The sequence below is a fragment of the Streptomyces sp. NPDC101165 genome, from assembly GCF_044768135.1.
In the GTDB taxonomy this organism is placed as follows: Bacteria; Actinomycetota; Actinomycetes; order Streptomycetales; family Streptomycetaceae; genus Streptomyces.
The window spans coordinates 570,427-628,097 of sequence record NZ_JBIWPG010000002.1; the positions used below are offsets into that span (position 1 = coordinate 570,427).

A 57,671-nucleotide genomic window follows, 5' to 3' on the forward strand; every position below is an offset into this window, starting at 1 on the left:
TGACCGTCCTCGCCTCCGGCGCCGCCCTGCTCGGCGCACTGGCGCTGGGCGCGCTGAACCTGCCCGGGCCGCTCAAGCAAGTGGACACCTTCGTCGACCGGCCCGACTCCGTCACCGCCCTGCAGACCGTGGCGAAGGCCTTCCCGGAGCAGTCCGCGCAGCCCATCGAGATCCTCACCCCGGCCGGCCGCGTCGACGCCGCCCTGGCGACGATCCGGGGCATGAAGGGAGTGGCGGACGCGCGGCAGGGCCGCACCGGCGCCGGCTGGACCGAGATCACGGTGACCGCGTCCGCCCCGCCCCAGTCCGCCGCCGAGACCGCGACGATCAAGGCCCTGAGGCACCGGCTGGACGGCTCCCGGGTCGGCGGTCCCAGCGCCCAGCAACTCGACCTCGCGGACACCAGCGCCCGTGACCGGCTGGTCGTCGTACCGATCGTGCTGCTCTCCGTGCTGCTGATCCTGATCGTCCTGCTGCGGTCCCTCGTCGCCCCGCTGCTGCTGGTGGTCGCCGTGGTCGCCGTGTGGGGAGCGGCACTTGGCCTCGGCGGGCTGGTCTTCGAGCCGCTGTTCGGCTTCCACGGCACCGATCCCGGCCTCGGCCTGCTGTCCTTCGTGTTCCTCGTCGCCCTCAGCGTCGACTACGGCATCTTCCTGATGCACCGGATGCGGGAGGAGTCGCTCGGCGGCGCCGAGCCGTCGGCGGCCGCGCTGACCGCGCTGCGCACCACCGGCGGGGTCATCGCCGCCGCCGGGCTCGTCCTCGCCGCCACCTTCGCGGTACTGACCAACATGGGGCTCGTCCAACTCGTCGAGCTGGGCTTCGTCATCGCGGTCGGGGTCCTGCTGGACACCTTCCTCGTCCGCACCTACCTGGTGACCAGTGCGAGCGTGGCGCTGGGCAGGGCGGTGTGGTGGCCGGGGCGGCTGTCCAGGGCGCCGCAGTCGGCGCCCGCCGAGCGCGCACCGGAACCCGTGGGCTGAACCGTCGGGCGCCCCTGCCCTCGGCGGGGGCGCCCGCCTACCGGAAGATGAACCCCGTGCAGGAAACCACGACCACGACAGGCCGCCGCCGGTACCGGAGGATCCCGGCGGCGGTGCGCGGCGTCCCGGCGGCGGGACGGCCCCGCCAGGGCGAGTGGATCGTCGCGGCGATCAACCGCGATCCCCTCACCACCCCGCACGCCACCCGCAACGACGTCCTGCTCGCCCTCGCCCTCACCGTGTCGGCCGCGTGCGTCGCCCTGTCCACCGACCCGGGCCGCCGCCCCGACGCGCTCGGCTGGGCGCTGCTGCTCGCCGCACACGTACCGCTCGTGTGGCGGCGTCGCCGCCCCCTGCTGGTGCTCGCCGCCGCCGTGGCCCTCATCGCGACGTACAACGGCCTCGACAACAACCACGCCGCGACGATCCCGGCCGGGCTCACCGCGCTCTACACGGTCGCCGTCACCAGTCGCCCCCTGCGCACCGTCCTGACGGGCATCACCGTCCTCACCGTCATCGTGGGCGTGATGACGACGGTGAACGCCCATCACGCCGTCCAGGTGCTGCGCACCTCCGGCTGGGTGATCGCCGTGCTCTTCCTCGGCGTCGTCGTCCGCTACCACCGCCGGCACGTCGCCGCGATCGTCGAACGCGCCGAACGCGCCGAACGCACCCGCGAGGAGGAGGCCCGCCGCCGGGTCGCCGAGGAGCGGCTGCGCATCGCCCGTGACCTGCACGACCTGCTCGCCCACAGCATCACCCTCATCGGCGTGCAGACCTCGGTCGCCGCGCACGTCCTGACCGCCGATCCCGGCCGCCTGGACCGGGCCGCCGTCGCCCAGGCCCTGGACGACATCGCCGAGACCTGCCGCACGGCCCGTGGCGAACTCCGCACGACCCTGGACGTCCTGCGCGACCCCGGTTCCTCGGACGGCCGCGGCCCGCTGCCCGGACTGCACGGCCTGGCAGGCCTCGCGCGGACCGTCGCGGGTGCCGAGGTGGAGGTCGCGGTCACCGCGGACGAGGTGCCGCCCGCGGTGGGAGCCGCCGCCTACCGGATCGTGCAGGAGGCGCTCACCAACGCCGTACGGCACGGAGGCCGGGAGGACCTGACGGTGCAGGTGCGCGTGTACGCGGACGAGGATGCCCTCCGCGTCCACGTCACCGACGACGGCGTGGGCGCCGAAGACGGCACGCCGGGCTACGGTCTGGTCGGCATGCGGGAGCGGGCCCGCAGCGTCGGCGGCACGCTGGCCGCCGGGCCGCGCGAGGACGCGCAGGGCTTCGAGGTGACGGCCGTACTGCCGTTGGGAGGAACCAGATGAACCCCGTCCGGGTACTGCTGGCCGACGACCAGGCCCTCGTCCGGGCCGCGTTCGCCATGCTCGTGGAGTCCGCGCCGGACATGGAGGTCGTCGGGCAGGCCGCGACCGGCCGCGAGGCCGTCGACCTCGCCCGCACCGCACGCGCCGACGTAGTGCTGATGGACGTCCGCATGCCCGACCTCGACGGCATCGAGGCGACCCGGCTGATCGCCGCCGACGAGGACCTCGTCGGGGTGAAGGTGCTGGTCCTCACCACCTACGACACCGACGAGAACATCGTGGACGCGCTGCGCGCCGGCGCCTCCGGGTTCCTGGTGAAGGACACCCGTCCGGCCGACCTGCTGGATGCGATCCGCACGGTCGCCGCGGGCGAGGCACTCCTCTCGCCGGGCCCGACGGCACGCCTGATCGAGCGGTTCCTGCGCAGCCCCTCCGCACCGGTGACGGGAGGCCCGGAGTGCCTGTCGGACCGCGAGCGCGAGGTGCTGACGCTGGTCACCCGGGGCCTCAACAACACCGAAATAGCTGAGGTGTTGGGGCTGAGCCCGCTCACCGCGAAGACCCACGTGAGCCGGATCATGGGCAAGCTCGGGGCGCGCGACCGGGCCCAGTTGGTGATCGTGGGCTACGAGTCCGGGCTGGTGATTCCGGGGAACATGTGAGGCGTGATTCCGCTGAGCCGCGCGCTTCTCGCCGCCACCGCGTTCCTCACCCCGCTCACCGCCGTCCACCCGGCGCACTCGACCCACGGCTGCGTCTCCTCCGTGCCGTACGTGGGCGGGAAGGGCGGCTACGACACGTACCGCATCCCCGCGACCGTCGTCACCCGGCGCGGCACGGTCCTGGCCTTCGCCGAGGGCCGACACACGAGCGCCGCCGACAGCGGCGACATCGACGTCGTCCTGCGCCGCTCCACCGACGGCGGCTGCACCTGGGGCCCGCTGAAGGTGGTGGCCGCCGGCCAGGGGAACACCCGGGGCAACCCGGCACCTGTGGTCGACCCGCGCTCCGGCGCGGTGGTCCTCGTGACCTCGTACAACGGCGGGTCCGTGACGGAGGCCCAGATCATGCGCGGTGAGGTGGCGCCCCGGCGGGGCCGCCGGGTGTTCGTACAGCGCAGCGGGGACGACGGCCGCAGCTTCACACCCCCGCGGGACATCACGGCCGAGGTGAAGCCCCCGGGCTGGCGCTGGTACGCGACCGGCCCCGGCCACGCGCTCGCCCTGACCCGCGGCCCGCACACCGGCCGCCTCCTCGTCCCCGCCGACCACTCCACCGCCCCGCCTCCCGGCTCCTCCGACACCGGCCGGGAGCCCCGTTACTACGGCGCCCACGCCCTCTACAGCGACGACGGCGGCCGCACCTGGCACCTGGGCTTCGTGGACGACACCTACGACGGCGTGACCAATGCCAACGAGACCAGCATCGCCCAACTCCCCGACGGCCGCCTCTACATCAGCTCCCGCGACCAGAACGGCAGCGGCGGCCCCGGCCACCGCCTCGACACCTACAGCGCCGACGGCGGCGGGAGTCTCGCCCGTCCCTTCGCCGTCCAGCGCACGCTGAACGACGTTCCTGTGGTCGAGGGCAGCGTGCTCCAACTCCACAAGGGCCCCTTGCTGTTCTCCGCCCCGTCGGTGCCGACCGCCCGCCGGACGATGGCCCTGTGGTCCAGCACGGACGCCGGCCGGACCTTCACCAAGACGCTGACGCTGTCTTCCCGGCGCGCCGCCTACTCCGACCTCGTACAGCTGGACCACGGCACTGTCGGAGTCCTGTACGAGACGGGGGTGACGGGGCCGTACGAGACGATCGAGTTCCGGCGGCCGCGGCTGGCCCGGCCTGCCAATTGACCTACGTTTTAACCCTTGTTGATCCGACTGACGTTGTCTGTGCCGGTCCGCACATGTGAGCATCGAAGGTCGTTCAGTGAACGAAAGTGATTGAACGCGACAGGACACTTCTGATGAGGGGGAAGGCGCTGTGGGCAGCGCTGAGCCGACGGGATCGGCGGGGGCGACGGACGAGACCGGACTGCATCCGCCCAGGTCGGCGCTGGCGGACATCGCCGAGCAGACAGTCGTGGGTACGGACCCCACGCTGCCGCCCGCCGAGGCGCTCCCCCTACGCCAACCACCGCCGGACACCGCCTCGTTCGCGACCGCACAGCAGCCTGCCCGGTCAGAGGCGCTGCTCACTCCGCAGCAGACCATCCAACTCCACGCCCACCAGCGCAAGTTCCGCATGAGGCTGGGTGAGTTCCGGCGTCGCCGCGTCCTCGTCCCGTACGGGGAGAACGGCGCGGCCCTGACGGTGGAGATGAGCGGGGCACGGTGGCTGCTCGTGTTCACGGACGAGGTTGCGCTCGCGCGATATGCGAGGTCACGCGGGGAGGGCGACCGGAGCTGGCGGTACCGGGCGGTGTGGGGTGCGGCGGTGCTGGACGCAGGCGTACCGGCAGTGGCCGGGACCGGGCTGCCGTGCGGGGTGTTGGTCGATGCCGGTGACGGTGAGCGGGGGTTGGTGCTGCCGCCGGTCGTCGGGATCGTGCCGCAGGGGGTCGCCGTGGACGGGCCGGAAAGGGGCGCGGTCGGCGGCAGCGGAACCGGAACACGTACGCGTGACGTAGTGGACATGGACTCCGGTGTCGAAGCCGGATGACTGACGGGGGAGGGACGGCAGTGACGACGCCGAGCGGGGGCGGGCAGTCGGATCTGCAGGTGCAGGGGCTGAAGTCGATCGCCGAGGGGATCAACAAGGCTCTGAGCGAGCTGGACTCGCTGGGCACGATGAAGGGCTGGGCAGGCGCGGGTCGCGGCTTCACCGGCCTGGAGATGGACGGCATGGACGTCGGTGACGACCATCTCGGCGCGATGCTGCACACCTTCTGCGAGCGCTGGCAGTGGGGCGTGCGCGACCTGATGGAGGAGGGCAACGCGCTCGCGGAGGGGATGGGGCTGGCGGCCGGAACCTTCCACCAGACGGACGAGTACGTGAAGGGCTCGCTGAAGGTCGCCTACAACTCCGTGGTCGGGGATCCGTTCGCCTCCAACGACAAGGTGGAGAAGGAGAGCCTGGACCAGATCAACCATGCGGCGATGACGACCGGGTACGGCGAGAAGGACCGCGACAACCTGGTGAACTCCGTGAAGCAGACCGGAAAGGGCATGCTCACGGACGTGGAGACGAGCGAGGGCGCGCCAGGCAGCCCGATCCCGATCTCGCCGTCGATCGTGCGGGACGTGGCCGGGTCGGGTGACGGCAACTGATGTCACTCACGGGGAAGTTCAACAGTGCCCTGGGGTCGCTGAAGTCCGGCTACGACGATGTCAAGCGGGCGACGGGCCACGTCATCGACGAGGGCGCCCATGGCGTGGGCGACGCGCTCGACTGGGCCGGTGCGCATGGTGCGGCCGACAAGGTCGACGACTGGGGTGACTCCACGGCGTCCAAGCTGGGCGCGCACGTGGACGAGCAGCAGCTGGACGAGAGTTCGGATCCGAAGGAACTGATCCACGGCAACCCGGCGAAGCTCCGCGAGACGGCGGTGCATCTGCGGAACTTCGCGCAGTCCTTCAGCGCTGTCGCGACAGGTATGCAGCAGCTGGACTCGTCGGAGTTCAAGGGCGAGGCGGCTGACGCCTTCCGGAGCAAGTTCGCCACGCACCAGGTCAAGTGGCGCCAGGCCGCCGAGGCGTGCGGGGAGGCATCCTCGGCCCTGGAGAACTTCGCACACACCGTGGAATGGGCACAGTCCCAGGCCCGGGAGGCGGTGGCGAAGTACCGCGAGGGCAAGGCCGCCTCGCAAGCCCACCAACAGAAGGTGGAGACGTACAACGACGCCGTCGACGCGGGCAAGAAGGACCCCGGCCCCAAGCCCCCGGACCAGGACCCCGGCGACGAGGCCAAGCACGTGGCCGAACAGATCCTGACGGCCGCCCGACGCCAGCGCGACCACCTCGCCGCAGAGGCCGCCGACCGCCTCAAACTCGCCTTCCAGCACGCCCCGCACGAGCCGTCGGCCCTCAACCAGCTCAAACTCGACGGCGCCGACGTCCTGGACGCCGCCAAGACGGAGGACATGCGCTTCTTCGGCGGTTTCATGCGCGGCCTCGGCGACCTGAACAACCTGGCCCGCAATGCGAACCCGCTCGATCCGTACGCGATCACGCACCCGTACGAGGCTGCTCAGGCCAAGGTGGAACTCTTGGGCGGCGCGGTCCATATGCTCACCCATCCCACCCAGACCGCCGACGGTCTGTGGAAGTCCTTCCTGGAGGACCCCGGCGGCGTCGGTGGCGAACTCGCTCCCCAGTTCCTGATCCCGGAGGCGGGGGCCGAGGAAGCCGCCGTCGACGGCGCCCGGGTCGCGGAGGACGGGGCGAAGGGGGCAGAGGGGGCGACGGCCGGGGAACGCGGGGCGGAGGGCCAAGCCGGGAGCACCGCCCGCGAGAAGGTGAACGACAACCCGCAGGATCACTCCCGCCAAGAGGACGCCGTGGAGGACTGCGGCGACCCGGTCGATGTCGCCACCGGCAAGATGTTCCTGCCGCAGACGGACGCGGCCCTCCCCGGGGTGCTGCCGTTGGTCCTCAAGCGGCGGGTGGAGTCCGGCTACCGCCTGGGCCGCTGGTTCGGCGCGTCCTGGTCCTCCACCCTGGATCAGCGTCTGGAGATCGACGCTCAGGGAGTCGTCTTCGTCACGGAGGACGGCCTGCTCCTGGCGTACCCGCACCCGGCACCGGGCCTGCCCACCCTCCCGTCTCACGGCCCCCGCTGGCTCTTGGACCGTGTGGAGGACGGCTACACGATCACGGACCCGGGCACGTTACGCACCTGGCACTTCGCTGACCGGGGCGAGAACCTGGCGGTGCTGGAGCAGATAGACGACCGCAACGGCAACTGGATCACGTTCGAGTACGACGAGGAGGGCACGCCGCGGGCTGTAGTGACGAGCGCCGGTCAGGGCGTCCGCATCACGACGCACTCGGGCCGCGTAACGGCCTACCACCTGGCGGCGACCGGTCAGGAGCTGAAACGCTTCGGCTACACGGAGGGCGACCTCACGGAGGTCATCAACTCCTCAGGACTGCCATTCCGCTTCGCCTACGACGACTCGGGCCGGGTCACGTCCTGGACGGACACGAACGACCGCAGCTACGCATACGAATACGACGACCAGGACCGCTGCATAGCCCAGACCGGCTCCGCGGGCCACTTGGCTACGCGCTTTTCCTACCAGGAACCGGACCCGGAGACGGGTCTGCGTGTGACCACGGCAACCAACGGCGAGGGCCACACCCGGCGTTTCCAGGTCAACGAGGCCCGGCAGGTGGTGGCCGAGATCGACCCGCTCGGCGCCGAAACCAGGTATGGACGTGACCGCTACAACCGCCTGCTGTTCCAGACGGACCCGCTGGGCCGCACGACGACATTCCGCTATGACGACGAGGGCAACCTGACGTCGGTGGTCCGCCCGGACGGCCGTGAGGCGAGGGCGGAGTACAACGCGCTCGGTCTGCCGGTGAAGGTGGTCAACCCGGACGGCACGCTCGTACGCCAGACCTATGACGAGCGTGGCAACCGCACGTCAGTGACGGACCCGGCGGGCCAGACAACCCACTTCACCTACACGCAGGCCGGCCACCTCACCTCTGTGACCGACCCACTCGCCAACGCGACAAGGGTCGTCTGCGACCGGGCCGGCCTCCCTCTGAAGATCACGGACCCGCTGGGCGCGACCACCCGCTACGAGCGGAACGCCCTGGGCCGCCCGACGGCGATCACGGACCCCCTCGGCGCAACGACGCTGCTGGAATGGTCGACCGAGGGCCACTTGACCCGCCGCACGGCCCCGGACGGCACAACCGAGACGTGGACATACGACGGCGAGGACAACTGCACCAGCCACACCGACCCGATCGGCGGCGTCTCCCACTTCGAGTACACCCACTTCGACCTGCTGACGGCACGCACGGGCCCGGACGGGGTCCGCTACGAGTTCGACCACGACAGTGAACTGCGCCTGACGAAGGTCACCAATCCGCAGGGCCTGACGTGGACGTACGAGTACGACGCGGCAGGCCGTCTGGTGACGGAGACGGATTTCGACGACCGCACGCTGACGTACGCGTACGACTCCGCAGGTCGCCTCACCTCGCGCAGAAACGTTCTCGGCGAGGTGGTGTCCTACGAGCGGAACGAACTGGGCCAGGTGACCCGCAAGGATGCGGCCGGCCAGATCACGACGTACGCCTACGACTTCACGGACCAACTGGCGCAGGCAACAGGCCCCGACGGCACCTCCCTCAACCTCCTCCGCGACCGCTACGGCCGCCTGCACTCGGAGACGGTCAACGGCCGCACCCTGACGTACGCCTACGACGCCCTGGGCCGCCGCACCGGCCGTACAACCCCCACCGGGGCTGCGACAACCTGGTCATACGATGCCGCGGGCCGCCGCACCGGCATGGTGGCATCGGGCCGCGCCATCGACTTCACGTACGACGAGGCGGGCCGTGAACTGACACGCCGGCTCGGCGGAACGACGACCCTGGACCACACCTTCGACGCCCTGGGCCGCCTGACGACCCAGTCGGTCACAGGTGCCGAAGGCCGGAGCGTCCAACACCGGGCGTACTCCTACCGAGCCGACGGCAACCTGATCGGCATCGATGACCAGCTCACCGGCTCCCGCCAGTTCGACCTGGACGCGGCGGGCCGGGTGACGGCGGTACATGCGGCGGGCTGGACGGAGCGGTACGCGTACGACGAGGCGGGCAACCAGACACAGGCGAGCTGGCCGGCCAACCATCCGGGCCAGGAGGCGGTCGGCCCCCGCACCTACACAGGCACCCGCATCACCCGAGCGGGTAACGTCCGCTACGAACACGACGCCCTCGGCCGGATCACCCTCCGCCAGAAGACCCGCCTGTCCCGCAAGCCGGACACCTGGTGCTACGAATGGGACGCCGAAGACCGCCTCACCTCGGTGACGACCCCCAACGGCACCCGCTGGCGCTACACCTACGACCCACTGGGCCGCCGCACCGCGAAACTCCGCCTCGCTGCGGACGGCGAGACGGTCGTGGAACGCGTCGACTTCGCCTGGGACGGCACCACCCTCTGCGAACAGACCACCAGGTCCCCTGACCTCCCCAACCCGGTCACCCTCACCTGGGACCACCAGGGCCTGCGCCCTCTTGCTCAGACGGAACGCATCACCGCGGCCGACGCACCCCAGGACGAGATCGACTCCCGCTTCTTCGCCATCGTCACCGACCTGCTCGGAACACCCAGCGAACTCATCGACGAACACGGCGACATCGCCTGGCGCACACGCAGCGCCCTGTGGGGCACGACGGCATGGGCGGCCAACAGCACCGCATACACGCCCCTTCGATTCCCCGGCCAGTACTACGACCCGGAAACCGGCCTCCACTACAACTACTTCCGCCACTACGACCCGGAATCGGCTCAGTTCCTCAGCCCGGATCCGCTGGGACTGGCCCCAGCGCCGAATCCAACGACATACGTCGTCAACCCGCATGCGTGGGCGGATCCGCTCGGTCTCGCTCCTACAGGGTGCCCGAAGGGCGCAGCGCTTGGCCCAGGTGGCCCCGCGCTAGACGGCGATCCTTACAGCCCTGATGCTGTCGCTGCCCGCAGCGCTCAAAACCAGTCGCTCTACAGCTCGATGACCAACTCCAAAGGGGTTCCGTACCCACAGATTACGGATCCCCGTACGGGTTGGCCCGTGCCGTACCCAGGTGACGGGTTCAGCGTGGTCGACAAGGCGGACCGGGTCGTCTGGGACGGCAATGCGAGGGCTGCATACATCAAGGAATGGTACGATCGCGGATATGGTGACCTGTCGCAGCCGTGGAAAGAATACGACATTCACCACATCTTGCCGCGCGAATATGGCGGAACTAATGATTTCAGCAATCTGGTCCCATTGTTGCGCCAGGCGGAACACCAGCCATTCACGTCCTGGTGGCGCAATTATTAGTCGATAAGGAATTGCGATGACTGGTCTCATGGACGGATTCCGTAGCTGGGCCCAAGTCGGCTCTCCGGGGAGCGATGATGGACTTGAGCTGGAGTGCAGTGTCGCAGGTCCCGCGAGCGTCGAAGAAATTCAAGGCGCGTGGGACGGAGAGGCCCTCCCTGCCGAGGTGCTGGAATTGTGGGCCGAGTGTCGTGAAGCCGAACTCTTTGCTGACGTGGTGTACGGGCAATGGGGCATGCGGGTCCTGACGCCCCGGCGGAGTGCTGAAGTCCTGGATTTTCAGAAGCAGGATCGACCGGGTGACTTCACGGCGGGCGACATTGTGATTGCAGAATTTCTCGGTGATCTAGAATTGCTGGTTTTTGCGCCGTCTGAAGAGGGTGATCGAAAGGTCATGGTCGCCCTGGAGTTGGACCCTCGGGCAGACTGGTATAGCGTCGGGGCGTCGCTTCGGGAGTTCTTTCAGAAGTACCTCGACGCTCAAGGGAAGAAATTCTGGGAGCAGTGAACCTCGATTCGTCAGCGGCCGTGATTGCCTGACTGGCCATCGGTTCTCCCTGTTTGTCCCGCGTTATGGCAGGTAGGGCCTTCGCTGTGGCCAGCAGGGTTCGGAGCGGGACCCCGGCCGGTGCTCCGGGGTCTCATTCTTCGTGACAAAAGGACAGGGAGTCTCATGTCGTTCGGTCCGCCGACGGTAGGTTTCGGGCCTCCCGCGCCACCTGCCTGGACGCCTCCGACGGACATCGAGCAGGCGTTGTTCGAGGCCAAGCGGCGCGGGGACTGGGCCGCTTACTTTGGCATGCTCGCGCGGGAACCGCTGTATTTCGAGATACAGCGCGACAAGGCAGACACCAACCCGGACAGGACGTACTCGGTCTTCGGGCACGATCCACGTGCCGGCGGTCCCATCTGGGCGGTGTACACCGTGGGCATGCTGCCCGCCCCTGAACCGCACCGGGTGTTCCATCGCAGCAGGCTCGGGTGGTTCGCCGAGGCATGGAAGCCGGGGCGTCCGCCGTGGATCGTGGTCAATCCGGGCAGTCCCTGTGAGGCGTTCCTCCCGGCGGCGCCACCGCACTCCAACGCCTGGGCTCAGCACTACCGGACCAATGGCCCCCTGAGAATTCCCGGCAGGCTGCTCACTCTCCGGGTCGGCGGCCCGCTGCACGGATCCGTCGCCCACGGCCTCGCCTGCGGATCGCTCCTTTGTGTCAGCAACGGCTCCGTCTGGAACGCCATGGCCTGGCATGGCACCGGCTATCGGAACGAGCTCAAGCGGCTTCGCGAGTGGTGGGGCATCACCACCCGCGAGGAATGGCAGTACTACCTCCGCGACCTCCTCGCCTGCGAACAGCACAGCTCGGTCTGGGATTTCGTCCTCGGGCTGCGCCGGACCATCGCCCGGGATTTCGGCGGGCAAGTCGACCTGGGGTACTGGCGGCAGTCCGCCGCCAACCTCATCCGTAGGAACTCCGAGGGTTCGATCGTGATGTCCGAGGACGGTGTCACCACGACCGACCCCCGTCCCGAGTCCGAGGTCGAGGCCCACGTCGAGGGTGTGCAGCGGCTCATCGGGCGCATCACCCGCTACGAGGCCCGGATGCGCGCCGACGGTGTACTCGACGAGAACCGGTACGTGTCGTCCGTCGACGCCTGGGATCTCGGCCGCGCCTCGAAGATGGCCCGGTGGGGGCTCGGGGCCCGGTTCGGCACACTCGCGGAGGCCGAGACCGCGGTCATTCAGGCCGGGCGATCCGCCTCCCTGTCCTACAAGACCTGGCAGGACTTCTCCGCCGGCTACATCCTCGGCCGCTGCCTCCACTTCGACGACGAGGAGTTCGGGGACTGGTACCAGGACATGCTCGAGGCCCACCGAATCCTGATGTCCGAGCCCGGCAGCCCCTGGCTGAACATTCCGTTCCGGTGACCGCCCCACCGGGCGGTCCCGTAACCCCTCACTTCTCGGCGAACAGCTCCGCCGCGTCCGTGGCGTGCACGGCTTGCTGGGCCCAGGCCTCCAGCTGGCCGAGGTCCGTGCAGGCCTCGACTCGCTCACGGAGGCCCTCGGGCACCGGGATGCCGCGCCACTCCAGGATGTGAAGGATCATCTCGGCCTTGGCCTCGGCCCGACCTTGCTCCAGGCCTTGCTCCAGTCCCTGCTCTCGTCCTTCCTCGCGTACCTGTTCTGCCAGCGGGTGTCGCCAGAAGTACTGGATCGCCGTCATCAGGTCCCTCCACATCTGCTTCGCCTGGGGGTCGGCCAGGCATGAGTCGACGAACTGCACGAAGACCGCGGCACTGTCAGGGTCGATGGTCCGCAGAGCGGAGGCCAGGGACTCCAGTATGGCCGGAGCCTGCGGGCCCCGCCCGTGTGTCATCGCCGAGAGCACCGCAAGGGGGACGTCCCGTTCGGCCTGCCGCTCACTGGTGATCACCGGCACGTTGTCCGGGCCCAGCACGAGCGGCCGTACCGTCAGTGAGTGCCAGTCCCGGAAGCCGAGCCGGATCGGGCGCGACGCCCACTTGGCCGTGGCGCTGCTCTGGGTGATGACGATGAGCACGGGCTCACAGCGGTACTTCTCGTAGAGGTAGGAGAGGTAGTAGGGCCAGCTGCCCCGCTTGCGGTCGTCCACCTTGCCCTGTGACTCGACCACCAGGAGATACGTGCCCTCGTCGGTCTCCGCCCGCAGCAGCGTGTCCACCCGCCGCTCGACCGGTTCGATCTCGGTGAGGTCCACGTTCAGCGCGGCGATCTCCCGCGGCTCGGGGAAGGGTACGTGCAGCACGCTCTGTAACGCGCGAGTCAGTAGGGCCGGGTCTTTCTGGAAGATCCGGTGCAGCGCCTCATGCGACGAGCCGACCATCAGCTCTCCTTTCCGTCTGACGTGATCAACGAGCTAGGCCGCCGCAAGTTCGCACCACACGTACTTCCCCCGGTTCCCGAACCGGGCCGACGGCTGCCAGCCCCAGTAGTCCGAACACGCCCTGACCAGCGTCAACCCCCGCCCCTCCTCCACCAACTCCGCGACCTGCTCCAGCGACCGCGGAGGCTCCGGCGGCCCCGGGTTCGTGTCCCACGCCCCGATCCACACCACCCCCTCCGGTGAGCGACGAACCCTCAGCGCGGCCGGCCCCTTCGTATGGCGTACGGCGTTCGAGACCAGCTCCGCCGCCAGAAGCTCGGCGATGTCCACGACCCCGGTCAATCCGTGCATCGTCAGGATCAGACGCAAGGTCCGGCGGCAGACAGTCACCGCTCTGAGGTCGTTCGGGATGTACAGCGTGTAGTCCCACGTTTCAGGCATGCCTCAACTCCGTTCAGAGGAAGGGGGATTCGCGCGCGGTGGCATTGCCACAGTCGTCATGGCACGGCGGAGCGGTGCGCTTCCGGTGCGTGTTGGTTGCGTCACTGAAGGTAGAGCAAAAATTTTCCTCGTGCAAGCGGGTCCCGTAATCTGACCCCGAACGAGGCATGTCCGCACGGTGATTGAGGGTCGGGAGGCCAGATGGCGCCGCGAAGCCAGCCCACGGCACGGCAGGTGCGCCTGGGTGTCGAGTTGCGGAGACTGCGGGAAGCAGCCGGTCTGAAGGCCCGTGAGGTGGCAGGACTGCTCAGTTCGACCTCGGCCCAGATGAGTCAGGTCGAAGCGGGATTGGCGGGCGTCAGCGAGGAACGGGTACGGCGTCTCGCCGCTCACTATGCCTGTGCCGACGCGCCGTTGACCGAGGCCCTCGTCGCGATGGTCACCGACCGTACGCAGGGCTGGTGGGAGGAGTACCGCGGAGTGCTCCCGCCGGTATTCCTGGATGTCGCCGAGACCGAGCACCACGGCACGTTCCTGCGTGAGGTGGTCACCAGCCATGTGCCAGGACTGCTTCAGACCCCGGACTACGCCCGCGCCGTCTTCGGCTACATGATTCCCGAACTGCCGGAGAGCGAGCTGAAGCCCCGCGTCGAGCATCGGATGAGGCGCCGGTCCGTACTGGAACAGGACGTTCCGATCCCCTACGAGACGATCGTCCACGAGGCGGCGCTGCGCATCCTCGTCTCGGATCGTCGTACCGCTCGTGCGCAGCTCCTGGAAGTGCTGGGCGCGATCGAGAACGGACGGGCGACGGTGCGTGTCATCCCGTTGGCGAGGGAGGGGTTTGCCGGGGCCGGGATCGAGATGATGTACGTGGGTGGGCCGCTGCCACAGCTGGACACCGTGCTGCGCGACGCTCCGCACGGCACGGCCTTCATCGATGCCGAATCTCAGCTGGCGCGCTTCCGGGCCATGCTCAATAAGGTGGGAAAGGCAGCACTACAGCCCGTGGAATCACGGGACTTCATCCACCACCTGACGAAGGAAGTCTGAGGCCCTCACATGACCCAGGCCGTCCGCTGGCAGAAGTCGTCGTACTCCGGCGGAGGCGACGGCAACACGTGTGTCGAGATCGCGCGCATGGCCACCCACATATCCATCCGCGACTCCAAGGCCCCGGCGAGAGCCACGCTCACCTTCCCCGTCGCATCCTTCGTCCCCTTCATAGGCGCCCTGAAGGAGACTCGCCTCACGGCGGCGTACGCCCACAAGCCCACCTGGATGCCGGTCAGAGCCTCCTCCCAGGATCAGAGGCTCGGGCGCCGCCGGGCGACGAGGGCGGCGATGTCGTCGTCGAGTGCGCCGCCGCTGTAGGCGATCAGGTCACGGTGGAGATGGTGGAGGAGCTGGCGGGGGGCCTCGCCGCTCCATGAGCGGACGCGTTCGGCAAGGGGGTAGAAGGCGCCGGAGCGGTCGCGGGTCTCGGTGACTCCGTCGGTGTACAGCAGGAGCTGGTCTCCGGGGTGGAAGGGGGTGAGGTCGACGTGGTACCCGTCGCTCACCAGGTCGCCGAGGTTGAGTGGCGGCGAGGGGGCGGCGGGCTGCAGCTCCTGTACCTCGCCGTCGTGCAGCAGCAGTGGGGGAGGATGGCCGCAGGTGACGGTCCGGACGACCGGTTCGTCGTCCGGGATCTCGGCGAGGAGCGCGGTGGCGAAACGTTCGGCGACGACCTCCGAGCCGGGGATCTCCGGGTATTTGGCGGCGCTGCGGCTCACGCTCGTCTCCAGGCGGCATGCGAGGTGGGGCAGGTCGGGCGCGTCGTGGGCGTTCTCGCGGAAGGCGCTGAGCAGCATTGCCGCCGCCTGCATCGCGAGCAGGCCTTTGCCGCGCACGTCGCCGATGAGCAGCCGTACGCCGTGCGGGGTGCGGATCGCCTCGTACAGGTCGCCGCCGATCCGGGCTTCCGCCGCGGCAGCCAGGTACAGGCTCTCGAGTGTGACGTGACCGAGGTGTCGTGGAATCGGATGCAGCACCGCCAGCTGGGCGGTCTCGGCCACTGAGCGGACCTGAACCAGCTGATGGGCGCGTCGGTCCAGCAGGCGGTTGAAGAAGACGGCGAATGCCGCGATCGCCACGAGGGTGGCCAGCTCGGAGATGGCGGTCGCATCCGTCAGCGCGTCGAAGTCGGCCATCAGGCCGAGGAAGATGCCGCACGCGCCCACTCCGGTGAGCACGGTCGCCCACAGGGGCAGCAGTGCGGCGCCGGAGATCATGGCTGTGGCGAGGAAGGCGTCCGGCCTGACGGCGCGGGGTGTGAAGAGGCCGATGAGCAGGCCGAGGAGCAGCAGCAGAGCGGGCAGGAAGGGCAGCAGCCTGGCCCGCACGCCAGCGCTGTGCGGGACTCCGCGCTTCTCAGGAGACCTCGCCATCATGCCGCTCCCCAAGGTCACACGGGTCGAGTGCAGCCCAGGTCCCGAAGTCCGGCCACCGATTTGGGTAATTTTATCGCTTCTCGTCCCACAATCCCGAAGCACCGTGTGAGCGGTGGTGACGCACAGGCATCACAGGGTGCCGGTACCAAGGGCCGACCGATCCGAACGAAACCGCCTAGAGCAACCCGGACCCCGCCAGGAACTTCCCCACCTTCGCCACCTCGTCCCCGGACAGCGGCACCTGCGGCTCCGCCGTCACCGGGCAGTCGATGATCCCGCGCAGGTGCAGTGCCGCCTTGAACGCGCCGATCGCCGACGAGCTGCCGCCCATCCGTGCCGGGTCCCCGACGCCGACCATGCCGAACAGTGTGCACAGTCGCTCCTGTTCGCTCCGGGCGCCCTCCCAGTCGCCCGCCCGGGCGGCCCGGTAGAGGCGGACGTAGCCGTGCGGGTCGACGTTGCCGAGGCCCGGCACCACGCCGTCGGCGCCGAGTGCCAGGGCCGAGTCGACGATCAGTTCGGAGCCGGTCAGCACGCTGAATCCGTGGTGGGCGCGGGCACCGGTGACGACTTCACGGAAGGCGGCCAGGTCGCCGCTGGAGTCCTTCAGGCCTGCCAGTACGCCGTCGGAGGCGAGGCCCAGCACCACCTCGGCGGGGAGCTTGGTGTGCACGGCGACGGGGATGTCGTAGGCGATCACCGGGACCGGGCTCGCGGCCGCGATCCGGCGGTAGTGGTGGACGATCTCCGAGGGGTGGGTGCGGGCGTAGAAGGGGGCGGTGACGACGACCGCCCGGGCGCCGGCCGCGGTGACCGCCGAGACGTGGTCGAGGACGCGCGGGGTGGTCATGTCGATGGCCCCGGCGAGGACGGGCAGCTGACCGGCCACGTGGCCGACGACCGCCTCGACCACCAGCCTGCGCTGCGCGTCCGTGAGGAAGGCTGCCTCCGAGGTCGAGCCGAGCAGGAACAGGGCGTGCACCCCGCCTTCCACCAGGTGCTCCACCAGCCTGAGCAGTGAGGGGACGTCCACCTCGCGGTCCGGTGCCAGGGGGGTGCAGACGGGCGGAACGACACCGGTCAGCGGGGCGGGAAAAGTCATTCAGGGCTCCTGGCGTGCTAGGTCACGGGTCGACTCGTCCTCCTCCACAGGATGGTGGCAGCGGAAGCGGTGTCCGGGCTGCGACGCGGCCGAGAAGTCCGGCATCGAACCCGCGCAGACCTCGTCCGCCTTCCAGCAGCGGGTACGGAAGGGACAGCCGCTCGGCGGTCGGGTCGCCGACGGCACCGGGCCGGTCAGCGGGATCGGGTCGACGGGGTCGAGCAGGCCGGGCGTGGCGGAGAACAGGGCGCGGGTGTACGGATGCCGGGCCTGGTCGGTGACCCGGCCGGCCGGGGTCTCCTCCACGATCCGGCCCAGGTACATGGTGATCACCCGGTCGCTCATCCGCCGTACCGTCTGGATGTCGTGCGAGACGAACACCAGGGCGAGACCGAGGCGCTCCTTCAGGTCCAGGAGCAGGTTGAGGATCTGTGCGCGGACCGAGACGTCCAGGGCGCTCGTCGGCTCGTCCGCGACGATCAGGCCGGGATCCAGCGCGAGGGCGCGGGCGATGGCGACGCGCTGCCGCTGGCCGCCGGAGAGCTGCCCGGGCAGTGCGTCGGTGAGGGCCCGGGGGAGGCCCACCAGGGCCATCAACTCCCTGACACGGTCTTCCCGTTCGGCCTTTGTGCCGCGCCCGTGGACGTCCAGTGGGTCGCGCAGGACCCTGCGCACCGTCAGCCGGCGGTTCAGGGCCGTCGACGGGTCCTGGAAGATCATGCCGGTGCCCGCGCCGACCGCGGCCCGGCGTTCGGCGGGCGGCATCGACCACAGGTCCCGGCCCCGGAACGAGACCGTCCCGGAGGTCGGCCGCTCGATGCCCACCAGCACCTTCGCCAGCGTCGACTTCCCGCACCCCGACTCGCCGACCACCCCGACCGTCTCGCCGGGCGCCACGGTGAGATCGGCGCCGGTCAGGGCGTACACCCGGTCGCGGGTGAACAGGCCGCCGCTGCGGGCCTTGTGGACGACGTGGGCGTCTTGGACTTCCACGACAGCGGTCACTGCAGCGCCTCCTCGCTCTCCGCCGACGTCAGCTGCACCGCCGGGTGGTGGCAGGCGGCCGTGTGCGCGGGCGTTCCCGCGAGGACGGGCGCGGTCGTGTGGCACACCTCGGTCGCCAGCGGGCAGCGGTCGGCGAAGCGGCAGCCCGCCGGGAAGTCGGCGGGGGACGGTACGACCCCCTTGATCTGCGTCATCCGCTCCTCGGCGGACTCCAGCGAGAGCACGCTGCCGAGCAGGCCGCGCGTGTAGTGGTGGGCCGGCGCTTCCACCAGGTCTGCGGTCACGCCCGTCTCCACGATCTGCCCGCCGTACATCACCGCCACCCGGTCGGTGATGTCGGCGACCAGCGCCAGGTCGTGCGAGACGAGGATCAGTGCGAAGCCCAGTTCCTCGCGCAGCCGCAGCAGCAGCTCCATGACCTGGGCCTGCACGGTGACGTCCAGGGCGGTGGTCGGCTCGTCGGCGACGATCAGCCGGGGGTCGCGGGACAGGGCCATGGCGATCAGGACGCGCTGGCGCTGGCCGCCGGAGAGTTCGTGCGGGTAGCTGCGCAGGGTGCGCTCGGGATCGAGGCCGACCAGCGAGAGCAGTTCGTGCGGGCTGCGCCGGCCACCGCGCCGGACGAGCTGTTTCAGCTGGGCCCGGATGGTCATTGCCGGGTTCAGCGAGGACAGGGCGTCCTGGTAGACCATCGCCATCTCGTGGCCGAGCAGCCGCCGTCGTACCCGCATGGGCTCGGCGAGCAGGTCCCGCTGCCGGAAGCGCACCTGCCCGCGCACCCGGGCCTCCTTCGGCTGCAGGCCCATGACGGTGAGCGCGGTCAGCGACTTGCCGCAGCCCGACTCGCCGACCAGGCCCAGCACCTCGCCGGGGTGCACCTCGAAGCTGACCCCGTCCACGATGTCCACGCCCCGGTGCCGGTCCGGGAAGCCGATGGCGAGGTTCTCCACCGCGAGCACCGGCTGACCGCCGGTGGCCGGCCGGGGCCGGGCCCGCGTGCGCAACCGCCGGGCGGCGTCGGTCAGGCCGGGCAGCGGGAGCACCTCGCCGGTGCCGGGTTGCGGTGTCTCCAGGTGGTCGTCGGGCGCGGCGACCTCCCGGGCCGCCGGGGCCGCCCAGGCGTCCGAGACGCCCTCGGAGAGGATGTTCAGGCACAGGACGGTGAGCAGGATCAGCAGCCCGGGGAAGACGGTCGCCCACCAGCCGCCGGTCAGCACCATGTTCTTGCCGTCGGCGATGACACTGCCCCAGGACGGGTCCGGGGGCCGCACGCCCGCGCCGATGAAGGACAGCGACGCCTCGAAGACGATGGCCTCGGCGACCTGGACCGTGCAGAACACCAGCACCGGGGCGGCACAGTTGACGGCCACGTGCCGCAGCACGATGTGCGGGGTGCGCGCGCCGATCACGCGTTCCGCGGTGACGTAGTCTTCCCCGTACTGGTCGAGCACGTTGGCCCGCACCACCCGGGCGACCGGCGGGGTGAACAGGAAGGCGATCGCGCAGATCAGCACGCCGATCCCGCCGCCGAAGACGGCGACCAGCACGGCCGCGAGCGCGATGCCCGGGAACGCCATCACCACGTCCAGACAGCGCATCAGCGTCTCGTCGACGGACTTGCGGGAGGTGGCCGCGAACGCCCCGACGACCGCGCCCACGACGAGCGCGAGCGCGGTCGCGCCCAGCCCGATCGCCAGCGACCAGCGGGCGCCGTACATCAGCCGGCTGAGGATGTCCCGGCCGAGGCTGTCCTGGCCCATCCAGTGCGCGGCCGACGGGTGTCCGGTGCCGTCGACCGGGTCCTGCTGGTCGAGGGGGTCGTGCGGGGCGAGCACCGGGGCGAGTACGGCGACCAGGACGACCAGGGTGAGGAAGCAGACCGCGACCTTCGACAGCGGCGGCAGCCGGCGCCATCCGCGGAGCCGGACGCCGGGCCGGGAGAGCCGCTCGGTGAGCTCGGCGCGCGTGACCATCAGGCCGCCCTGAGACGTGGGTTGACGAGCAGGTAGAGGATGTCGATGACGAGGTTGACGACGACGAACCCGGTCGCGGTGGTCAGTACGACCCCCTGGACGACGGCCGGGTCGCCGTTCTGCACGGCGTCGATCATCAGCTTGCCCATGCCGGGCAGCGAGAAGATCGTCTCGATGACGACGGCACCGCCGAGCAGATAGCCGACGCGCAGGCCGAGCACGGTGAGCGGATTGACCAGGGCGTTTCTGAGGACGTTCCGGCCGACCACCACCCGGGGCGGCAGGCCGCTGCCGATCGCGGTGCGCACGTAGTCCTTGTCCAGCTCCTCCACCACCGACGTCCGCACGATCCGGGTCAGCTGGGCGGCCACCGGCAGGGACAGCGCGAAGGCGGGCAGGGCCATGGTCTTCAGCCAGCCGGTGACGGAGTCGGCCGGGTTGATGTAGCCGCCGGTCGGGAACCAGCCCCGGTCCACCGCCAGATACTGGATCATCAGCAGCGCCAGCCAGAAGCCGGGCGCGGCGACCCCGACGAGGGAGACGACCCGGATGACCTGGTCCGGCAGCCGGTCTCGGTACACGGCGGCGGTGACGCCACCCGCCAGCGCCAGGACGACCGCGATGCCGAGGCCGAGGAAGGTCAGCTGGAGGGTGAGCGGCAGCGCGGTGGTGACCTGGTCGACGACCGGGGCCCGGGTCAGGGCGCTGGTGCCCAGGTCGCCGTGGAGCAGGTCGCCGACGAAGTGGACGTAGCGCACCGGGAGCGGGTCCAGCAGGCCGTTGCGCTCCCGGAAGTCGTGCAGCTGCTGCGGGGTCGGGTTCGCGCCCTGGAAGAACGCGGACGCCGGGTCGACGTCCGAGAACCGCATCACCAGGAACACGAACAGCACGATCCCGAGCAGCAGCGGCACGAGCAGGGTGACGCGGCGGAGCAGGATCCGTACGACAGCCGTCATGCCGTCAGGTCCACTGGGCTTGCAGGAGGTTGATGCCCGGGTAGGGCTGCGGCCTTATCCCGCTGAGCTTGCGCGGGTCCCAGGCGGTCATCAGCTCGTTGTGGACGACCGGGTAGAGCACGGCCTGCTCGGCGACGACGTCGACGTAGTCCTGGATCATCGCCTTCTTCTTCGCCGGGTCCGGCTCCCGGGTCGCCCGGTCCATGTCCTTGAAGAGCTGCCTGGCGACCGGGTTGTCGGCCCACCGCGTGTACTGCATCCACAGGTTCTGGGGGCCGTAGTTGTAGTGCATGATCAGGTCGGCGTCGAGCCCGAACTGGTTGGGGTTCGAGGCCGCGGCCACCACCTGGTAGTCCTGCTTCTGGTCCATCTTGGTGAACACGGCCGTGGTCTCCTGCGGCGCCAGGGTCGTCTCCACGCCGATCGCGTCCCAGGAGGACTTGACGGTCGGCAGACAGTCCACGATCCAGCTGACGTTCACGGCGAGGATCTCGATCTTCAGGCCCTTGACCCCGGCGGCCTTCAGCAGCGCCTTCGCCTTCTCGGGGTCGTGGTCGTAGACGGTCTTGGCCCGCCGGTAACTGGGGTTGCCCTCGTTGAGGAACGACGACGCGGGCTTGCCGTGCCCCTTCAGCGCGACCTGCACCATCTTCTCGGTGTCGATCGCGTAGTGCAGGGCCTGCCGCACCCGCACGTCGTCGAAGGGCTTGTGCTTGGTGTTGAACATCAGGAACAGGTTGTTCATCCCGGCGCCGCCCGCGACCTTCAGACCGCCCTGCTCCAGGCGGGGGATGTTGGCGTAGGGGATGTTGTCGGCGATCTGCGCGCCCGCGCCGGTACCGGAGATCTTGGCCACGCGCGGGGCCGCGTCCACTATGGTCAGCCAGTTCATCCGCTTGAAGGCGGGCTTGCGCGGGCCGTTGTAGGCCGCGAACGCCTCGAAGGTGGTGTTCGACTTCGGGTGGTGCGCGGTCTGCCGGTACGGCCCCGAGCCCACCGCCAGCCCCTTGATCGCGTCGTCCCAGGCGCCAGGCCTGGAGAACACGTGCTTGGGCATGATCTTGGCGAGCGTCAGCCGGGCGAGCCCGTCCGGGAACGGGAACTTCAGGACCAGCTCGACGGTCCGCGCGTCGACCTTGCGCGCCTCCTGCAGCCAGCTGACGAAGAAGCCCTTGGCGAGGGTCTGGGTCTTCGGGTCGAGGATCCGGTCGAAGACGAAGACGACGTCGTCGGCGGTGACGGGCTTCCCGTCGTGGAAGGTCGCACCGGACCGCAGCGTGAACCGCCAGGTCGTGGCGTTCGGGTCCTTCGGCACCTCGGTGGCGAGCGCCGGGTACGGCACCCGGGAGATCGGGTCGGTGTCCAGCAGCCCCTCGTAGATGTGGTTGTTCGCGGCCATGGCGAACGCCGACGCCGTCTGCGTCGGATCCCAGCTGCCGTCGTTGCCGTACCCGATCACCGCGGTCAGCGTGCGGTTCTTGCCGCTGCCCCCGCTCCCGGTGTCGTTCGTGGACTCCGGGCCGGAGGAGCAGCCGGCCAGCACCGGCGGGAGGGCGGCGGCCGCGCCCAGGGCCCCCGTGTACTTCAGGAACGACCGGCGGCGCGGTGCCGGCACGTCGTTCACGTCGTCGCGCACGGTTCCTCCAGCGAGGTCGGGGGGAGGGGGAGGTACGACGTCCTACGTCCGATCGGTCAGCGTGACCATAAAAGCGCCTGTGGGGACGGTCAAGAGAGCGCACACGAATGGCGTAGCCGCCACAGGTCGCACCAATGACGGGCGAAATGGCCTCGGCAGGGGGTGAGTTGACGCAGCTCACCGGGCAGCGGGGAGTGCACTGGGCAGACTCCGGCCGAGTCTAGGCACGCTGGGCCACCAGTGGCATGCGAAGCGTGAAATTGCCGGTGGCAGGGGAGCCACCGGAGGTGGACGCGATGAAACTCCCCGTCGGCTCCTGCGCCGTCGACACCCGCACCGGACGCCTCGGCATCGTCATGGGGCACGAAGGGCCGTACGTCCAGCTGCGACCGTACGGCGGCGGGCGGGAGTGGGACGTCAGACCGGAGGCCGTCCGCCGGGCCACCCAGGCAGAGCGACTGAGCGCGGCGACGGCCCACGCCAACGCGCGCAGTCGGGGAGAGGTCCCTTGACGTAGGGTGCGGGCTCATGGCGCTGACGAGACTGCGAGAGTGGAGGAAACCCAAGGCCGCGAGGCGGTACCCCGTCCCGCTCACGATGCACCAGCTGTGGATGGTGTCGCTGAGCGCGCCGGTGAGCCACGACCGCGGCGCCTCCCGGAGCACCCTGTACCCGTTCACGCGGATCGACGACGACAGCGCCCGGCGCTGGCTGGCCGACCTGTGGGAGATCACCTCGCGCGAGAAGCTCGTCGGCCGGCTCGGCGGGCTGGCGCGCACCGGCTACCGGGTCCGCGCCCAGCAGCTCACCGGCGTGGCGCCGCTGGCCTGGGACGCCGCCCTGTACGTCGACGTCGCCCGCCGCGGCTTCGCCTGCGGGATGATCACGGAGCACGAGACCTGGACCGCGCTGAAGAGCATCGTGCCGTCGGTGGCGCGGACGTACGCCTCGTGGCAGGAGTACGCCGATCACTATCTGCTGGGGCGCAAGGTGTGGCGCGACGGGCTGCGCGGCACCGGGGACGCCGGCTCTCCCGCACCCCAGGCCACCGCCGACGCGCACCTGCGGTCCCTGCTCGATCCGGCGAACCGGGCCAGCCCCTGGAACCTCGCCCCCTGGGATGCCATCTATCAGCCCGACCACGCCCGCTGACTTCGTACGCGAGAATGGACGCATGAGTCTTTTCCGGGACGACGGCATCGTCCTGCGCACCCAGAAGCTCGGAGAAGCGGACCGCATCATCACGCTGCTCACGCGCGGTCACGGGCGGGTGCGTGCCGTGGCGCGTGGGGTGCGGCGGACCAAGTCGAAGTTCGGGGCCCGGCTGGAGCCGTTCTCCCACGTCGACGTGCAGTTCTTCGCGCGGGGCAGTGAACTGGTCGGGCGCGGGCTGCCGCTGTGCACGCAGAGTGAGACGATCGCTCCGTACGGTGGCGGGATCGTGACCGACTACGCGCGCTACACCGCCGGCACGGCCATGCTGGAGACCGCCGAGCGGTTCACGGACCACGAGGGCGAGCCGGCCGTGCAGCAGTACCTGCTGCTGGTGGGCGCCCTGCGCACCCTCGCCCGGGGCGAGCACGCCCCGAACCTCGTCCTCGACGCCTTCCTGCTGCGCTCGCTGGCCGTCAACGGCTACGCGCCCAGCTTCGGCGACTGCGCCAAGTGCGGAATGCCCGGTCCGAACCGCTTCTTCTCGGTGGCCTCCGGCGGCTCCGTCTGCGTCGACTGCCGGGTGCCCGGCAGCGTCGTACCCTCGCCACAGACCCTGGTACTCCTCGGCGCGCTGCTTACGGGAGACTGGGAGACGGCGGACGCGTGCGAGGCGCGCTACGTCCGGGAGGGCAGCGGGCTGGTGTCCGCCTACCTGCACTGGCATCTGGAGCGCGGACTGCGCTCCCTCCGGTACGTGGAACAGTGAGCAAGGGAGACGAGAAGCACATGGTCGTACGCGGGATCCTGGGCCGCCAGCGCCGCGAGTACAAGTCGCCGGAGCCGCACCCGTCCGGTGCCCGCGCGCCGAAGCTCCCGGGCGAGCTGGTACCGAACCACGTGGCGATCGTCATGGACGGCAACGGCCGCTGGGCCAAGGAGCGCGGGCTGCCCCGCACCGAGGGCCACAAGGTCGGCGCCGAGCGGGTGCTCGACGTGCTGCAGGGTTCCATCGAGATGGGCGTCCGCAACATCTCCCTGTACGCCTTCTCGACCGAGAACTGGAAGCGCTCGCCCGACGAGGTCCGCTTCCTGATGAACTTCAACCGCGACTTCATCCGCAAGACCCGCGACCAGCTGGACGAGCTGGGCATCCGGGTGCGCTGGGTGGGCCGTATGCCCAAGCTGTGGAAGTCGGTCGCCAAGGAGCTGCAGGTCGCCCAGGAGCAGACCAAGGGCAACGACCTGCTCACGCTGTACTTCTGCATGAACTACGGCGGCCGTGCCGAGATCGCCGACGCCGCGCAGGCGCTCGCCGAGGACGTGAAGGCGGGCCGCCTCGACCCCTCCAAGGTCAACGAGAAGACCCTCCAGAAGTACATGTACTACCCGGACATGCCGGACGTCGACCTGTTCCTGCGCCCCAGCGGCGAGCAGCGCACCTCCAACTACCTGCTCTGGCAGAGCGCGTACGCCGAGATGGTCTTCCAGGACGTCCTGTGGCCGGACTTCGACCGCCGCGACCTGTGGCGGGCCTGCATGGAGTTCGCCTCCCGCGACCGCCGCTTCGGCGGGGCCGTCCCGAACGAGGAACTCCTCGCCATGGAAGCCGCGATGAGGGGTGACGCCACCTCATAGCCATCGGCGGTTCACCCGGGCCGCCGAGGATGCGGGACTCATGAGACGTCTCACGCCTGTCCTCGCCCTCGGCGCCCTGCTGCTCACCGCGCTGCCGGCCCATGCGTCCGACGGTCCCGCGCACCGGGACTCCTACGGCACCAAGGCGCCCTACGCGCCCGGGCAGAGCCCGCGCACCTACCAGCGGACCCCCGCCGGCTACACCCCCGTCTTCACCGAGAACGTCTCCCGGCACGGCTCCCGAGCCGCCACCGACAGCGAGGACGGCGACCTCGTCCTCGCCCTGTGGGACAAGGCGCAGGAGCAGGGACAACTCACCCACAAGGGCGAGGAGTTCGGGCCGACGGTACGGGCCCTGCAGGCCGCCATGGCGCAGATCGGCTACGGCAACCTCAGCGGGCGCGGCAAGCAGGAGCTGAAGGACGCGGCGGCGCGCATGCAGCAGCGGCTGCCCTCCCTGTTCGGGAAGATCGCCGCGGACGGCGAGAAGATCGACGTGGTCAGCTCCGGCCAGGGCCGGGCCGTCGACAGCGGCACCGCCTTCACGGGCGCGCTCGCCGAGGCCGACCCGGCGCTGGGGCCGCTGATCGGGCCCACCCGCACCGACAAGGACCTGCTGTACTTCCACAAGGCGGCGGGCGGCGCGGCCTACCGCGACTACATCGCGCACGACCAGCGCCTCGCGGACACCCTGAAGTCGATCACCGACCAGCCCCGGACGCACCAGGCCGCCCACAGCGTCCTGCGCAGGATCTTCAAGGACGACTTCGTCGACCGGATCGCCGACCAGGTCCCGGCCGCGCAGGCCGTCTACAACCTGTACGCCATCGCGCCCGCGATGAGCGAGGAGAGCCCCGACGGGCAGGGCTGGGGCATGGAGCGGTACATCTCCCGCTCCGACGCGGCCTGGTTCGGGTACCTGAGCGACGCCGAGGACTTCTACGAGAAGGGTCCCGGCTTCGCCGACAGCGACATCACCTACAAGATGGCCGGTGTCCTCCTGGACGACTTCTTCAAGCAGGTGGAGGCCAAGCGGGCCGGCACCAGCGACCTCGGCGCCGAACTGCGCTTCACCCACGCCGAGGAGATCATCCCGCTGGCCGCGCTGATGGGCCTGCCCGGCAGCACCGAGCCGGCGACGCCCGGGGAGCCGTACACCTACGCCGACAACCCCTGGCGGGGTGCCGCCGTGTCCCCCCTGGGCGCCAACATCCAGTGGGACGTCTTCCGGGGCGGCGACGACTACCTGGTCCGCATGCTCTACAACGAGAAGGAGACGGCCTTCAAGGCGGGCTGCCGTCCCGTCGCCAAGGGCAGCGCCTTCTACGACCTGGACGAGCTGGAGCGGTGCTTCGGGCGCGACTGATCAGCGCTTCGCGGCACACTCGGCACAGGTACCGAAGATCTCCACGGTGTGTGCCACGTTGACGTAGCCGTGTTCCGCCGCGATGGCCTCGGCCCACTTCTCCACCGCGGGGCCCTCGACCTCCACCGCCTTGCCGCAGCCGCGGCAGACGAGGTGGTGGTGGTGTTCGCCGGAGGAGCAGCGACGGTAGACGGACTCGCCGTCGGAGGTGCGCAGGACGTCGACCTCACCGGCGTCGGCGAGGGACTGCAGGGTGCGGTAGACCGTGGTCAGGCCGACCGAGTCGCCCTTGTGCTTGAGCATGTCGTGCAGTTCCTGCGCGCTGCGGAACTCGTCGACCTCGTCGAGGGCCGCCGCCACGGCTGCGCGCTGCCGGGTGGAGCGGCCCTTCACAGGCGGTCCAGCGGTCGTCACCGTCGTCTCCTCACGTCTCGCGTCTGCCCGGGCCATTGTGCCAGCCCGGGCTGTGCGCGGTCAGACGCCGACCTCGTCGCCCGCCCCTCGCGTGGCCGGAATCGAGCATTCCGCGGGGTCGCCCGCGGGCTGTGCCGCGGCGGCCGCGCGGGCGCGTCGGCGGGCCAGTGGGGTGGCCAGGGCGGTGAGGACGACGAACGCTCCGATGGTCAGCAGGACGATCGTCGCACCGGGCGGAACGTCCTGGTAGAACGAGGTGACCGTGCCGCCGATCGACACGGTGACGCCGATGGCGACGGCGATCGCGAAGGTCGCGGCGAAGCTGCGGGTGAGTTGCTGCGCGGCGGCGACCGGTACGACCATGAGCGCGGAGACCAGGATCAGGCCGACCACCCGCATCGCGACGGTCACGGTGACCGCCGCCGTGACGGCGGTGAGCAGGTTCAGGGCGCGCACCGGAAGCCCGGTGACCCGCGCGAACTCCTCGTCCTGGCTGACCGCGAACAGCTGGCGGCGCAGTCCGAGGGTCACGGCCACCACGAACGCGGCGAGGATCATGATCGCGGTCACGTCCGAGGGGGCGACCGTTGACAGCGAGCCGAACAGGTACGACATCAGGTTGGCATTGGAGCCGCCCGGAGCGATGTTGACGAACATCACGCCGCCGGCCATGCCGCCGTAGAAGAGCATCGCGAGGGCGATGTCGCCGCGGGTCCTGCCGTACCAGCGGATCAGTTCCATCAGCACCGAGCCGAGCGCGGAGACGGCCGTCGCCATCCACACCGGTGAGGCGTTCAGCAGGAAGCCGAGGCCGACGCCGGTCATCGCCACGTGCCCGATGCCGTCGCCCATCAGGGGCTGGCGGCGCTGGACGAGGTAGATGCCGATCGCGGGCGCGGTGATGCCGACCAGGACGGCCGCGATGAGCGCCCGCTGCATGAAGGCGTAGTCGAGGAGGTTCATCAGCTCAGCAGTCCCGTGCGGAGAGGTTCGGAGCCCGCGGGTGCGTGCGGGTGTACGTGGTCGTGGCCGGGCAGGGCGTGCTGGCCGACCGCCTGCGGGGGCGGCCCGTCGTGCAGCACACAGCCGTCGCGCAGGACGACCGCGCGGTCGATCAGGGGCTCCAGCGGGCCCAGTTCGTGCAGGACCAGCAGGACCGTCGTACCGGCCGCGACCTGTTCGCGGAGCGTGCGCGCGAGCACCTCCTGGCTGGCCAGGTCGACGCCCGCCATCGGCTCGTCCATGATCAGCAGCTGGGGCTCGGCGACCAGGGCGCGGGCGATCAGCACCCGCTGGTGCTGGCCGCCGGAGAGCGCGGTCACCGAGTCCTTGGCGCGGTCCGCCATGCCGACCAGCTCCAGGGCGCGCTGTACGGCCGCCCGGTCCGCCTTGCGGAAGACGCCGAAGCGGGTGCGGGCCAGGCGGCCCGAGGAGACGATCTCGGTGACCGTGGCCGGGACGCCGCCCGCGGCCGTGGTGCGCTGCGGTACGTACCCCACGCGCGCCCAGTCCCGGAAGCTGCGGCGCGAGGTGCCGAACAGCTCGATCGAGCCGCCGCTGACCGGCACCTGGCCGATGATGCTGCGCACCGCCGTCGACTTGCCGGAACCGTTCGCGCCGAGCAGCGCGACGACCTCACCTCTGTGCACGGTGAGATCGATGCCGCGCAGGACCGGGCGCGAGCCGAGTTCCGCGGTCACCCCGCGCATGGCTATGACGGGCTCGCCCATGATGTCGTCCTCCGTGCCGGTCACTTGGCGCCCAGGGCCTGCTGGAGGGCCTTGAGGTTGGCCTCCTGGACCGAGAAGTAGTCGGTGCCCCGGGACTTTTTCGTGATGCCCTCGAGCGGGTCGAGGACGTCCGTCCTCAGGCCCGCGTCACCCGCGACGGTCTGCGCGGTCTTGTCGCTGACGAGCGTCTCGTAGAAGACGGTGGTGACGCCGTCGGCCCTGGCCATCGTCTCCAGGTCCTTCACGCGCGCGGCGCTGGGCTCGGACTCGGGGTCGAGGCCGTTGATGGCCTCCTCGGTGAGGCCGTAGCGCTCGGCGAGGTAGCCGAAGGCGGCGTGCGTGGTGATGAAGACCTTGCTCTTCGTGTTCGCGAGGCCGTCCTTGAACTGCGCGTTCAGGTCGTCCAGCTTCTTGACCAGGGCCGCGGTGTTCTTCCGGTAGTCGGCCGCGTGGTCCGGGTCGGCCTTCTCGAAGGCCTTGCCGACGCCCTCGGCGACCTGTGCGTAGCGCACCGGGTCGAGCCAGATGTGCGGGTCCTTGCCGCCGGACTCCTCGCCCTCGTGCGTGTCGTGCGCGGCCGCGTGGCCGCCGACCTCGTTGCCGTGCTCCTCCAGCGTGGTCAGGGAGGCAGCGTCGATCTTCGTCTTCACCGGGGACTGGGCCACCGCGTCGTCGACGGAGGGCTGGAGGTTCTTCAGGTACAGGACCGCGTCGGACTCCTCCATCCCGGCGATCTGCTGCGGGCTGATCTCCAGGTCGTGCGGCTCCTGGCCGGGGGAGGTCAGCGTGGTGACGTGGACGTGGCTGCCGCCGATCCGCTCGGCGAGGAAGGCCATCGGATAGAACGACGCGACGACGTCGAACTTGCTCGTGTTGCCCGCGGCGCTCGCGCCGGAGCAGGCGGAGAGGGCGGCGAGGCCGAGGGCGGTGACCGCGGTCGTCGCCACCGCGGGTATGAGCTGTCGTCGTACGTTCATGACAGTCATTTTCAACAAAAATGGAAACCGTTGTCAACAAGGCGGGTGAGAGGTCCGAGATGGGGGGCCGATTTGGCCGTGGGGGAGCCTGCGCCGGTAACCTGAATCATTCGCTGGAAGCATCTCGCTTCAACGCCCGTCGTCGTAATGAAGAGAGCACCGTGGCCGCCGACAAGATCGACACCATCGTCAGCCTGAGCAAGCGCCGTGGCTTCGTTTTCCCCTGCAGTGAGATCTACGGCGGACAGCGTGCCGCCTGGGACTACGGACCGCTGGGTGTCGAGCTCAAGGAGAACATCAAGCGCCAGTGGTGGCGCTACATGGTGACGTCGCGCGAGGACGTGGTCGGTATCGACTCGTCCGTCATCCTGGCCTCCGAGGTCTGGGTCGCCTCCGGCCACGTCGCCACGTTCACGGACCCGCTGACCGAGTGCACCTCGTGTCACAAGCGGTTCCGCGCCGACCACCTGGAAGAGGCGTACGAGGAGAAGAAGGGCCACGCCCCGGCGAACGGCCTGGCCGACATCAACTGCCCGAACTGCGGCAACAAGGGCCAGTTCACCGAGCCCAAGCAGTTCTCGGGTCTGCTCTCCACCCACCTCGGCCCGACCCAGGACTCCGGCTCCGTCGCCTACCTGCGCCCCGAGACCGCCCAGGGCATCTTCACCAACTTCGGTCAGGTGCAGACCACTTCGCGCAAGAAGCCGCCGTTCGGCATCGCCCAGATGGGCAAGTCCTTCCGCAACGAGATCACGCCCGGCAACTTCATCTTCCGCACCCGCGAGTTCGAGCAGATGGAGATGGAGTTCTTCGTCAAGCCGGGCGAGGACGAGACGTGGCAGGAGTACTGGATGGAGCAGCGCTGGAACTGGTACACCGGCCTGGGCCTGCGCGAGGAGAACATGCGGTGGTACGAGCACCCGAAGGAGAAGCTCTCCCACTACTCCAAGCGCACCGCTGACATCGAGTACCGCTTCCGGTTCGGCGGCAGCGAGTGGGGCGAGCTGGAGGGTGTCGCCAACCGCACCGACTACGACCTCACCGCGCACTCCAAGGCCTCCGGCCAGGACCTCTTCTACTTCGACCAGGAGGCCGGCGAGCGCTGGACTCCGTACGTCATCGAGCCCGCGGCCGGTGTCGGCCGCACGATGCTGGCCTTCCTGCTCGACGCCTACGTCGAGGACGAGGCGCCGAACGCCAAGGGCAAGATGGAGAAGCGCACGGTGCTGCGCCTGGACCACCGTCTGGCTCCGGTGAAGGTCGCGGTGCTCCCGCTGTCCCGCAACCCCGAGCTGTCCCCGAAGGCCAAGGGTCTCGCCCAGGCGCTGCGTCAGCACTGGAACATCGAGTTCGACGACGCGGGCGCCATCGGCCGCCGCTACCGTCGCCAGGACGAGATCGGTACGCCGTACTGCGTCACCGTCGACTTCGACACGCTCGAGGACAACGCGGTGACGGTCCGTGAGCGCGACACCATGAAGCAGGAGCGCGTGTCGCTGGACCAGATCGAGGGCTACCTCGCCAGCCGCCTGCTGGGCTGCTGACCCGAAGCTCGTCCCGGTGCCGGACCCCTGTTCACAGGGGTCCGGCACCGCTGCGTTTCAGAGGTCCAGGTCCACGAACAGTGCCGCGTGGTCGGAGGCCGCCTCGCCCTTCGACTTGACGGTGTCGAAGGACTTGATGCCCTTCGCGAAGATTCCCCGGGTCTCCACGCCGACGTGCTGCACCTCGGGCCACAACGACGGCGGGAGCAGGATGTAGTCGAGCTTGTCCCGCTCGGTCTTGCACTCACCGTGGGTGCCGGGCACTCCGCGATAGGCGTGATGACTCATCACGTCACGCAGACCGGTTTCCCCCAGCTCCACGGCCGGCGCGCTGTTCGGGTCGTCGTTGAGGTCGCCGGCGACGACGACGTGCGGGGTGCGCTCCAACGCGGCCTGGTAGATCTCCGCGACCCGCCTGGCCTGGGCCAGCCGCAGTTCCGGATCGTCCTGGAACTTGCTCTTGAGATGGTTGCCGAGGATCACGAGCGGGGATCCGTCGAGCCGGATCTCGAACTCGGGGCAGTCACGGCTGAAGAGGCGCTCGTCGGGGCGTTCCGGGTTGGTGTCGAAGATGTGGGTCCGTACGGACGTGATCGGGTGCCGGCTGAGTATCCCGACGTCGATGCCCCGGGCGTCGTTGCCGTCGATCAGCAGGTTGTACGGGTACGGCCGCCTGCCCAGCGCCCCGGCCAGGATCTGTGTGTTGAAGCGCTCCAGGGTGAGCCGGTCCTCGACCTCCACCGTGAGCAGGATGTCCGCGTCGACCTCGGAGACCACCCGGCCGGTGTTGCGCACCACGTCCAGGTCGAGGTCGTCCTGCCCCAGCTCGGCCCAACCGGCCCACCCGGAACGGCCCTTGGCGAGGAACTCGATGGTGGTGTCCTTGCCCGACCCGTGCGGCCTGAACAGCCCGGAGCCCTCGCCCGGACGGGACTGGTTCACGAAGATCGACGGCGGGTTCTGCGCGTCGACGGCGTACGCCCGGTACTTCAGGATGAGCCGGGTGATCTCCGCCTTGTCCGCGTCCTGATAGACCGGCAGATCGAGGAGAGTGACCAACTTGGCGAAGTCGCTGAGGACTTCCTCGCGATCGGCCGGCTTCGAGAGGCGGAAGGCCGTGGGCCGGCGGAAGAGGTTCTCCATGTTGAAGGTGGCGATACGGATGGTCATCGCGGGCCTCCTCGGCGGCGCGAGTGCACCGCACGGCCGACGGCAGGCGCCGCCTGAGAGACTGCTCGCCGACAGTCCCATTCTCCGAGCCCCGCCGAACCGTGTCCAACGGAGCCGGTCTTTTCGAATTGGTCCCCCATGAAGGCCCGGGATTGGCCCTGTCCGGGGATCACCCGGATCGCCAGGGTGGCCTCATGAGCCTTGCCTTTCTGCTGACCACCCTGGTGGTCGTCGCCACCCCGGGTACCGGCGTCGTCTACACCCTCGCCGCCGCCCTGTCCCACGGCCGCCGGGCGAGCGTGGTCGCCGCGTTCGCCTGTGCGCTCGGGATCGTGCCGCACGTCCTCGCCACCGTCACCGGGCTCGCCGCGCTGCTGAACGCGAGCGCGGCCGCCTTCCAGGTCCTCAAGTACGCCGGTGTGGCCTACCTGCTGTACATGGCGTGGGCGACGCTGCGGGACAAGGAGGCGATCGTCGTCGAGCGGGAGAGCGGGCCCCGGTCGGCGGCACAGGTGATCGTCCGGGGCGTGCTGGTCAATCTGCTCAACCCCAAGCTGACGATCTTCTTCTTCGCCTTCCTGCCCCAGTTCGTCAGCCCCGACGAGCCGCACGCGCTCCCGCGCATGCTGGGCCTGAGCGGTGTCTTCATGCTGCTGACCTTCGTCGTCTTCGCCCTGTACGGCGTGCTGGCCGCCTCCGTGCGCAGTCAAGTCATGTCCCGGCCCAGGGTCATGGCCTGGCTGCGACGGAGCTTCGCGGGGTCCTTCCTCGCGCTCGGCGCCAAACTCGCCCTCACGGCCCGCTGAAGGACGGCTGCCGGAGCTGGTGGCGCGGCAGGGCCGTCAGCGGCCCTGCAGCGCCTTCACGTTGTCGCCGAAGGTCCAGTTCTTCGAGCCGTCCCAGTTGACCGACCAGGTCATCAGGCCCTTGAGCGAGCTGCCGTAGTGCTTCCAGGCCTGGGAGACCAGGGACGGTGACATGTAGCCGCCGCCCGCGCCCGACTGCGCCGGCAGCCCCGGAACCTGCTTGTCGTAGGGCACCTTGACGGTCGTGCCCTGCACCACCAGCCCCTTGTCGAGGCAGTCGGTCTGGGCGGTGAAGCCCGCGACGGTGCCCGCCGAGTAGGAGTCGCCCGAGCAGCCGTACATGCTGCCGTTGTAGTACTGCATGTTCAGCCACCACAGCCGGCCGTTGTCGGCGTACTTCTTGATGATCGGCAGGTACGCGCCCCAGATCGAGCCGTAGGTGATGCTGCCGCCGGTGACATAGGCGGTCTCCGGGGCCATCGTCAGGCCGAAGCCGGACGGCATCCGGGCGAGAACGCCGTCGATGATGCGGATCAGATTGGCCTGGGACGTGGACAGTTGGGAGATGTTCCCGCTGCCCACCAGTCCGGTCTCGATGTCGATGTCGATACCGTCGAAGTTGTACTTTTTCAAGATCGGGACGATGGTCGCCACGAACCGGTCGGCGACCGCGCTGGAGGAGAGGTCGATGCCCGCCGCCGCGCCGCCGATCGAGAGCAGGATGGTCTGGCCGGACGCCTTGGCCGCGCACATCTCGGCGGGCGTGGCCACCTTCACACCGCTGTCCATGCCGTCCTCCCACAGGGCCGTGCCGTCCGAACGGATGACCGGGAAGGCCGCGTTGAGGACGTTGTAGCCGTGCGCGGGGATGCGGGAGTCGGTGATGGGGGTCCAACCGAAGGGCGGGTGGACCCCGTTGGCCGAGCCGTCCCAGTTCTCCCAGTAGCCCTGGAGCACCTTTCCGGCCGGGCGGGACTTCACGGCGCAGGTGTCGGCGGCCGAGGCGGTGGGGGCGGCGGCGATCGCGAGGGGGGCGAGGACGGCCGTGGTGAGCGCTGCGGTGAGCAGCCTGAGCGTGCGGCGGAGCATGCGGATCCTCCCGGTGGGGGTGCGGTGAGGTGTCGTAGGCATGACAGTGCGTCGTCCGTGGGGGTGCGCTGTCCATGACAGTGCATGTGGTCCAGACCTCTCGTCAATAGGTCTGGACCAACTGGCGACCCGATGGGGGCTGACAACTATGGACTGACAGATATTGAAATCTGTCATCTGTCATGACAGGGTGGAGGACATGACGATGCGAACCCGAACCCTCGGAACCACCGGCCCCCAGGTCTCCGCCCTCGGCCTCGGCTGCATGGGCATGTCCGCGCTGTACGGCGACGCCGACCGCGCGGAGTCCCTCGCGACCGTCCACGCCGCCCTGGAGGCGGGCGTGACGCTGCTGGACACCGGCGACTTCTACGGCATGGGCCACAACGAGATGCTGATCGGTGAGGCCCTGCGCTCCGCGCCCGCCGCCCGGCGCGAGCAGGCGCTGGTCAGCGTGAAGTTCGGCGCCCTGCGTGGCCCCGACGGCGGCTGGAGCGGCTACGACGGCCGGCCCGCCGCGGTGAAGAACTTCGCCGCCTACTCCCTGCAGCGCCTCGGCGTCGACCACATCGACGTCTACCGGATCGCCCGCCTCGACCCGGACGTGCCGATCGAGGAGACCGTCGGCGCGATCGCCGAACTGATCGAGCAGGGGTACGTCCGGCACGTCGGCCTGAGCGAGGTCGGCGCCGAGACCATCCGGCGGGCCGCCGCCACCGCGCCGATCGCGGACCTGCAGATCGAGTACTCGCTCATCTCCCGCGGGATCGAGGAGTCGATCCTGCCGGCCACCCGTGAGCTGGGCATCTCCGTCACCGCGTACGGAGTCCTCGCCCGCGGCCTGATCTCCGGCCACTTCTCCCGCGACCGGCAGCTGGCCGCGAACGACTTCCGCGCCTACTCGCCCCGCTTCCAGGGCGACAACCTCCAGCACAACCTGAACCTGGTCGACGCGCTCCGCAAGATCGCCGAGCAGAAGGGCGTGACGGTCGCGCAGATCGCCGTCGCCTGGGTGCTCACCCGCGGCGAGGACATCGTGCCGCTGGTCGGCGCCCGCACCCGCGAGCGGCTGAGCGAGTCGCTGGGCGCGCTGGACGTGACCCTGGACGAGTCCGACCTGACGGCGATCGAGCAGGCCGTGCCGGCGGACGCCGCGGCCGGCGACCGCTACCCGGCCTCCGCCATGGCTCATCTCGACAGCGAGCGCTGACCATGGCGCCGGGTACGGTCTAGGCATGGCACCGCCCACCGAGACCCTGACCGCCGAGCGCATCCTCGAAGCGACCGAGGAGGTGCTGCGCCGCCACGGCCCGGCCAAGGCCACGGTGGTCGACGTGGCCCGCGCGCTCGGCGTCAGCCACGGCAGCGTCTACCGGCACTTCCGTACCAAGGCGGTACTCCGCGAGGCGGTGACCAAGCGGTGGCTGGACCGGACCTCGCAGAACCTCGCCGGCATCGTCGCCGGGGACGTCTCTCCCGAGGACCGGCTGCGGGCCTGGCTGGCGGCCCTGTTCGAGGCCAAGCGGCACAAGGCGGGCGACGACCCGGAGCTGTTCCGGACGTACACGGTGCTGACCGAGGAGAACGTCACGGCGGTCGGCGAGCACATCACCGACCTGACCGCCCAGCTCACCCGGATCATCCAGGACGGTGTCGCCGCCGGTGCCTTCACCGCATCCGACCCGGCCGCCACCGCCCGCGCGGTCTTCCAGGCCACGGGCCGCTTCCACGACCCGGGCTACGCGCGCGAGTGGCGGCAGCCCGGAGTCGAGGAGGAGTTCACCGCGGTGGTGGACCTGTTGCTGCGCGGTCTGCTCACCTGACGGTGACCCTGAGGATCTTGTCGAGCTGGTAGCCGTTCCGGTCGGTGCCGAGCCACAGTTCGTTCGTGCCGGGGACCTTGGCGAGGGCGCGCAGCTTGCCGTAGGCGCCGTTGTAGAACGCGGTCAGCTTGCCGACGCTCCGCCCGTCGGCGTTGATCGGCAGCCGCCACAGCCGCTCTCCGCGCAGCGTCGACGCGTAGACGGTGTTGTCGACGACGGCCAACTGGGCGGGCACGCCTCCGTCGCTCGGCTTCCACACCGCCTTGGGGTTGGTCATGCCCGCGGCGGCGCAGCCGCCCTCGCAGGCGGGCCAGCCGTAGTCGGCGCCCGGCTGGATCAGGTTGAGTTCGTCCCAGGTGTCCGCGCCGATCTCGGACTCCCACAGCCTTCCGCGGGTGTCCCAGGCGAGGCCCTGGGGGTTGCGGTGGCCGAGGCTGTAGACACGGTTGCCGAACGGGTTGCCGGGCGCCGCGGCGCCGGTCCTGGTGATGCGCAGGATCTTCCCGTTGAGCGAGTTCCTGTCCTGCGCCAGGGCACCGTCGAGGGCGTCGCCGGTCGTGACGTACAGGTATCCGTCGGGGCCGAAGGCGATGCGGCCGCCGTTGTGGTCGCCGCCCCGGCGGATCCCGCCGAGGACGATCGTGTAGCCGCTGAGCGAGGTGCCGTCGAAGCGCATCTTCACGACCCGCGTGCCCTCGGCAGCCGTGTGGACGAAGAACACGTCCCGGTCCGTCGTCCCGTTCCAGGTGGGGGAGGGGGTGACGCCCAGCAGTCCGCCGTTGCCCACGCCGGCACCGGCGGTGCCGTTGACCGTGTTCGGCACCGCACCCACCTTCTTCTTGGAGCCGTCACGCCCCTGAAGCCACACCGTGGAGCTGTGGCGCTCTGTCACCAGGGCCTTCTTTCCGCCGGGCAGGAAGGAGACGCCCCAGGGCTCCGTCCAGCCGGCAGAGAGGGTGGAGGCGGCCGCCGGCGCACTGCCGCCGGCCGGGGCCTGGGTCGCCACGGCCGCCGGCGCCCACTGCACGGCACAGGCGGCGAGGACGGCGGTGGCGGTGGTGAGGGCGGCTGCGCCCGGGCGGACACGGTGCGCTGCATGCGCCAAGCGTGACATTACGTTCCCTTTTCTGACGAGGTGTAGGGAAATGGCCATTGGAGTATCGAAGGCCCGCGGACGGGCGGGCCACTGGAACTCCCCCAACCGGAGGCCCCTCGTTCCCCACACGGACGACAGGGCCTAGCCCCGCGCCGTGCACCTCCAGAAGTCCCGCATCAGCGGTGTCGGTGTCGGGTCGGCCATGCCCACCTGGGTCAGCAGCAGCGTGATCGTGCCGGTGGCGGGGACGAGGTGGGCCGTGGTCCCGGTGCCGCCGACCCAGCCGTAGCGGCCGGGCACGTTCCAGCGGTCGCCCGGAGTGACGTCGACCTGGCCGCCGTAGCCCCAGCCCTGGCCCTCCAGGAAGAGCCGGCCGATCTCCCGCTGGCCGGCGCTGAGGTGGTTGCTCGTCATCCGGCTCACCGCGGTGGGCGACAGCAGCCGCCGGCCGTTCGCCTCACCGGCACCCAGCAGCATGCGGGCGAAGGCCAGGTAGTCGTCGGCCGTCGAGGCGAGACCCCCGCCGCCGGACGGGAAGGCGGGCATCCGGCTCCACTCGCCGTCCGGGGTGTCCGCGACCTCCAGGGCACCGCCGGTGCCCCGCCGGTAGTACGTGGTGAACCGATTACGTTTGTCCGCGGGCACCTCGAACGCCGTGTCCGTCATGCCGAGCGGCTCGAAGACGCGCTCGGACAGGAACTCCGGGAGGCCACGGCCCGACACCCGCGCGATCAGCACCCCCTGCAGATCGGAACAGGTGCCGTACAGCCAGGCCTCGCCCGGCTGGTACAGCAGCGGCACCCGGGCCAGGGCGGCCAGCCAGGCGTCCGGGGCCGGGTAGGCCTGCGGGGCGCGGCTGTCCTGCTGGACCTCGAACAGCGCCCGCACCGCCGGCAGGGTGAAGTCGGAGGGGAAGCCCCAGCCCGCCCGGGAGGAGAGCAGATCCTCGACGGTGATCGGCCGGGCTGCCGGCACCAGGTCGTCCGGCGGGCTCGCGGGCGTCCGCACGGCCATCGGCTTCGCCAGCTCCGGCAGCCACTCGTCCACCGGATCGTCGAGACCGATCCGGCCGTCCTCGACCAGCATCAGCACCGCCGCCGCGGTCACCGGCTTGGTGATCGAGGCGATCCGGAAGAGGGAGTCCCGGGCCATCGGGGTCGCACCGCCGACGTCCGCGTGGCCGACGGCCACCACCTCGACCTCGTCCCCGCGGGCGACCAGGGCCACCGCGCCGGGCACGGTCCCGTCGTCCACGTACCGGCGCAGGGTGTCGTGCAGTGCGGTCATGGCCCTCGGCCCTCCGGTCGGCAGTCGTCGTTCGTACGACTCCTGCCGCCGCCGGAAGTCATCGCCCGTGCCCGGCCGTCAGCGGGACGGCTGCCCGGTGCCCGCCGGGTCCACCGTCGCCTGATGGGCCTCGGCCAGATGCTCCTCCGCCTTCAGCCAGGGCAGGAACTGGGCGCTCTTGCGCCAGCCGCAGGTGTCGCATCTGATCGTGCGCTGCACACCCGTGCGCTGCACCCGGACCACATGCTCCCGGCCGTGCTGGTCCCAGCGGCTGACCTTGCTCGTGCTGTTGTCCTGCGGCATGACGCCTCCCCGCGTCCGGCACACCTCGACGGCAGGAAGTGTGCAGCAGGACCAACATCGACAGGGAGACGTTCACGGCGAGTTGGCCAAGCCGTGTCCCGGCTCAGCCGACCGTGCGGGGCAGCCGCAGGCTGAGCAGACCGGTCAGGACGATCCCGGCCAGCTGCACCAGCAGGGTGATGACCAGCGCGTCCCGCATGCCCTGGTGCGGCACGAGGGTGAGGAAGAGGGTGCCCAGGGTGGCCACGCCCAGGGCGAGCGCGGACTGCTGGGTGGTCACCATCACACCGCTGCCGACGCCCGCCCGGGCTGGCGGCATCTCGGACATCACGATCCGCATCAGGTTGGGGAGTTGGAGCGCCTGCCCGGCCCCGGCCACGGCCGCGCCCGGCAGCAGCGAGCCGAAGTCCAGGTGCGGCCAGTCCCGCCAGGCGGCCAGGACGATCAGCAGCACGCCCACGCCCTGCACGACGGCGCCGGCGGTGACCACCCGGGTGCCGAACCGGGCGATGAGGCGAGGCCCGGCGAGCGAGACGAACAGGAACACCACGGCCATCGGCGCGAGCGCGAGCCCCGCCTGCACCGGCCCGAGCCCGGCTCCCTGCTGCAGCGCCAGGGCGATGACGAACATGAACCCGCTGAACCCGATCGAGAACGGCAGCATCAGCACCAGCCCCCGCCGCAGCGACGCCAGCGCGAACAGGCTCGGCGGCACCAGCGGGGTCCGCCCCTGCCGGTCCGCCCGCCGCTCCACCGCGTAGAACGCGGCCGCGGCGAGCGGGAACGCGGCCAGCGACAGCCACGTCCACAGCGGCCAGCCCGCCGCGCGTCCCTCGGTGAGCGGAGCCAGCAGCGTCAGCAGGGACACCGCGAGCAGGACGGTGCCGGGCCCGTCGACGGGCTCCGGGCGCTGTGACCGGGTCTCCGGTACGAACCGCACGGCCAGCACCAGCCCCAGCAGCACCACCGGCACGTTGACGAGGAAGATCGACCGCCATCCGCTCCCGGCGATGTCCGCGGCGACCAGCACGCCACCGAGGATCTGCCCCGCCACCATCGACAGCCCGGCGGTGGCGCCGTACAGACTCATGGCCCTGGCCCGCCGGCCACCGCTCGTGGCGGACTGGATGGTGGCGAGCACCTGCGGCAGCATGGCCGCCGCCGACGCGCCCTGCGCGACCCGCGCCGCGACCAGGCTCCAGGCCCCCGGGGCCAGCCCGCACGCCAGCGAGGTCAGCCCGAAGGCGGCCATACCCCCGAGGAACAGCCGCCGCCGCCCGAACAGGTCCCCGAGCCGCCCGCCGAGCACGAGCAGCACGGCGTAGGCGACCCCGTACCCGGCCACGACCAGTTCGAGCACGGACTCGCCCGCGGCGAGATCGGCACCGATGGTGGGCAGGGCGACATTGACGATGAAGAAGTCGACCAGCGGCAGCGCCGCGGCCAGCAGAACGGTGAACAGCCCCGGCCCGCTCAGCACGGGGGATTCCGCCCGGGCACGGACGGCGGTGGTCGTGACGGTCTCTGTCATGCCTCCGAGCCTGCGCGCGCCCTCAGACTGGTACCAGAGTCTTCTTGTCCTGGTACAAGAACCACCTGGAAACAGTTTCCGCGCGGCGGCACCCTGGAGGTATGACCACGATGGCCCAGGAGACCACCGCCCCGGTGACACGGGGTTCGGAGATCCGCCGGCACGAGCTGGCCGCCTTTCTGCGCAGCAGGCGTGAGCGCATCGCGCCCGAGCAGGTCGGGCTGCCCCGCGGCACCCGGCGCCGCACCCCCGGTCTGCGCCGGGAGGAGGTCGCCCAGCTCTCCGCGGTCGGCGTCACCTGGTACACCTGGCTGGAGCAGGCCCGCGACATCCAGGTCTCCGTACAGGTCCTGGACGCCCTGGCCCGCACCCTGATGCTGGACGCCAGTGAGCGCGCCCACCTCTTCCAGCTGGCCGGCGCCACCGACCCGACCCCCGCCGCGAGCTGCCCCAGCGTCACCCCGGCCCTGCGCGAGGTGCTCCGCGCGCTGGAGCCGATCCCGGCCTGCGTGCAGAACAGCCGCTACGACATCCTCGCCTACAACCGCACCTACGCCCGTCTGTTGGGCGACCTGGACGCGATCCCGCCCGAGGACCGCAACTGCATGCTCCTCGTGCACACCAACAGCGACTGGCGCGCGGCCATCGTGCACCTGGAGGACACCCAGCGCCTGATGGCGGCCCGCCTGCGCGCCGCCATGGCCGGCCACCTCGGCGAGCCCGCCTGGAAGATGCTCCTCAAGCGCCTGGAGACGGAGTCCCCCGAGTTCCGCGAGAACTGGGAGCGCTACGAGGTGGTGGGCAGCCGCACCAAGATCAAGGAGTTCCTCAACCCGTACGTGGGCCACCTGACCCTGGAGCACACGGATCTGTGGCTCGGGCCTGAGGCAGGAGCCCGGATGGTGACGTACAGCCCTCACAACGAGGTGACCCGAGAGCGCCTGGAGAAGCTGCACGAAACAGCAAAGGGGAGCGGACCCGCCTGAGGGGCTAGGCGCGCTCAGAGGCCCCCACGACCTGTCGCACCTCGGCCGAGGACAACGTCTCAGCCGTACGCTCGGCCGTCCGCCGAGCCCACCGCCCACTGCTGACCAGGCCGAGCACCAGCACGGCCGATCCACAAGCCGTCAGAATCCACCAGCCGGGCTGAGCCGCAGACACGAACATGTCCTTGTACGACGACGAGCCGATCCCCGCGGCGAGGACCGCTCCCACTATCGCCACGCCCAGCGTCTGGCCCAACTGCCGGCTGGTGGAGGCAACCGCAGCCGCGACCCCCGCCTGAGCCCGGGGCATCCCCGACACCGCCGTGTTGGTGATCGGCGCGTTCACGAACCCGAACCCGATCCCGAACAGCACGTACCCGGCGAGCAGCGTGACGTCGGACGTCTCCGCATCGAACGCGGCGAACAGCACCCCGCTCGCGGTCATCGCGGCGCCGGCGACCAGCAACGGCAACCGTGGCCCCCGGCTGCCCACCAGCCGTCCGGACAGCGGTGCGCACAGGAACGTCGGCCCGGCCAGCGGCAGCATCCACAGGCCCGCGTGCAGGGCGTCGAGGCCGCGCACGTTCTGCAGGTACAGCGTGGACAGGAACAGGAAGCCGCCCAGCGCGGCGAAGGCGCTGATCGCGATCACGGTGGCCCCGCTGAACGGAGCGGAGCGGAAGAAGCGCAGATCGATGAGGGGTTCGGCGCGCCGGGGCTCGTACCGGAGCAGTGCCAGCAGCGCGGCACAGGCCACCGCGGCGAAGGGGAGGACCGTGCCGGGACCGGAGTCCGGTGCCTCGATGATCGCGTACGTCAGCGAGCCGAACAGGGCGATCACCAGCACCTGGCCGACCGGGTCGGGGCGGCGGGCCCTGGGCGCGCGGGACTCGGGGACGAAACGCAGGGTGAGCAGCAGGGCCGCCAGGCCGACCGGGAGGTTGACCCAGAAGATCGAGCGCCAGCCGACCGACTCCACCAGCAGGCCGCCGGCGATCGGTCCGGCCGCCATGGAGATGCCGACCACGCCGCCCCAGACGCCGATCGCGCGGGCGCGTTCGCGTGCGTCGGTGAAGGTGTTGGTGATGATCGACATGGCGACCGGGTTGAGCATCGAGCCGCCGACCGCCTGGACCATGCGGAAGGCGACCAGCAGCTCCAGGCTCGGCGCGAGCGAGCACAGCAGGGAGCCGATCGAGAAGACGACCAGGCCCGCCATGAAGACCTTCCGGCGGCCGATCCGGTCGGCCGTGGAGCCTGCGAGCATCAGCAGCGACGCCAGCACCAGCGTGTAGGCGTCGATCGTCCACTGCAGGCCGGAGGTGGGGGCGTCCAGGTCCCGCTGCAGCGAGGGCAGCGCCACGTTCAGGACGGTGTTGTCGAGGCTCACGATCAGCAGGCTCATGCAGCAGATCGCGAGGACGAGCAGGCGTCGGCGGTGGCTGAGCTCGGGCATGTGCCTCATCGTACGCCGATTTCGATAGTGCGTCTAACTAATGAGTGTTACATGATCATGGCGATTATGGCGAGGGCGGAGGGGGTGGCTCCGGCGGCTCGCTGAGCTGTCCGGCGGGTGAGGGACAATGGACCCTTGTCTGCTGTCGTAGCCCGTCCCGGAGCCGTCTGATGACCCACCCGCTCACCATCGGCCCGCACGCCGTCGTGCCGCCCGTCGTGCTCGCACCCATGGCGGGCATCACCAACGCGCCCTTCCGCACGCTGTGCCGGGAGTTCAGCGGTGGCAAGGGGCTGTTCGTCAGCGAGATGATCACGACCCGGGCGCTGGTCGAGCGCAACGAGAAGACCATGCAGCTGATCCACTTCGACGCGACCGAGACGCCGCGCTCGATCCAGCTGTACGGCGTCGACCCGGCGACCGTCGGCAAGGCCGTCCGCATGATCGCGGAGGAGGGCCTCGCCGACCACATCGACCTGAACTTCGGCTGCCCGGTCCCGAAGGTGACGCGCAAGGGCGGCGGCTCGGCCCTCCCCTACAAGCGCAACCTGCTGCGCGCGATCCTGCGCGAGGCGGTCTCCGGCGCGGGCGACCTCCCGGTCACGATGAAGATGCGCAAAGGCATCGACGACGACCACATCACCTACCTCGACGCCGGCCGCATCGCCGTCGAGGAGGGGGTCACGGCGATCGCGCTGCACGGTCGTACGGCCGCCCAGCACTACGGCGGCACGGCCGACTGGGACGCCATCGCCCGCCTGAAGGAGCACGTCCCGGAGATCCCGGTGCTCGGCAACGGCGACATCTGGTCGGCGGAGGACGCGCTGCGGATGGTGCGGGAGACCGGCTGCGACGGCGTGGTCGTCGGGCGCGGCTGCCTGGGCCGGCCCTGGCTCTTCTCCGACCTGGTGGCCGCGTTCGAAGGCCGTACGGAAGCCATCGCACGGCCCACGCTCCGTGAGGTGGCCGACATCATGGTCCGGCACGCCACCCTCCTCGGCGAGTGGATCGGCGACGAGTCGAAGGGCGTCGTCGACTTCCGCAAGCACGTGGCCTGGTACCTGAAGGGCTTCGCGGTCGGCTCCGAGATGCGCAAACGCCTCGCGATCACTTCCTCGTTGGAGGAGCTGCGGGCCGGGCTGGACGAGCTGGACCTCGACCAGCCCTGGCCGACCGGCGCGGACGGCCCCCGCGGCCGCACGTCCGGCAACAACCGAGTGGTGCTGCCGGACGGCTGGCTGAAGGACCCCTACGACTGCGCGGGCATCAGCGAGGACGCCGAGCTGGACACCTCGGGCGGCTGACCCCGGGGCTGTGCTCAGCCCTTCTTCGGGTGCGGAGTCGAGCCGTACGCCGTCAGGAAGCGGTCGCGGAACGCGCTCATCTTCCAGACCGGGGCGCTGTGCGCGGGGCGCAGGCCGTCCGTCCAGCCCCAGCCGGCGGTCTTGTCCAGGACCTTCGGGTCCTTGGCGACGATCGAGACGGGCACGTCACGGCTGGCGTGGTTGCCGCTGACCCGGGCGATCGGCTGGTGGTCGCCGAGGAAGACGAGCACGGTGTCGTCGGTGCCGTAGCGCTCCAGCCACTCGGTCAGCGCGGTCACCGAGTACTGGATCGACTTGCCGTACTCCTGGCGGGACTTGGTGGTGTCGGCGATGACGTCCGCCGGCTTGTTGCCCGCCGCCTGGATGCCCTTGAAGATCGAGCCGTCGCCCAGCTGGTCCCAGCCGACCATCTTCGGGATCGGCGCCCACGGCTGGTGGCTGGAGGTCAGGATGAGCAGCGACATCCGCGACTTGCCGTCGGCGGCCTTCTTGCTGTGCACCCGCTCCTGGTACTGCTGGAGTGCGTACTGGTCCGGCATGGTCGACCAGCTGAACTTCGGGCCCTTGTAGCCCAGCTGGAAGGCGTTGTAGACCTTGTCGAGGCCGTACCACTTCTGCTCCGGCCAGCCCTTCTGCACGCCCGGCATCACGCCGACCGTGTCGAACGCGCCGGTCTTCTTGAAGGCGTCGGTGAGGCTCATGTGGTCGCTGGCCATGACGGTGCGGTAGCGCTGCTGGTTGCTGATCCACAGGCCCGACATGGTGGTGGAGTGCCCGAGCCAGCTGCTGCCGCCGTACGTCGCCGAGGTCAGCCAGCCGCTCTTGGCGTGGAAGCCGGCCTTGGCCAGGGCCTTGGTCCGCACGTCCAGCGTGCTGTCGACGCCGGGCGCCATGATCGGGTCCTCGATGGCGCTGCGGCCGTAGCTCTCGATGAACGTGAAGATCATGTCCTTGCCGCGCAGGTCGGGCACGAGCTGGGAGCCGGGGGTGTTGCCGAAGGCGTCCACCTTGGCCACCTTCTGGAACTCCGCCTCGTCCCGCAGGGTGTCCGCCACTCGGTGGGCCTGGATCTTCAGGCCGCTGGCGGTGCGGTCGGAGGCGATCGGCACACCGGAGATCTGCAGGCCGAGCGAGGAGCAGGTGATCCAGACGACGCCCGCGATCAGCGTGCCGCGAGTCGCGGTGCCGGTGTGCCGGGCGAGGAGGTTGGCCAGCCGGACCGTGGACAGCGCCAGCAGCACGAACAGCAGCAGGATCACCGCGATCAGACCGGCGGTGGCGGCGAGGGTGGCCGTGCGGCCCAGCGAGTCCTCCAGGTACGACTGCGCGTCGCCGAGCAGGCTCCAGTCGAGGACGAGGTTGAAGCTGCGGCCCAGGTACTGGTTGAACCCCATGTCGAGCAGGTTCAGCACGGTCATCGCGCCGAGCGCGACCCCGGACACGGCGGCCAGCACGATCCGGGGCCGGCGCGGCAGAGCGAGCATCAGCGCGGCGCCGATGACGGCCTCTCCGGGTATGCGCAGGAACTTCTCGGGCCCGAGGTGGACGACGCTGTTGGGCATCACGAGCGCGGCGACGACGAGGAGCGTGGCCAGCACGTTGACGCTCACGGAGAGGACCTGCGCGGCGGTCGGGTGCGCCTCCCGCCAGCGCCGCGTCCGCGAGGACCAGAAGGCCTGATTGCGCCGGGTGGGGCGAGGGGTGGCTTCTTCGGCGGGCTCCTCGGGTGCTTCCGCGAGGGGTTCCGGGGTGGGTTCCGCGGGCGCTTCCGCGAGGGTTTCCGCGGTGGGCTTCATGGGGGTTTCCGCCGGGGGTTTCTCGGCGGTTTCCTCGACAGTTCCCTCGGGTGCTTCCGCGGTGGGTTCCGCCGGGGTGGCCGCGGTGGGTTTCTCGACGGGTTCCTCGGGTGCTTCCGCGGTGGGTTCCGTCGGGGTGGCCGCGGTGGGTTCCTCGGCGATTTCCCCGGAGGCTTCCTCGGGCGCTTCCGCGGCTATGGAGTCCGCGACCTCGGCCGCCGGCGCGGCTTCTTCGGGGATGGCTTCCGCGGCCTCCGTGGAGCCGGCGGCTTTCGCCGCCGGCGTTCGCTCCTCGTCCCGTTCGTCGAGGACAGCCTCGGCTCCCCCTGCCGTACCCGATGACTGGCGCGTGCTCGTGTGCTGAGGCAACCCGGAGGTCCTTCCGTGCGAGACCCGTGACGGAGTCGGCGGGCCACGCTGGGGAGGCTGGACAGGGCCGGATGAACCCCGGCCCGCCTGGCCCGCCGCCATCCGGTACGGCCCGCCCGAGTCCGCTGTTCACGGCCCTCGGCAAACACCGGGCAAACGCCCGGTCAAAGTCCCTTCTCCTGCCGCGACTAGGCCCCTCCGACCGCGGTGAGCAGCGCGAGCGGCGCCGCCGCCGAGCGGGATTCGCGGATGCACGCGTGCGGGTAGGGGACGGGCTCGGGATGGGTGTCGCGGCCGTAGCCCGCCAGCACCTCCGGCAGCCGGTGTCCGGCGGCCGTCGCCGCGTCGACCAGGGCGTGCGCCACCGTACGGGCCTCGTCGTGCAGGCCGTACCGGGCCAGGCCCAGCGTGATCAGCGCGTTGTCGTGCGGCCAGACCGAGCCCCGGTGGTACGAGAGGGGGTGGTACGCCGGCTGGCCGGAGGCGAGGGTGCGGACGCCCCAGCCCGAGAAGAAGTCCGGCTCCAGCAGCCGCCGGCCGACGACCTCGCCGTACTCCTTGTCCAACAGCCCCGACCACAGCAGATGCCCCGCGTCCGACGCCAGCGCGTCGACCTGGTGGCCCTCCCCGTCCAGCGCGAGCGCCGGGAAGGACAGCTCCTCCATCCAGAAGTCCCGCTGGAAGCGGTCCCGGAGGTCGGCGGCCGCCTGTTCCAGCAGCGCGGCGTACGTCTCGTCGGCCCATGCCGTGCGCGCCACCCACGCCGTGCGGCGCAGCGCGTCGTACGCGTAGCCCTGGGCGCCCGCCGCCATCACCGCGCCGGTGGGCCGGGTGCCGTCGGACCAGCAGATCGCGCCGGGGGAGTCCTTCCAGTTCTGGTTGGCGAGGCCGCCCTCGTCGGCGCGGTAGACGAGATAGCCGCGCGAGGTCAGCCCGCCGTGGTCCAGCATCCAGCCGATCGCCGCGCGGGCGTGCGGTTCGAGGCGGCGGGCCAGGACGGCGTCCCCGGTCTGTTCGACGTACGCCCCGAGCAGGATCAGGAACAGCGGGGTCGCGTCGACCGAGCCGTAGTACCGCCCGAACGGCACCTGACCGAAGTGCGCCAGCTCGCCGTGCCGCACCTCGTGCACGATCTTGCCGGGCTGGGCGACCCTGGACACCCCGGTCCCGGTCGCCTGGGTGGCGGCCAGCGCGGGGAGTGTGGCCGCGGCCAGCTGAGGGCGGTACTGCAGGGTGAACAGGGCGGTGAGCAGGGCGTCCCGGCCGAGCAGGGTGAGGAACCAGGGGGCGCCCGCCGCCGGGACGCGCAGCTCCTCGCCGTCCGGTCCGGTCGCCGGGACCTGCAGCGCGGCCAGGTCGGACAGGCCGCGGGCACAGGCCGCCGCCAGCTCCGGCCAGCCGGTCGGGAAGGCCACGCCCTCCACGAACCTCTCCTCCAGCGCGAGGACCTGCTCGTTCACCGACGCGGGGGAGCGCGGCACACGCAGGGCCCGCTTGTCGCCGTGCGGGCGGGCCATCACGCGCAGCACCAGCTCGGTCGTGCCGTGGGGTTCCAGGTCCAGGGTCCACACCAGGCGGCGGGCGCCGGTGCCGGTCTCCTCGACGGCGTCGGGCGCGGGCTCGGCCGTGATGGTCGTACAGGACCGCCATTCGGCCCGCCGGTAGGTGAACTCGATGCCGTCGTCGAGGACGTGGCGGGAGCGTACGGCGCCGGCCTTGACGTAGGTGCGGTGGTCGGAGCGCAGCTCGAACTGGTCGGTGAAGTCGGCGTCGGCGGTGATGGCGAGCCGGACGGTGGTGGGTGCGGGGCGGTTGCTGGTCACCCGGAGGGACTCGACGAACGAGCTGTCGCCGACGGCCTGTTCACGGAAGAGGGTGTGTGCGGGCGGCTCCTGCCGGCCGCCGCGCGGCACCAGCACGCACCGGGTCGTGTCGCCGTCCGTGACCGGCGTGAGCACCTCGGGCACCGCGCCGTCGACGGTGAGCTGCCAGCGGCTGAGGTGCCGGGCGTCCCGTACGAATAACCCGTCCGGGGCGCCGCCGCCCCGCACTCCGCTGATGTCGCCCCGGTCGCCCACGGCGGCGAACGTCGCCCCGTGCACGAGCAGATGATGCCGGTCCGTCATGCCCGGTCCCCTCCCTTGTCACTTCTGTCGAACGTGCCGGGGCCCGTGGGGGACACGCCGTGTCCCACGGGTTGGTGGAGCAGGTCGAGTGTGAGTGCGGCGGTCCAGCCGAAGCCGGTCGCGCCGCATGCCTCGCCGGTGTACGGGTCGACGTACTCGGCGAAGTCGGTGGCTCCGGCGAGGCTCAGCATCGCCTCCCGCAGCGCGTCGGCCCGCTCCCGGTCGCCGTGTGTGCGCAGCCCGCGCTCCAGCAGCCAGCTCGTGTTGAACCACGCTGGGCCGCGCCAGTACCGGTGCGGGTCGAAGGCCTCGCCGAGGAGGTCGTAGCTCGGCACCAGCCTGGTGTCGGTACCGAGCCCGAAGTGCGGGCCGCCGAGGGTACGGACGAGGGCCGCGACCACATCGCGCGGAAGGCCGGGGAGGAGGAGCGGGACGAGGCCGGACACGCTGCGCTCGGGAACCAGCCCGCCGCCCCGCAGGTCCCGGCAGAGGAACATCCCGCTCGCCGGATCCCACAGCCGGTCGACCAGGGCCGCCGTCAGCCGTTCGGCGCGCGCCCGGCGGGCGGTGCCGGGCGCGCCCAGTTCCCCGGCGATCCGCGCCAGCGCGTGCTCGGAGGCGATGAGGAGGGCGTTGAACGCCGGGTCCTCGACGGCGAATTCGCCCGCCCGTAGCCCACCGGCGCCCTCGACCGAGGCCCTGCGGGCCGCCCCCTCGTCCGCCCCGTCGGCGTATCCGGCGTCCCGGTAGTCCGTGGCCAGCCGCACGTACCGCCCGTAGTCCAGATCCGTCGGCCGGTCCTCGGCCGCGCCGTGGTCGAGGTCGGCGCGGCGGAAGGAGCGGGCCGGGGCCGGGGTGACGCGGGCGAGCGGGGCGTCCCAGCAGGGGCTGTTGTCCATACCCTGTTCCCAGGGGTGCACGACGGACACCAGACCGCCCCCGCCCAGGTCCCGCCGGTGCAGCAGGTACCGGTGCCAGGCGGCCAGCCGCGGATACACCCCCGAGAGGAAGCCGCGCGCCTGCGACAGGCCGGGGTCGGCGCAGTGCACCAGCCAGGCCGCCAGCGCATGCACCGGTGGTTGCACGATGCCGGAGGTCTGTACGGTGCGCGGGGCGCCCGCAGCACGTCCCGCGGTCGAGGAGCGCCAGAAGTCGGGGCTCGGGAAGTACGCGTCGAGCGGTACGGAGGGGTTGAAGACGATGTGCGGGACGCGCCCGTCACCCCACTGGGCCGCCAGCAGCGTCTCCAGCTCCGTCTGCGCCCGCAGCGGTGAGACGTGCCTGAGGCCGATCGCGATGAACGCCGAGTCCCACGACCACTGGTGCGGATACAGGCTCCGGGAGGGCACGGTCGAGCTGCCCGTCCAGTTCGCCTCCAGCACCCCGGCCGCCCTGACGTGCAGGGACGTGTACGCGGTCGGCGGATCGTATGCGATCTCGCGCTCCGTGACACGGGCAGTGAGCTGGGCAGTGCGATCCACTCGGGGCTCCCCGAAGACGTCCGGCCGACCGGGTTTGGTTGTGGCTACCGCAGGGTTACGTCTATTTAACACGCAAAACTCAATATGTAAGGCAAACTTGAGAAACACAAGGGGGTGTGCATGACCGGACGGCCCGGCAGAACCGGCAAGGCCACGAGGGGCAGCAGTCAGGCCAGCGCCGGCGATCTGCTCGCATTGGTGCGCAGCGGGCGAGCCGTGACCCGCGGCGCGCTCCAGCAGGCCACCGGACTCTCCCGTGCCACCGTCGGCCAGCGCCTCGACCGGCTGTTCCGGGCCGGCTGGCTGCGCGAGGGTGCCGGCGGCCCGGTCGAGTCCCCGCTCGGCGGGCGCCCCTCCATCACCCTGGAGTTCGACGACGCCCACGCGGTCGTGCTCGCCGCCGACCTCGACACCCGGCACGCCCGGGCGGCCGTCCTCACCCTGACCGGCGAGATCCTCGCCGAACACTCCGGCACCCTGGCCGTCGAGGACGGACCCGAGGTCGTACTGGGCGAACTCGGCCGCTGGTTCGGCGAGTTGCTGATCAAGGCGGGGCACCGGGCGGAAGAGGTGTGCGGCATAGGGCTCGCGGTGCCCGGGCCGGTGGACAGCGAGACCGGCCGGGTGGTGCAGCCGCCGATCATGCCGGGCTGGGACGGCTACGACATACGGGGCCGCCTCTCCCGCGCCTTCACCGAGCACACCGGAGCCCCCGCGGTGCCGGTCCTGGTGGACAACGATGCCAATCTCATGGCCTACGGCGAACAGCGCACCGGACACCCCGACTGCTCGGCGTTCGTGCTGGTCAAGGTGTCCACGGGTATCGGCGCCGGAGTCGTGGTCGACGGCTCGATCTTCCGGGGCGTCGACGGCGGGGCGGGCGACATCGGGCACATCCGGGTGGGCGCCGAGGCGCTGTGCCGGTGCGGTTCGTACGGCTGTCTCGCCGCCGTCGCCAGCGGCGGCGCCGTGGCCCGGCGGCTGGCCGAGTCCGGGGTGCCGGCCGCGTCCGGCTCGGACGTGCGGGACCTGCTGGCCTCCGGGCACCCGGAGGCGGCCGCGCTGGCCCGGGAGGCCGGGCGCCGGGTCGGGGACGTGCTGGCGACGGTCGTGACCCTGCTCAATCCGGGCGTCCTGATGATCGCCGGGGATCTGGCCGGAACCCCCTTCCTCACCGGTGTCCGGGAGCTGCTCTACCAGCGGGCGCTGCCCCGCTCCACGGCCCACCTGGACGTCGTGACGTCCCGGCTGGGCGAGCGGGCCGGGCTGCTGGGGGCCGGGGCGCTGGTCGTGGAGCATCTGTACGCGCCGGAGCGGGTGGAGGCGCGGCTCCTCGCACTGGGCGTGTGACGTGTGCGTTTCCGTCTGTTTCCGGTCTCAGGAGCCGTCCGCATGGTGAAATCAGGTCTCCTGTGGCAGCGTGATTCTCGCCACCCTTGATAAGGGTTGCGCTCAGATGAGCGGATCTTGGGCGACTGCACTTCTCCAAGGGGTGGCACTCGGTGCCACCCCTTGATCGTTCATCGATCGAAATCAGATGTGCTGGTGGTGCGCTCATCTGAGCGGAAAAGTGGCCCTGCAGGCCCTGTTGCCTTCAAGAAGTGAAAACATCAGCCGCGCTCAGCTTGTCAAGCTTTGACTTTCGATCCGCTGGCGGACGACTGGTTACAGGCCCATGACGCACAAGTGGACGTACCCAGACGCCTTCGATCTGGGTATGTTCCTCGCCGTCAGGGCAGCCACCGCGGCCTCAAGGAGTCGAGACCCGTGTCGGAAAACAAAGAACCCCAGGTAGCGAAGTTCGTTTACGACTTCACCGAGGGCAACAAGGACCTCAAGGACCTCCTCGGCGGCAAGGGTGCCAACCTCGCCGAGATGACCAACCTGGGTCTTCCGGTCCCTCCCGGCTTCACCATCACCACGGAGGCCTGCAAGGTCTACCTGGAGAGCGGTGCGGAGCCCGCGGCACTGCGTGACGAGGTGAGTGCGCACCTCGACGCCCTCGAACAGAACATGGGCAAGAAGCTCGGCCAGGCCGACAACCCGCTGCTGGTCTCCGTCCGCTCCGGCGCGAAGTTCTCCATGCCCGGCATGATGGACACCGTCCTGAACATCGGCCTCTCCGACAAGTCGGTGCAGGGCCTGGCCAAGCAGGCCGGCGACGACCGGTTCGCGTGGGACTCCTACCGCCGTCTCATCCAGATGTTCGGCAAGACCGTCCTCGACGTCGACGGCGAGCTCTTCGAGGAGGCCCTCGAGGCGGCCAAGGCGGCCAAGAAGGTCACCGTGGACACGGACCTCGAAGCGGCCGACCTGAAGAAGCTGGTCACCAAGTTCAAGAAGATCGTCAAGACCGAGGCCGGCCGGGACTTCCCGCAGGACCCGCGCGAGCAGATGGACCTCGCCATCGAGGCGGTCTTCAACTCGTGGAACACCGACCGCGCCAAGCTGTACCGCCGCCAGGAGCGCATCCCCGGTGACCTGGGCACCGCGGTGAACGTCTGCTCCATGGTCTTCGGCAACCTCGGCCCCGACTCCGGCACCGGCGTCGCCTTCACCCGCGACCCCGCCTCGGGCCACCAGGGCGTCTACGGCGACTACCTCCAGAACGCCCAGGGCGAGGACGTGGTCGCTGGCATCCGCAACACGGTCCCGCTCGCGGAGCTGGAGTCGATCGACAAGAAGTCGTACGACCAGCTCATGCAGATCATGGAGACCCTGGAGAACCACTACAAGGATCTCTGCGACATCGAGTTCACCATCGAGCGCGGACAGCTCTGGATGCTCCAGACCCGAGTCGGCAAGCGCACCGCCGGTGCCGCCTTCCGCATCGCCACCCAGCTGGTGGACCAGGGCCTGATCGACGAGACCGAGGCGCTCCAGCGCGTCACCGGCGCCCAGCTGGCGCAGCTGATGTTCCCGCGCTTCGACGAGCACGCCAAGGCCGAGCAGGTCGGCCGGGGCATCGCGGCCTCGCCGGGCGCCGCGGTCGGCAAGGCGGTCTTCGACTCGTACACCGCCGTGAAGTGGTCCCGCTCGGGCGAGAAGGTCATCCTGGTCCGCCGGGAGACCAACCCCGACGACCTCGACGGCATGATCGCGGCCGAGGGCATCCTGACCTCCCGCGGCGGCAAGACCTCCCACGCGGCCGTCGTCGCGCGCGGCATGGGCAAGACCTGTGTCTGCGGCGCCGAGGAGCTGGAGGTCGACACCAAGCGCCGCCGTATGACGGTCCCCGGCGGTCACGTCGTGGAGGAAGGCGACCTGATCTCCATCGACGGGTCCAGCGGCAAGGTGTACCTCGGTGAGGTCCCGGTGGTCCCGTCCCCCGTGGTGGAGTACTTCGAGGGCCGGATGCACCCGGGCGCCGACGACGCCGACGAGCTGGTCGAGGCCGTGCACCGCATGATGGCCTTCGCCGACCGCAAGCGCCGCCTGCGGGTGCGCGCCAACGCGGACAACGCCGAGGACGCGCTGCGCGCCCGTCGCTTCGGCGCCCAGGGCATCGGCCTGTGCCGCACCGAGCACATGTTCCTCGGTGAGCGCCGCGAGATGGTCGAGAGGCTGATCCTCGCGGACACCGAGGAGGTGCGCGAGGCCGCTCTGCGGGAGCTGCTGCCCCTGCAGAAGAAGGACTTCGTCGAGCTGTTCGAGGCGATGGACGGCCTGCCCGTGACCATCCGCCTGCTCGACCCGCCGCTGCACGAGTTCCTGCCCGACATCACGGAGCTGTCGGTCCGTGTGGCCCTGGCCGAGTCCCGCCAGGAGCCGCACGAGAACGAGCTGCGCCTGCTCCAGGCGGTCCACCGTCTGCACGAGCAGAACCCGATGCTGGGCCTGCGCGGCGTCCGCCTGGGCCTGGTCATCCCCGGCCTGTTCACGATGCAGGTCCGTGCCATCGCCGAGGCCGCGGCCGAGCGCAAGAACGGCAAGGGCGACCCGCGCGCCGAGATCATGATCCCGCTCGTCGGCACGGTCCAGGAGCTGGAGATCGTCCGCGACGAGGCCGACCAGGTCATCGCCGAGGTCGAGGCGGCCACCGGCACCCAGCTGAAGCTGGCGATCGGCACCATGATCGAACTGCCGCGAGCGGCCCTCACGGCCGGCCAGATCGCGGAGGCGGCGGAGTTCTTCTCCTTCGGCACGAACGACCTGACCCAGACGGTGTGGGGCTTCAGCCGCGACGACGTGGAGGCCTCGTTCTTCACGGCCTACCTGGAGAAGGGCATCTTCGGCGTCAGCCCCTTCGAGACGATCGACAAGGACGGCGTCGGCTCCCTGGTGAAGGCGGCGGCGAAGGCGGGCCGTGAGACCCGTCCCGACCTGAAGCTCGGCGTCTGCGGCGAGCACGGCGGCGACCCCGAGTCGGTCCACTTCTTCCACGAGGTCGGCCTGGACTACGTCTCCTGCTCCCCGTTCCGCATCCCGGTCGCCCGCCTGGAGGCAGGCCGCGCGGCCACCCAGTCGGAGGGCAGCGACCACCGCTGACCTCCGCCGGAGGCCCGGCCCCAGCGCCCGGCCTCCCCCGACCCCGGAGCCGCCGTCGGTCCCCGACCCTCAGACCGATCGGCGGCGGCTCCGGCGCACGAAAAAGGAGGGGCGCCACCCTGTGCGGGGGTGGCGCCCCTCTCGCGTGACGTCGTTGTGCCCTCGGTGTGCCCTCCCGGAGCCGGCCGGGTCCTGCCGCGCCGACGGTCGGCGGCCGCGCCCTCATGGCTGTTGGCGGTCGCTGTTGGTCGCCTTCGGACGGCTCGGAGACGGCCCAGCTGACGCAGCCGGCAGATCTACAGCGGGCTCAGGCCGCTATCCGTGACCTGCAGGTTGCATCTGCGTGCCGCTGCTCGGGGACGCCTGGGGGGAATCAGCGTCTGCTCCAGGTCTGCCCTGTGTCGTGAAGAGCCGGTGGCGGGGGTGGGTGCGCGGGTACGGTCGGGGTGCTGGATCCGACCGGGTTCGAGGGGGTTTTGGTGGCGGGCGGGGAGGCGCGGTACGGCGCTGAGGGCGGGGACCACGTCGATTTCCGTGATGGTTTGTTCAGAGGTCCGGTCACGGGCAAGGTCGACAACCATCACTACTACGGGGCCCGGCGGCCTGCGGCCGGGTGGCCGCATCAGGTGGGGGTGATCCCGCCGCAGGCGGGCTGTTTCCAGACCCGCGCGGAAGTGGTCCGGCTGCGGAAAGCCCTCACGGGCGGACGGGCCGCGGTCCTGGTGGGGCAGGACACGGTGCACGGTCAGGTGCTGGCCGGGATGGGCGGGGTGGGCAAGACCCAGCTGGCCGCCGACTACGCCCGCACCGCCTTGCAGACCGGTGAACTGGACCTCCTGGTGTGGATCACCGCGAGCAATGCGACCGCGGCCGCCTCCGGGTATGCGCAGGCCGCGGTGGAGATCCTGGGCGCCGACCCGGCGGACCGGGAGACGGCCGCGCGCGCGTTCCTGGCCTGGCTGGAACCCAAGGCGAACGCCACGCCGTGCCGGTGGTTGGTCGTGCTCGACGACGTCACCGACCCGGCCGACCTGAACGGGTTGTGGCCGCCGGCCGGGCCGCACGGCCGGACCATGGTCACCACCCGCCGTCAGGATGCCGCCCTGGCGGGCCGTTTGATCAAGGTCGGGCTGTTTACCGAGGCCGAGTCCCTCGCCTACCTCACCGCCGTGCTGGGCGCCCGTGAGCGCCGTGAGCCCGACGAACAGCTCACCGCGCTCGCCCAGGATTTAGGGCACCTGCCGCTCGCACTGTCGCAAGCCGCTGCCTACCTCATCGACGCCGGCATCGGGGCCGCCGCCTACCGGGCTCGACTGGCCGACCGTGCCACCCTGCTCACCGACGCCGCTCCCGAGGTCCTGCCCGACGGCCAGGCCCAGACCGCGGCGGCAGCCTGGTCGCTGTCCGTGGACCGTGCCGACACCCTGCGCCCGGTGGGCCTGGCCCGCCCGATGCTCCAGCTCGCCGCGTTCCTCAGCCCCAACGGCATCCCCGAAACCGTTCTTACCAGCGCTCCCGCCCTCGCCCACCTGACCCGGCACGGCGCCGAAGAGCAGGACAGGACTCCCGTGTCCGTCACTGCGGACGAGGCGGTCGGTGCGCTGCGGGCGCTGGATCGGCTCAGCCTCATCGACCACACCCCCGCCACCCCGCACCAGGCCGTCCGTGTCCACCAGCTCATCCAGCGCGCCACCCGTGACACGCTCACCCCCGACCAGCACGACCAACTGGCCCGCACCACCGCCAATGCCCTCCGGGCCGCCTGGCCCGTCATCGAACGCGACACCGAACTCGCCCAGGCCCTGCGCGCCAATGCCACCACCCTCACCCGCACCGCCGAAGATGCCCTGTACCGGCCAAACGCACATGTGGTGCTGTACCGGGCCGGACGAAGCCTCGGCGAATCCGGCCAGGTCACCGCCGCCACAGCACACTTCCAACGCCTGACCGAAACCACCGGCCACCGCCTCGGCCCCGACCATCCCCACACCCTGACCGCCCGCAGTAACCTCGCCCGGTGGCGGGGGGAGGCGGGGGACGCGGCCGGTGCCGCAGCCGCGTTCGAGCAGCTGCTGGCCGACGAAGTTCGGGTGCAGGGTGAGGACCATCCCCACACCCTGACCACCCGCAGCCACCTCGCCCGATGGCGGGGGGAGGCGGGGGACGCGGCCGGTGCCGCAGCCGCGTACGAGCAGGTGCTGGCCGACCAAGTTCGGGTGCAGGGTGAGGACCATCCCCACACCCTGACCACCCGCAACAACCTCGCACAGTGGCGGGGGATGGCGGGGGACGCGGCCGGTGCCGCAGCCGCGTTCGAGCAGGTGCTGGCCGACCAAGTTCGGGTGCAGGGTGAGGACCATCCCCACACCCTGACCGCCCGCCACAACCTCGCCTGCTGGCGAGGGAGGTCGGGAGACGTGGCCGGTGCCGCAGCCGCGTTCGAGCAGCTGCTGGCCGACCGAGTTCGGGTGCTGGGTGAGGACCATCCCGACACCCTGGCCACTCGCAGCCACGTCGCCCGGTGGCGGGGGGAGGCGGGGGACGCGGCCGGTGCCGCAGCCGCGTACGAGCAGCTGCTGGCCGACCGGCTGCGAGTGCAGGGTGAGGACCACCCCCACACCCTGACCACCCGCAACAACCTCGCCCGGTGGCGGGGGGAGACAGGAGATACGGCCGGTGCCGCAGCCGCGTTCGAGCAGGTGCTGGCCGACCGGCTGCGGGTGCTGGGTGAGGACCACCCCCACACCCTGACCACCCGCCACGAGCTCGCCTACTGGTGGGGGGCGGCGGGAGACGCGGCTGGTGCGGCAGCCGCGTTCGAGCAGGTGCTGGCCGACCGAGTTCGGGTGCTGGGTGAGGACCATCCCGACACCCTGACCACCCGCGGCCACCTCGCCCGGTGGCGGGGGGAGGCGGGGGACGTGGCCGGTGCCGCAGCCGCGTACGAGGAGCTGCTGGCCGACCGAGTTCGGGTGCTGGGTGAGGACCAC

The 57,671-nt window shown here is 70.5% G+C and carries 46 protein-coding genes and 1 pseudogene (2 of these 47 only partly in view); 25 read left to right on the top strand and 22 right to left on the bottom strand.

Annotated elements, in window-relative coordinates; genetic code table 11:
- The 9 genes from ACIRVH_RS06050 to ACIRVH_RS06090 form a co-directional block, all read left to right on the top strand.
- Positions 1 to 983, top strand: partial view of an MMPL family transporter gene (locus ACIRVH_RS06050; RefSeq protein WP_403948564.1) — the 3' end only. It extends 1,099 nt beyond the left edge of the window; 983 of the gene's 2,082 nt are visible here — the last part of the coding sequence; the start codon falls outside the window, past its left edge; its stop codon occupies positions 981 to 983.
- Positions 984 to 1,030: 47 nt separating this feature from the next.
- Positions 1,031 to 2,308, top strand: coding sequence for a sensor histidine kinase (locus ACIRVH_RS06055; protein WP_403948566.1), 1,278 nt, complete (start codon positions 1,031 to 1,033; stop codon positions 2,306 to 2,308).
- Entirely contained in the window at positions 2,305 to 2,970 is a 666-nt protein-coding gene (locus tag ACIRVH_RS06060) for a response regulator (RefSeq protein WP_403948568.1), read from the top strand. Before ACIRVH_RS06055 ends, ACIRVH_RS06060 begins: the two co-directional genes overlap by 4 nt.
- A gap of 3 nt (positions 2,971 to 2,973) precedes the next feature.
- Positions 2,974 to 4,161: an exo-alpha-sialidase gene (locus ACIRVH_RS06065; protein ID WP_403948569.1), complete on the top strand. Its 1,188-nt coding sequence runs from the start codon at positions 2,974 to 2,976 to the stop codon at positions 4,159 to 4,161.
- A gap of 130 nt (positions 4,162 to 4,291) precedes the next feature.
- Complete coding sequence (locus ACIRVH_RS06070) at positions 4,292 to 4,969, top strand: SseB family protein (RefSeq protein WP_403948571.1); 678 nt, start codon at positions 4,292 to 4,294, stop codon at positions 4,967 to 4,969.
- 20 nt (positions 4,970 to 4,989) lie between these two features.
- Positions 4,990 to 5,577, top strand: coding sequence for a hypothetical protein (locus tag ACIRVH_RS06075; protein ID WP_403948572.1), 588 nt, complete (start codon positions 4,990 to 4,992; stop codon positions 5,575 to 5,577).
- Positions 5,577 to 10,319 (top strand): putative T7SS-secreted protein, encoded by a 4,743-nt coding sequence (locus tag ACIRVH_RS06080; RefSeq protein WP_403948573.1) that lies wholly within the window; start codon positions 5,577 to 5,579, stop codon positions 10,317 to 10,319. The genes ACIRVH_RS06075 and ACIRVH_RS06080 overlap by 1 nt, the downstream gene beginning before the upstream one ends.
- A 16-nt stretch (positions 10,320 to 10,335) precedes the next feature.
- Positions 10,336 to 10,827, top strand: a complete 492-nt coding sequence (locus ACIRVH_RS06085; protein ID WP_403948575.1) for a hypothetical protein — start codon at positions 10,336 to 10,338, stop codon at positions 10,825 to 10,827.
- A 165-nt stretch (positions 10,828 to 10,992) separates the two neighbouring features.
- A complete protein-coding gene (locus ACIRVH_RS06090; RefSeq protein WP_403948576.1) occupies positions 10,993 to 12,246 on the top strand; it encodes a DUF1266 domain-containing protein in 1,254 nt (417 codons plus the stop codon).
- A gap of 28 nt (positions 12,247 to 12,274) precedes the next feature.
- Here the strand turns inward: ACIRVH_RS06090 and ACIRVH_RS06095 are convergent, their stop codons facing one another.
- Both ACIRVH_RS06095 and ACIRVH_RS06100 read right to left on the bottom strand, forming a co-directional pair.
- Complete coding sequence (locus tag ACIRVH_RS06095; protein ID WP_403948577.1) at positions 12,275 to 13,183, bottom strand: hypothetical protein; 909 nt, start codon at positions 13,181 to 13,183, stop codon at positions 12,275 to 12,277.
- 33 nt (positions 13,184 to 13,216) lie between these two features.
- Complete coding sequence (locus ACIRVH_RS06100; protein WP_403948579.1) at positions 13,217 to 13,624, bottom strand: ATP-binding protein; 408 nt, start codon at positions 13,622 to 13,624, stop codon at positions 13,217 to 13,219.
- A 201-nt stretch (positions 13,625 to 13,825) separates the two neighbouring features.
- On the opposite strand from ACIRVH_RS06100, the gene ACIRVH_RS06105 reads away from it, so the two are divergent.
- Both ACIRVH_RS06105 and ACIRVH_RS06110 read left to right on the top strand, forming a co-directional pair.
- Positions 13,826 to 14,677 carry a helix-turn-helix domain-containing protein gene (locus ACIRVH_RS06105; protein ID WP_403948580.1) on the top strand — a complete coding sequence of 284 codons (852 nt, stop codon included), beginning with the start codon at positions 13,826 to 13,828 and terminating at the stop codon, positions 14,675 to 14,677.
- 9 nt (positions 14,678 to 14,686) lie between these two features.
- Positions 14,687 to 14,863, top strand: a pseudogene (locus tag ACIRVH_RS06110) (DUF397 domain-containing protein); the annotation flags it as partial.
- 68 nt (positions 14,864 to 14,931) lie between these two features.
- Here ACIRVH_RS06110 and ACIRVH_RS06115 read toward each other — a convergent pair.
- The 6 genes from ACIRVH_RS06115 to ACIRVH_RS06140 form a co-directional block, all read right to left on the bottom strand.
- On the bottom strand, positions 14,932 to 16,008 hold the full coding sequence (locus ACIRVH_RS06115; protein WP_403948582.1) for a PP2C family protein-serine/threonine phosphatase: 1,077 nt from the start codon (positions 16,006 to 16,008) through the stop codon (positions 14,932 to 14,934).
- 223 nt (positions 16,009 to 16,231) lie between these two features.
- Positions 16,232 to 17,158, bottom strand: a complete 927-nt coding sequence (locus ACIRVH_RS06120; RefSeq protein ID WP_403948583.1) for a dihydrodipicolinate synthase family protein — start codon at positions 17,156 to 17,158, stop codon at positions 16,232 to 16,234.
- The gene (locus ACIRVH_RS06125; protein ID WP_403948584.1) at positions 17,159 to 18,163 is read right to left on the bottom strand and encodes an oligopeptide/dipeptide ABC transporter ATP-binding protein; all 1,005 of its coding nucleotides are present in this window, start codon (positions 18,161 to 18,163) and stop codon (positions 17,159 to 17,161) included. It abuts the gene before it with no gap.
- Positions 18,160 to 20,136, bottom strand: a complete 1,977-nt coding sequence (locus tag ACIRVH_RS06130; protein ID WP_403948586.1) for a dipeptide/oligopeptide/nickel ABC transporter permease/ATP-binding protein — start codon at positions 20,134 to 20,136, stop codon at positions 18,160 to 18,162. The genes ACIRVH_RS06125 and ACIRVH_RS06130 overlap by 4 nt, the downstream gene beginning before the upstream one ends.
- Positions 20,136 to 21,092 (bottom strand): ABC transporter permease, encoded by a 957-nt coding sequence (locus ACIRVH_RS06135; protein WP_403948587.1) that lies wholly within the window; start codon positions 21,090 to 21,092, stop codon positions 20,136 to 20,138. The genes ACIRVH_RS06130 and ACIRVH_RS06135 overlap by 1 nt, the downstream gene beginning before the upstream one ends.
- A 4-nt stretch (positions 21,093 to 21,096) precedes the next feature.
- Positions 21,097 to 22,728 carry an ABC transporter substrate-binding protein gene (locus ACIRVH_RS06140; RefSeq protein WP_403948588.1) on the bottom strand — a complete coding sequence of 544 codons (1,632 nt, stop codon included), beginning with the start codon at positions 22,726 to 22,728 and terminating at the stop codon, positions 21,097 to 21,099.
- 296 nt (positions 22,729 to 23,024) lie between these two features.
- On the opposite strand from ACIRVH_RS06140, the gene ACIRVH_RS06145 reads away from it, so the two are divergent.
- The 5 genes from ACIRVH_RS06145 to ACIRVH_RS06165 are packed head-to-tail and all read left to right on the top strand — an operon-like array spanning position 23,025 to position 26,884.
- Complete coding sequence (locus ACIRVH_RS06145) at positions 23,025 to 23,240, top strand: hypothetical protein (RefSeq protein WP_403948590.1); 216 nt, start codon at positions 23,025 to 23,027, stop codon at positions 23,238 to 23,240.
- Between the two features lie 16 nt (positions 23,241 to 23,256).
- Positions 23,257 to 23,880: a DUF1266 domain-containing protein gene (locus ACIRVH_RS06150; protein WP_403948591.1), complete on the top strand. Its 624-nt coding sequence runs from the start codon at positions 23,257 to 23,259 to the stop codon at positions 23,878 to 23,880.
- A gap of 22 nt (positions 23,881 to 23,902) precedes the next feature.
- A complete protein-coding gene (gene recO, locus ACIRVH_RS06155) occupies positions 23,903 to 24,649 on the top strand; it encodes a DNA repair protein RecO (protein ID WP_386571960.1) in 747 nt (248 codons plus the stop codon).
- A 20-nt stretch (positions 24,650 to 24,669) separates the two neighbouring features.
- Positions 24,670 to 25,518 carry an isoprenyl transferase gene (locus tag ACIRVH_RS06160; RefSeq protein ID WP_403948770.1) on the top strand — a complete coding sequence of 283 codons (849 nt, stop codon included), beginning with the start codon at positions 24,670 to 24,672 and terminating at the stop codon, positions 25,516 to 25,518.
- A gap of 40 nt (positions 25,519 to 25,558) precedes the next feature.
- Entirely contained in the window at positions 25,559 to 26,884 is a 1,326-nt protein-coding gene (locus tag ACIRVH_RS06165; RefSeq protein ID WP_403948593.1) for a histidine-type phosphatase, read from the top strand.
- On the opposite strand, the gene ACIRVH_RS06170 is transcribed toward ACIRVH_RS06165, so the two are convergent.
- The 4 genes from ACIRVH_RS06170 to ACIRVH_RS06185 are packed head-to-tail and all read right to left on the bottom strand — an operon-like array spanning position 26,885 to position 30,005.
- Positions 26,885 to 27,298 carry a Fur family transcriptional regulator gene (locus tag ACIRVH_RS06170; RefSeq protein WP_386571962.1) on the bottom strand — a complete coding sequence of 138 codons (414 nt, stop codon included), beginning with the start codon at positions 27,296 to 27,298 and terminating at the stop codon, positions 26,885 to 26,887. It abuts the gene before it with no gap.
- 60 nt (positions 27,299 to 27,358) lie between these two features.
- Entirely contained in the window at positions 27,359 to 28,261 is a 903-nt protein-coding gene (locus ACIRVH_RS06175; protein WP_403948595.1) for a metal ABC transporter permease, read from the bottom strand.
- Positions 28,261 to 29,031, bottom strand: a complete 771-nt coding sequence (locus tag ACIRVH_RS06180; RefSeq protein WP_403948772.1) for a metal ABC transporter ATP-binding protein — start codon at positions 29,029 to 29,031, stop codon at positions 28,261 to 28,263. Before ACIRVH_RS06180 ends, ACIRVH_RS06175 begins: the two co-directional genes overlap by 1 nt.
- A 17-nt stretch (positions 29,032 to 29,048) precedes the next feature.
- Complete coding sequence (locus tag ACIRVH_RS06185; protein ID WP_403948596.1) at positions 29,049 to 30,005, bottom strand: metal ABC transporter substrate-binding protein; 957 nt, start codon at positions 30,003 to 30,005, stop codon at positions 29,049 to 29,051.
- 161 nt (positions 30,006 to 30,166) lie between these two features.
- Here ACIRVH_RS06185 and ACIRVH_RS06190 point away from each other — a divergent pair, with 161 nt between their 5' ends.
- Positions 30,167 to 31,549 carry a glycine--tRNA ligase gene (locus ACIRVH_RS06190; RefSeq protein ID WP_403948597.1) on the top strand — a complete coding sequence of 461 codons (1,383 nt, stop codon included), beginning with the start codon at positions 30,167 to 30,169 and terminating at the stop codon, positions 31,547 to 31,549.
- 57 nt (positions 31,550 to 31,606) lie between these two features.
- Here the strand turns inward: ACIRVH_RS06190 and ACIRVH_RS06195 are convergent, their stop codons facing one another.
- Positions 31,607 to 32,719, bottom strand: a complete 1,113-nt coding sequence (locus ACIRVH_RS06195; protein WP_403948598.1) for an endonuclease/exonuclease/phosphatase family protein — start codon at positions 32,717 to 32,719, stop codon at positions 31,607 to 31,609.
- A 194-nt stretch (positions 32,720 to 32,913) separates the two neighbouring features.
- On the opposite strand from ACIRVH_RS06195, the gene ACIRVH_RS06200 reads away from it, so the two are divergent.
- Positions 32,914 to 33,525, top strand: a complete 612-nt coding sequence (locus ACIRVH_RS06200) for a LysE family translocator (RefSeq protein ID WP_403948600.1) — start codon at positions 32,914 to 32,916, stop codon at positions 33,523 to 33,525.
- Positions 33,526 to 33,561: 36 nt separating this feature from the next.
- On the opposite strand, the gene ACIRVH_RS06205 is transcribed toward ACIRVH_RS06200, so the two are convergent.
- Entirely contained in the window at positions 33,562 to 34,614 is a 1,053-nt protein-coding gene (locus tag ACIRVH_RS06205; RefSeq protein WP_403948602.1) for a chitinase, read from the bottom strand.
- Positions 34,615 to 34,813: 199 nt separating this feature from the next.
- On the opposite strand from ACIRVH_RS06205, the gene ACIRVH_RS06210 reads away from it, so the two are divergent.
- Both ACIRVH_RS06210 and ACIRVH_RS06215 read left to right on the top strand, forming a co-directional pair.
- Positions 34,814 to 35,824 (top strand): aldo/keto reductase, encoded by a 1,011-nt coding sequence (locus tag ACIRVH_RS06210; protein ID WP_403948603.1) that lies wholly within the window; start codon positions 34,814 to 34,816, stop codon positions 35,822 to 35,824.
- 25 nt (positions 35,825 to 35,849) lie between these two features.
- Complete coding sequence (locus ACIRVH_RS06215) at positions 35,850 to 36,437, top strand: TetR family transcriptional regulator (protein WP_403948605.1); 588 nt, start codon at positions 35,850 to 35,852, stop codon at positions 36,435 to 36,437.
- Here ACIRVH_RS06215 and ACIRVH_RS06220 read toward each other — a convergent pair.
- The 4 genes from ACIRVH_RS06220 to ACIRVH_RS06235 all read right to left on the bottom strand — a co-directional run bounded on the left by ACIRVH_RS06220 (position 36,430) and on the right by ACIRVH_RS06235 (position 40,654).
- A complete protein-coding gene (locus ACIRVH_RS06220) occupies positions 36,430 to 37,542 on the bottom strand; it encodes a PQQ-dependent sugar dehydrogenase (RefSeq protein ID WP_403948606.1) in 1,113 nt (370 codons plus the stop codon). The two genes, ACIRVH_RS06215 and ACIRVH_RS06220, sit on opposite strands and share 8 nt — an antisense overlap.
- A 132-nt stretch (positions 37,543 to 37,674) precedes the next feature.
- Positions 37,675 to 38,820: a serine hydrolase domain-containing protein gene (locus tag ACIRVH_RS06225; RefSeq protein ID WP_403948608.1), complete on the bottom strand. Its 1,146-nt coding sequence runs from the start codon at positions 38,818 to 38,820 to the stop codon at positions 37,675 to 37,677.
- Between the two features lie 78 nt (positions 38,821 to 38,898).
- Positions 38,899 to 39,123, bottom strand: coding sequence for a hypothetical protein (locus ACIRVH_RS06230; RefSeq protein WP_403948610.1), 225 nt, complete (start codon positions 39,121 to 39,123; stop codon positions 38,899 to 38,901).
- Between the two features lie 103 nt (positions 39,124 to 39,226).
- Entirely contained in the window at positions 39,227 to 40,654 is a 1,428-nt protein-coding gene (locus ACIRVH_RS06235) for an MFS transporter (protein ID WP_403948611.1), read from the bottom strand.
- A gap of 101 nt (positions 40,655 to 40,755) precedes the next feature.
- On the opposite strand from ACIRVH_RS06235, the gene ACIRVH_RS06240 reads away from it, so the two are divergent.
- On the top strand, positions 40,756 to 41,640 hold the full coding sequence (locus ACIRVH_RS06240) for a helix-turn-helix transcriptional regulator (RefSeq protein WP_403948613.1): 885 nt from the start codon (positions 40,756 to 40,758) through the stop codon (positions 41,638 to 41,640).
- Between the two features lie 4 nt (positions 41,641 to 41,644).
- On the opposite strand, the gene ACIRVH_RS06245 is transcribed toward ACIRVH_RS06240, so the two are convergent.
- A complete protein-coding gene (locus ACIRVH_RS06245) occupies positions 41,645 to 43,096 on the bottom strand; it encodes an MFS transporter (RefSeq protein WP_403948615.1) in 1,452 nt (483 codons plus the stop codon).
- Between the two features lie 170 nt (positions 43,097 to 43,266).
- On the opposite strand from ACIRVH_RS06245, the gene dusB reads away from it, so the two are divergent.
- Positions 43,267 to 44,400 carry a tRNA dihydrouridine synthase DusB gene (gene dusB / locus ACIRVH_RS06250; protein ID WP_403948616.1) on the top strand — a complete coding sequence of 378 codons (1,134 nt, stop codon included), beginning with the start codon at positions 43,267 to 43,269 and terminating at the stop codon, positions 44,398 to 44,400.
- A 14-nt stretch (positions 44,401 to 44,414) separates the two neighbouring features.
- Here the strand turns inward: dusB and ACIRVH_RS06255 are convergent, their stop codons facing one another.
- The 3 genes from ACIRVH_RS06255 to ACIRVH_RS06265 form a co-directional block, all read right to left on the bottom strand.
- Positions 44,415 to 46,031 carry a sulfatase-like hydrolase/transferase gene (locus tag ACIRVH_RS06255; RefSeq protein WP_403948775.1) on the bottom strand — a complete coding sequence of 539 codons (1,617 nt, stop codon included), beginning with the start codon at positions 46,029 to 46,031 and terminating at the stop codon, positions 44,415 to 44,417.
- A gap of 743 nt (positions 46,032 to 46,774) precedes the next feature.
- Entirely contained in the window at positions 46,775 to 48,712 is a 1,938-nt protein-coding gene (locus tag ACIRVH_RS06260) for a glycogen debranching N-terminal domain-containing protein (protein ID WP_403948618.1), read from the bottom strand.
- Positions 48,709 to 50,193, bottom strand: coding sequence for an MGH1-like glycoside hydrolase domain-containing protein (locus ACIRVH_RS06265; protein ID WP_403948620.1), 1,485 nt, complete (start codon positions 50,191 to 50,193; stop codon positions 48,709 to 48,711). The genes ACIRVH_RS06260 and ACIRVH_RS06265 overlap by 4 nt, the downstream gene beginning before the upstream one ends.
- Positions 50,194 to 50,313: 120 nt before the next feature.
- Here ACIRVH_RS06265 and ACIRVH_RS06270 point away from each other — a divergent pair, with 120 nt between their 5' ends.
- The 3 genes from ACIRVH_RS06270 to ACIRVH_RS06280 form a co-directional block, all read left to right on the top strand.
- Positions 50,314 to 51,543, top strand: coding sequence for an ROK family protein (locus tag ACIRVH_RS06270; protein ID WP_403948622.1), 1,230 nt, complete (start codon positions 50,314 to 50,316; stop codon positions 51,541 to 51,543).
- A 417-nt stretch (positions 51,544 to 51,960) separates the two neighbouring features.
- Positions 51,961 to 54,681, top strand: coding sequence for a pyruvate, phosphate dikinase (gene ppdK / locus ACIRVH_RS06275; protein WP_403948624.1), 2,721 nt, complete (start codon positions 51,961 to 51,963; stop codon positions 54,679 to 54,681).
- A gap of 542 nt (positions 54,682 to 55,223) precedes the next feature.
- A protein-coding gene (locus ACIRVH_RS06280) for a tetratricopeptide repeat protein (RefSeq protein WP_403948625.1) crosses the window boundary here: on the top strand, positions 55,224 to 57,671 show its 5' portion. Its footprint extends 324 nt past the window's final position; only the first 2,448 of its 2,772 coding nucleotides appear in the window; the start codon lies at positions 55,224 to 55,226; the stop codon falls past the right edge of the window.

Coding starts and splice junctions, on each gene's coding strand:
- ACIRVH_RS06055 (WP_403948566.1), top strand. CDS start 1,031: ATGAACCCCGTGCAGGAAACCACGACCACGACAGGCCGCCGCCGGTAC.
- ACIRVH_RS06060 (WP_403948568.1), top strand. CDS start 2,305: ATGAACCCCGTCCGGGTACTGCTGGCCGACGACCAGGCCCTCGTCCGG.
- ACIRVH_RS06080 (WP_403948573.1), top strand. CDS start 5,577: ATGTCACTCACGGGGAAGTTCAACAGTGCCCTGGGGTCGCTGAAGTCC.
- ACIRVH_RS06085 (WP_403948575.1), top strand. CDS start 10,336: ATGACTGGTCTCATGGACGGATTCCGTAGCTGGGCCCAAGTCGGCTCT.
- ACIRVH_RS06090 (WP_403948576.1), top strand. CDS start 10,993: ATGTCGTTCGGTCCGCCGACGGTAGGTTTCGGGCCTCCCGCGCCACCT.
- ACIRVH_RS06095 (WP_403948577.1), bottom strand. CDS start 13,183: ATGGTCGGCTCGTCGCATGAGGCGCTGCACCGGATCTTCCAGAAAGAC.
- ACIRVH_RS06100 (WP_403948579.1), bottom strand. CDS start 13,624: ATGCCTGAAACGTGGGACTACACGCTGTACATCCCGAACGACCTCAGA.
- ACIRVH_RS06105 (WP_403948580.1), top strand. CDS start 13,826: ATGGCGCCGCGAAGCCAGCCCACGGCACGGCAGGTGCGCCTGGGTGTC.
- ACIRVH_RS06120 (WP_403948583.1), bottom strand. CDS start 17,158: ATGACTTTTCCCGCCCCGCTGACCGGTGTCGTTCCGCCCGTCTGCACC.
- ACIRVH_RS06130 (WP_403948586.1), bottom strand. CDS start 20,136: ATGGTCACGCGCGCCGAGCTCACCGAGCGGCTCTCCCGGCCCGGCGTC.
- ACIRVH_RS06135 (WP_403948587.1), bottom strand. CDS start 21,092: ATGACGGCTGTCGTACGGATCCTGCTCCGCCGCGTCACCCTGCTCGTG.
- ACIRVH_RS06145 (WP_403948590.1), top strand. CDS start 23,025: ATGAAACTCCCCGTCGGCTCCTGCGCCGTCGACACCCGCACCGGACGC.
- ACIRVH_RS06150 (WP_403948591.1), top strand. CDS start 23,257: ATGGCGCTGACGAGACTGCGAGAGTGGAGGAAACCCAAGGCCGCGAGG.
- recO (WP_386571960.1), top strand. CDS start 23,903: ATGAGTCTTTTCCGGGACGACGGCATCGTCCTGCGCACCCAGAAGCTC.
- ACIRVH_RS06160 (WP_403948770.1), top strand. CDS start 24,670: ATGGTCGTACGCGGGATCCTGGGCCGCCAGCGCCGCGAGTACAAGTCG.
- ACIRVH_RS06165 (WP_403948593.1), top strand. CDS start 25,559: ATGAGACGTCTCACGCCTGTCCTCGCCCTCGGCGCCCTGCTGCTCACC.
- ACIRVH_RS06175 (WP_403948595.1), bottom strand. CDS start 28,261: ATGAACCTCCTCGACTACGCCTTCATGCAGCGGGCGCTCATCGCGGCC.
- ACIRVH_RS06185 (WP_403948596.1), bottom strand. CDS start 30,005: ATGAACGTACGACGACAGCTCATACCCGCGGTGGCGACGACCGCGGTC.
- ACIRVH_RS06195 (WP_403948598.1), bottom strand. CDS start 32,719: ATGACCATCCGTATCGCCACCTTCAACATGGAGAACCTCTTCCGCCGG.
- ACIRVH_RS06200 (WP_403948600.1), top strand. CDS start 32,914: ATGAGCCTTGCCTTTCTGCTGACCACCCTGGTGGTCGTCGCCACCCCG.
- ACIRVH_RS06205 (WP_403948602.1), bottom strand. CDS start 34,614: ATGCTCCGCCGCACGCTCAGGCTGCTCACCGCAGCGCTCACCACGGCC.
- ACIRVH_RS06210 (WP_403948603.1), top strand. CDS start 34,814: ATGACGATGCGAACCCGAACCCTCGGAACCACCGGCCCCCAGGTCTCC.
- ACIRVH_RS06215 (WP_403948605.1), top strand. CDS start 35,850: ATGGCACCGCCCACCGAGACCCTGACCGCCGAGCGCATCCTCGAAGCG.
- ACIRVH_RS06225 (WP_403948608.1), bottom strand. CDS start 38,820: ATGACCGCACTGCACGACACCCTGCGCCGGTACGTGGACGACGGGACC.
- ACIRVH_RS06230 (WP_403948610.1), bottom strand. CDS start 39,123: ATGCCGCAGGACAACAGCACGAGCAAGGTCAGCCGCTGGGACCAGCAC.
- ACIRVH_RS06235 (WP_403948611.1), bottom strand. CDS start 40,654: ATGACAGAGACCGTCACGACCACCGCCGTCCGTGCCCGGGCGGAATCC.
- ACIRVH_RS06240 (WP_403948613.1), top strand. CDS start 40,756: ATGACCACGATGGCCCAGGAGACCACCGCCCCGGTGACACGGGGTTCG.
- ACIRVH_RS06245 (WP_403948615.1), bottom strand. CDS start 43,096: ATGCCCGAGCTCAGCCACCGCCGACGCCTGCTCGTCCTCGCGATCTGC.
- dusB (WP_403948616.1), top strand. CDS start 43,267: ATGACCCACCCGCTCACCATCGGCCCGCACGCCGTCGTGCCGCCCGTC.
- ACIRVH_RS06260 (WP_403948618.1), bottom strand. CDS start 48,712: ATGACGGACCGGCATCATCTGCTCGTGCACGGGGCGACGTTCGCCGCC.
- ACIRVH_RS06270 (WP_403948622.1), top strand. CDS start 50,314: ATGACCGGACGGCCCGGCAGAACCGGCAAGGCCACGAGGGGCAGCAGT.